At 60.7% G+C, this 56,278-nt stretch carries 55 protein-coding genes (2 of these 55 only partly in view); 36 read left to right on the top strand and 19 right to left on the bottom strand.

The window, feature by feature from the left end; all coding sequences use genetic code 11:
- The 3 genes in view from mtnN to QLG03_RS14035 are tightly spaced (at most 36 nt apart) and all read left to right on the top strand, a layout consistent with a single transcriptional unit that may run on beyond the window.
- Nucleotides 1–497, top strand: partial view of a 5'-methylthioadenosine/S-adenosylhomocysteine nucleosidase gene (mtnN, locus tag QLG03_RS14045; RefSeq protein WP_023292040.1) — the 3' portion only. Its footprint begins 202 nt before the window's first position; the window shows 497 of its 699 coding nt (coding positions 203–699); its start codon lies off the left edge, out of view; it ends in the stop codon at nt 495–497.
- Nucleotides 490–1,290 (top strand): vitamin B12 ABC transporter substrate-binding protein BtuF, encoded by an 801-nt coding sequence (btuF, locus tag QLG03_RS14040; protein ID WP_023292039.1) that lies wholly within the window; start codon nt 490–492, stop codon nt 1,288–1,290. Before mtnN ends, btuF begins: the two co-directional genes overlap by 8 nt.
- 36 nt (nt 1,291–1,326) lie before the next feature.
- Nucleotides 1,327–1,953, top strand: a complete 627-nt coding sequence (locus tag QLG03_RS14035; RefSeq protein ID WP_023292038.1) for a TRIC cation channel family protein — start codon at nt 1,327–1,329, stop codon at nt 1,951–1,953.
- Between the two features lie 82 nt (nt 1,954–2,035).
- On the opposite strand, the gene erpA is transcribed toward QLG03_RS14035, so the two are convergent.
- Both erpA and clcA read right to left on the bottom strand, forming a co-directional pair.
- Entirely contained in the window at nt 2,036–2,380 is a 345-nt protein-coding gene (gene erpA, locus QLG03_RS14030) for an iron-sulfur cluster insertion protein ErpA (protein ID WP_002889275.1), read from the bottom strand.
- A gap of 81 nt (nt 2,381–2,461) precedes the next feature.
- The gene (clcA, locus tag QLG03_RS14025) at nt 2,462–3,880 is read right to left on the bottom strand and encodes a H(+)/Cl(-) exchange transporter ClcA (protein ID WP_032429103.1); all 1,419 of its coding nucleotides are present in this window, start codon (nt 3,878–3,880) and stop codon (nt 2,462–2,464) included.
- A gap of 180 nt (nt 3,881–4,060) precedes the next feature.
- Here clcA and hemL point away from each other — a divergent pair, with 180 nt between their 5' ends.
- Complete coding sequence (gene hemL, locus QLG03_RS14020) at nt 4,061–5,341, top strand: glutamate-1-semialdehyde 2,1-aminomutase (protein WP_017900647.1); 1,281 nt, start codon at nt 4,061–4,063, stop codon at nt 5,339–5,341.
- 223 nt (nt 5,342–5,564) lie between these two features.
- On the opposite strand, the gene fhuB is transcribed toward hemL, so the two are convergent.
- From fhuB to mrcB, 5 genes are all read right to left on the bottom strand, one after another.
- Complete coding sequence (gene fhuB, locus QLG03_RS14015) at nt 5,565–7,547, bottom strand: Fe(3+)-hydroxamate ABC transporter permease FhuB (RefSeq protein WP_180263709.1); 1,983 nt, start codon at nt 7,545–7,547, stop codon at nt 5,565–5,567.
- Nucleotides 7,544–8,434 (bottom strand): Fe(3+)-hydroxamate ABC transporter substrate-binding protein FhuD, encoded by an 891-nt coding sequence (gene fhuD / locus QLG03_RS14010; protein WP_032452786.1) that lies wholly within the window; start codon nt 8,432–8,434, stop codon nt 7,544–7,546. The genes fhuB and fhuD overlap by 4 nt, the downstream gene beginning before the upstream one ends.
- Nucleotides 8,434–9,231 (bottom strand): Fe3+-hydroxamate ABC transporter ATP-binding protein FhuC, encoded by a 798-nt coding sequence (gene fhuC, locus QLG03_RS14005; RefSeq protein ID WP_032452785.1) that lies wholly within the window; start codon nt 9,229–9,231, stop codon nt 8,434–8,436. The genes fhuD and fhuC overlap by 1 nt, the downstream gene beginning before the upstream one ends.
- A gap of 45 nt (nt 9,232–9,276) precedes the next feature.
- Nucleotides 9,277–11,484, bottom strand: coding sequence for a ferrichrome porin FhuA (gene fhuA, locus QLG03_RS14000; protein WP_023292033.1), 2,208 nt, complete (start codon nt 11,482–11,484; stop codon nt 9,277–9,279).
- 234 nt (nt 11,485–11,718) lie between these two features.
- Complete coding sequence (gene mrcB / locus QLG03_RS13995; protein ID WP_255989432.1) at nt 11,719–14,277, bottom strand: bifunctional glycosyl transferase/transpeptidase; 2,559 nt, start codon at nt 14,275–14,277, stop codon at nt 11,719–11,721.
- 378 nt (nt 14,278–14,655) lie between these two features.
- On the opposite strand from mrcB, the gene QLG03_RS13990 reads away from it, so the two are divergent.
- Nucleotides 14,656–14,802, top strand: a complete 147-nt coding sequence (locus QLG03_RS13990) for a hypothetical protein (RefSeq protein WP_044521095.1) — start codon at nt 14,656–14,658, stop codon at nt 14,800–14,802.
- A gap of 62 nt (nt 14,803–14,864) precedes the next feature.
- Nucleotides 14,865–15,239: a type II secretion system pilot lipoprotein GspS gene (gspS, locus tag QLG03_RS13985; protein WP_023292031.1), complete on the top strand. Its 375-nt coding sequence runs from the start codon at nt 14,865–14,867 to the stop codon at nt 15,237–15,239.
- Between the two features lie 39 nt (nt 15,240–15,278).
- Here the strand turns inward: gspS and gspB are convergent, their stop codons facing one another.
- Nucleotides 15,279–15,836, bottom strand: coding sequence for a type II secretion system assembly factor GspB (gspB, locus tag QLG03_RS13980; protein ID WP_186978084.1), 558 nt, complete (start codon nt 15,834–15,836; stop codon nt 15,279–15,281).
- Between the two features lie 255 nt (nt 15,837–16,091).
- Nucleotides 16,092–19,382, bottom strand: coding sequence for a pullulanase-type alpha-1,6-glucosidase (gene pulA, locus QLG03_RS13975; RefSeq protein ID WP_023292029.1), 3,291 nt, complete (start codon nt 19,380–19,382; stop codon nt 16,092–16,094).
- Between the two features lie 184 nt (nt 19,383–19,566).
- Between pulA and QLG03_RS13970 the strand changes: the two genes are divergently transcribed.
- Genes QLG03_RS13970 through QLG03_RS13905 form a run of 14 tightly spaced genes read left to right on the top strand, consistent with a single transcriptional unit; the run spans nt 19,567 to nt 31,310 of the window.
- Nucleotides 19,567–19,704 carry a hypothetical protein gene (locus tag QLG03_RS13970; RefSeq protein ID WP_032429281.1) on the top strand — a complete coding sequence of 46 codons (138 nt, stop codon included), beginning with the start codon at nt 19,567–19,569 and terminating at the stop codon, nt 19,702–19,704.
- The gene (gene gspC / locus QLG03_RS13965) at nt 19,689–20,531 is read left to right on the top strand and encodes a type II secretion system protein GspC (RefSeq protein ID WP_032452715.1); all 843 of its coding nucleotides are present in this window, start codon (nt 19,689–19,691) and stop codon (nt 20,529–20,531) included. Before QLG03_RS13970 ends, gspC begins: the two co-directional genes overlap by 16 nt.
- A 9-nt stretch (nt 20,532–20,540) precedes the next feature.
- The gene (gene pulD / locus QLG03_RS13960) at nt 20,541–22,514 is read left to right on the top strand and encodes a GspD family T2SS secretin variant PulD (protein WP_282473650.1); all 1,974 of its coding nucleotides are present in this window, start codon (nt 20,541–20,543) and stop codon (nt 22,512–22,514) included.
- Entirely contained in the window at nt 22,511–24,004 is a 1,494-nt protein-coding gene (gene gspE, locus QLG03_RS13955) for a type II secretion system ATPase GspE (protein WP_023292026.1), read from the top strand. Before pulD ends, gspE begins: the two co-directional genes overlap by 4 nt.
- A 1-nt stretch (nt 24,005) precedes the next feature.
- Nucleotides 24,006–25,220: a type II secretion system inner membrane protein GspF gene (gspF, locus tag QLG03_RS13950; RefSeq protein ID WP_023292025.1), complete on the top strand. Its 1,215-nt coding sequence runs from the start codon at nt 24,006–24,008 to the stop codon at nt 25,218–25,220.
- A 20-nt stretch (nt 25,221–25,240) separates the two neighbouring features.
- Entirely contained in the window at nt 25,241–25,663 is a 423-nt protein-coding gene (gene gspG / locus QLG03_RS13945) for a type II secretion system major pseudopilin GspG (RefSeq protein WP_002889054.1), read from the top strand.
- Nucleotides 25,663–26,178, top strand: coding sequence for a type II secretion system minor pseudopilin GspH (gene gspH / locus QLG03_RS13940; protein ID WP_023292024.1), 516 nt, complete (start codon nt 25,663–25,665; stop codon nt 26,176–26,178). Before gspG ends, gspH begins: the two co-directional genes overlap by 1 nt.
- Complete coding sequence (gene gspI, locus QLG03_RS13935) at nt 26,175–26,540, top strand: type II secretion system minor pseudopilin GspI (RefSeq protein ID WP_255989426.1); 366 nt, start codon at nt 26,175–26,177, stop codon at nt 26,538–26,540. Before gspH ends, gspI begins: the two co-directional genes overlap by 4 nt.
- Nucleotides 26,537–27,133 carry a type II secretion system minor pseudopilin GspJ gene (gspJ, locus tag QLG03_RS13930; RefSeq protein WP_023292022.1) on the top strand — a complete coding sequence of 199 codons (597 nt, stop codon included), beginning with the start codon at nt 26,537–26,539 and terminating at the stop codon, nt 27,131–27,133. Before gspI ends, gspJ begins: the two co-directional genes overlap by 4 nt.
- Complete coding sequence (gene gspK / locus QLG03_RS13925; protein WP_282473649.1) at nt 27,130–28,110, top strand: type II secretion system minor pseudopilin GspK; 981 nt, start codon at nt 27,130–27,132, stop codon at nt 28,108–28,110. Before gspJ ends, gspK begins: the two co-directional genes overlap by 4 nt.
- Nucleotides 28,103–29,299 carry a type II secretion system protein GspL gene (gene gspL / locus QLG03_RS13920; RefSeq protein ID WP_255989422.1) on the top strand — a complete coding sequence of 399 codons (1,197 nt, stop codon included), beginning with the start codon at nt 28,103–28,105 and terminating at the stop codon, nt 29,297–29,299. The genes gspK and gspL overlap by 8 nt, the downstream gene beginning before the upstream one ends.
- The gene (locus QLG03_RS13915) at nt 29,292–29,777 is read left to right on the top strand and encodes a type II secretion system protein M (protein ID WP_282473648.1); all 486 of its coding nucleotides are present in this window, start codon (nt 29,292–29,294) and stop codon (nt 29,775–29,777) included. The genes gspL and QLG03_RS13915 overlap by 8 nt, the downstream gene beginning before the upstream one ends.
- Nucleotides 29,767–30,495: a type II secretion system protein N gene (locus QLG03_RS13910; RefSeq protein ID WP_255989418.1), complete on the top strand. Its 729-nt coding sequence runs from the start codon at nt 29,767–29,769 to the stop codon at nt 30,493–30,495. The genes QLG03_RS13915 and QLG03_RS13910 overlap by 11 nt, the downstream gene beginning before the upstream one ends.
- A gap of 14 nt (nt 30,496–30,509) precedes the next feature.
- Nucleotides 30,510–31,310, top strand: a complete 801-nt coding sequence (locus QLG03_RS13905; RefSeq protein ID WP_023292017.1) for an A24 family peptidase — start codon at nt 30,510–30,512, stop codon at nt 31,308–31,310.
- A gap of 47 nt (nt 31,311–31,357) precedes the next feature.
- Here QLG03_RS13905 and hrpB read toward each other — a convergent pair whose 3' ends face one another.
- On the bottom strand, nt 31,358–33,787 hold the full coding sequence (gene hrpB, locus QLG03_RS13900; RefSeq protein ID WP_064155382.1) for an ATP-dependent helicase HrpB: 2,430 nt from the start codon (nt 33,785–33,787) through the stop codon (nt 31,358–31,360).
- A 72-nt stretch (nt 33,788–33,859) separates the two neighbouring features.
- On the opposite strand from hrpB, the gene thpR reads away from it, so the two are divergent.
- The 9 genes from thpR (at nt 33,860) to panD (ending at nt 40,855) form a co-directional block, all read left to right on the top strand.
- Entirely contained in the window at nt 33,860–34,396 is a 537-nt protein-coding gene (gene thpR / locus QLG03_RS13895) for an RNA 2',3'-cyclic phosphodiesterase (RefSeq protein WP_060591166.1), read from the top strand.
- Entirely contained in the window at nt 34,396–35,112 is a 717-nt protein-coding gene (sfsA, locus tag QLG03_RS13890; RefSeq protein WP_023292014.1) for a DNA/RNA nuclease SfsA, read from the top strand. Before thpR ends, sfsA begins: the two co-directional genes overlap by 1 nt.
- 162 nt (nt 35,113–35,274) lie before the next feature.
- Nucleotides 35,275–35,730 carry an RNA polymerase-binding protein DksA gene (gene dksA / locus QLG03_RS13885; protein WP_002888845.1) on the top strand — a complete coding sequence of 152 codons (456 nt, stop codon included), beginning with the start codon at nt 35,275–35,277 and terminating at the stop codon, nt 35,728–35,730.
- A 59-nt stretch (nt 35,731–35,789) separates the two neighbouring features.
- Nucleotides 35,790–36,671: a tRNA glutamyl-Q(34) synthetase GluQRS gene (gene gluQRS, locus QLG03_RS13880; protein ID WP_110238085.1), complete on the top strand. Its 882-nt coding sequence runs from the start codon at nt 35,790–35,792 to the stop codon at nt 36,669–36,671.
- 62 nt (nt 36,672–36,733) lie between these two features.
- Nucleotides 36,734–38,128 carry a polynucleotide adenylyltransferase PcnB gene (gene pcnB / locus QLG03_RS13875; protein ID WP_071787251.1) on the top strand — a complete coding sequence of 465 codons (1,395 nt, stop codon included), beginning with the start codon at nt 36,734–36,736 and terminating at the stop codon, nt 38,126–38,128.
- Nucleotides 38,125–38,604 carry a 2-amino-4-hydroxy-6-hydroxymethyldihydropteridine diphosphokinase gene (gene folK / locus QLG03_RS13870; RefSeq protein ID WP_101862349.1) on the top strand — a complete coding sequence of 160 codons (480 nt, stop codon included), beginning with the start codon at nt 38,125–38,127 and terminating at the stop codon, nt 38,602–38,604. Before pcnB ends, folK begins: the two co-directional genes overlap by 4 nt.
- Nucleotides 38,605–38,723: 119 nt before the next feature.
- The gene (gene panB, locus QLG03_RS13865) at nt 38,724–39,515 is read left to right on the top strand and encodes a 3-methyl-2-oxobutanoate hydroxymethyltransferase (protein WP_023292010.1); all 792 of its coding nucleotides are present in this window, start codon (nt 38,724–38,726) and stop codon (nt 39,513–39,515) included.
- Between the two features lie 11 nt (nt 39,516–39,526).
- The gene (gene panC / locus QLG03_RS13860; RefSeq protein ID WP_048336412.1) at nt 39,527–40,381 is read left to right on the top strand and encodes a pantoate--beta-alanine ligase; all 855 of its coding nucleotides are present in this window, start codon (nt 39,527–39,529) and stop codon (nt 40,379–40,381) included.
- A 93-nt stretch (nt 40,382–40,474) separates the two neighbouring features.
- Nucleotides 40,475–40,855 carry an aspartate 1-decarboxylase gene (panD, locus tag QLG03_RS13855; protein ID WP_004204397.1) on the top strand — a complete coding sequence of 127 codons (381 nt, stop codon included), beginning with the start codon at nt 40,475–40,477 and terminating at the stop codon, nt 40,853–40,855.
- A 36-nt stretch (nt 40,856–40,891) separates the two neighbouring features.
- Here panD and QLG03_RS13850 read toward each other — a convergent pair whose 3' ends face one another.
- From QLG03_RS13850 to QLG03_RS13835, 4 genes are all read right to left on the bottom strand, one after another.
- Nucleotides 40,892–42,145, bottom strand: coding sequence for a polysaccharide deacetylase family protein (locus QLG03_RS13850; protein ID WP_282473647.1), 1,254 nt, complete (start codon nt 42,143–42,145; stop codon nt 40,892–40,894).
- Nucleotides 42,146–42,203: 58 nt separating this feature from the next.
- Entirely contained in the window at nt 42,204–42,644 is a 441-nt protein-coding gene (locus QLG03_RS13845) for a PTS sugar transporter subunit IIA (protein ID WP_255989407.1), read from the bottom strand.
- 122 nt (nt 42,645–42,766) lie between these two features.
- Nucleotides 42,767–43,537 carry an ABC transporter permease gene (locus QLG03_RS13840; protein ID WP_004204389.1) on the bottom strand — a complete coding sequence of 257 codons (771 nt, stop codon included), beginning with the start codon at nt 43,535–43,537 and terminating at the stop codon, nt 42,767–42,769.
- Nucleotides 43,534–44,460 (bottom strand): ABC transporter ATP-binding protein, encoded by a 927-nt coding sequence (locus QLG03_RS13835; RefSeq protein WP_004204387.1) that lies wholly within the window; start codon nt 44,458–44,460, stop codon nt 43,534–43,536. Before QLG03_RS13835 ends, QLG03_RS13840 begins: the two co-directional genes overlap by 4 nt.
- A 180-nt stretch (nt 44,461–44,640) precedes the next feature.
- On the opposite strand from QLG03_RS13835, the gene can reads away from it, so the two are divergent.
- Nucleotides 44,641–45,303: a carbonate dehydratase gene (gene can / locus QLG03_RS13830; RefSeq protein WP_004204385.1), complete on the top strand. Its 663-nt coding sequence runs from the start codon at nt 44,641–44,643 to the stop codon at nt 45,301–45,303.
- 48 nt (nt 45,304–45,351) lie between these two features.
- On the opposite strand, the gene hpt is transcribed toward can, so the two are convergent.
- Both hpt and QLG03_RS13820 read right to left on the bottom strand, forming a co-directional pair.
- Nucleotides 45,352–45,888 (bottom strand): hypoxanthine phosphoribosyltransferase, encoded by a 537-nt coding sequence (gene hpt / locus QLG03_RS13825; protein ID WP_023292006.1) that lies wholly within the window; start codon nt 45,886–45,888, stop codon nt 45,352–45,354.
- A gap of 4 nt (nt 45,889–45,892) precedes the next feature.
- The gene (locus QLG03_RS13820; protein ID WP_032426021.1) at nt 45,893–46,012 is read right to left on the bottom strand and encodes a hypothetical protein; all 120 of its coding nucleotides are present in this window, start codon (nt 46,010–46,012) and stop codon (nt 45,893–45,895) included.
- A gap of 79 nt (nt 46,013–46,091) precedes the next feature.
- Here QLG03_RS13820 and QLG03_RS13815 point away from each other — a divergent pair, with 79 nt between their 5' ends.
- The gene (locus QLG03_RS13815; protein WP_255989405.1) at nt 46,092–48,482 is read left to right on the top strand and encodes a glucose/quinate/shikimate family membrane-bound PQQ-dependent dehydrogenase; all 2,391 of its coding nucleotides are present in this window, start codon (nt 46,092–46,094) and stop codon (nt 48,480–48,482) included.
- A 74-nt stretch (nt 48,483–48,556) separates the two neighbouring features.
- Here QLG03_RS13815 and cueO read toward each other — a convergent pair whose 3' ends face one another.
- The gene (cueO, locus tag QLG03_RS13810) at nt 48,557–50,158 is read right to left on the bottom strand and encodes a multicopper oxidase CueO (RefSeq protein WP_023292004.1); all 1,602 of its coding nucleotides are present in this window, start codon (nt 50,156–50,158) and stop codon (nt 48,557–48,559) included.
- 145 nt (nt 50,159–50,303) lie between these two features.
- On the opposite strand from cueO, the gene QLG03_RS13805 reads away from it, so the two are divergent.
- The 5 genes from QLG03_RS13805 to speD all read left to right on the top strand — a co-directional run bounded on the left by QLG03_RS13805 (nt 50,304) and on the right by speD (nt 54,978).
- Nucleotides 50,304–50,651 (top strand): YacC family pilotin-like protein, encoded by a 348-nt coding sequence (locus QLG03_RS13805; protein WP_004204381.1) that lies wholly within the window; start codon nt 50,304–50,306, stop codon nt 50,649–50,651.
- A gap of 245 nt (nt 50,652–50,896) precedes the next feature.
- Complete coding sequence (locus tag QLG03_RS13800) at nt 50,897–51,307, top strand: hypothetical protein (RefSeq protein ID WP_023292003.1); 411 nt, start codon at nt 50,897–50,899, stop codon at nt 51,305–51,307.
- A gap of 653 nt (nt 51,308–51,960) precedes the next feature.
- Nucleotides 51,961–53,151, top strand: a complete 1,191-nt coding sequence (locus QLG03_RS13795; RefSeq protein ID WP_176694395.1) for an FKBP-type peptidyl-prolyl cis-trans isomerase N-terminal domain-containing protein — start codon at nt 51,961–51,963, stop codon at nt 53,149–53,151.
- Nucleotides 53,152–53,298: 147 nt separating this feature from the next.
- Nucleotides 53,299–54,159 (top strand): polyamine aminopropyltransferase, encoded by an 861-nt coding sequence (gene speE, locus QLG03_RS13790; RefSeq protein WP_049015355.1) that lies wholly within the window; start codon nt 53,299–53,301, stop codon nt 54,157–54,159.
- A 24-nt stretch (nt 54,160–54,183) separates the two neighbouring features.
- A complete protein-coding gene (gene speD / locus QLG03_RS13785; protein WP_004204375.1) occupies nt 54,184–54,978 on the top strand; it encodes an adenosylmethionine decarboxylase in 795 nt (264 codons plus the stop codon).
- A 155-nt stretch (nt 54,979–55,133) separates the two neighbouring features.
- On the opposite strand, the gene yacL is transcribed toward speD, so the two are convergent.
- Both yacL and acnB read right to left on the bottom strand, forming a co-directional pair.
- Nucleotides 55,134–55,496, bottom strand: coding sequence for a protein YacL (yacL, locus tag QLG03_RS13780; RefSeq protein ID WP_004204373.1), 363 nt, complete (start codon nt 55,494–55,496; stop codon nt 55,134–55,136).
- Between the two features lie 187 nt (nt 55,497–55,683).
- On the bottom strand, nt 55,684–56,278 hold the end of the coding sequence (gene acnB / locus QLG03_RS13775; RefSeq protein WP_274578645.1) for a bifunctional aconitate hydratase 2/2-methylisocitrate dehydratase. Its footprint extends 2,003 nt past the window's final position; the window shows 595 of its 2,598 coding nt (coding positions 2,004–2,598); its start codon lies off the right edge, out of view; its stop codon occupies nt 55,684–55,686.

Here is a 56,278-nt window from a genome sequence, read left to right as displayed (position 1 = left end):
CTGACGTGATCATTAATACCGGCTCAGCCGGCGGCCTGGCGTCGACGCTGAAGGTCGGCGATATCGTCGTCTCCGATGAAGCGCGCTACCACGACGCCGACGTCACCGCCTTCGGTTATGAGTACGGCCAGCTGCCTGGCTGCCCGGCGGGCTTTAAAGCGGACGAAAAACTGGTGGCCGCCGCGGAGAGCTGCATTAACGCGTTAGATCTCAATGCCGTTCGCGGCCTGATCGTCAGCGGCGATGCCTTCATTAACGGCTCTGTCGGTCTGGCGAAGATCCGCCATAATTTCCCGCAGGCGATCGCTGTGGAAATGGAAGCGACCGCTATCGCTCACGTTTGCCATAACTTTAAGGTTCCCTTCGTGGTGGTTCGCGCCATCTCCGATGTGGCCGACCAGCAGTCTCACCTCAGCTTTGAGGAGTTCCTTGCGGTCGCCGCCCGACAGTCCACCCTGATGGTGGAGAATCTGGTCCAGAACCTGGCACGTGGCTAAGTCGCTCTCCTTCGCGCTTGCCGCGCTGCTGTTACTCGCCCCGGCGTGGCTGCTGGCCGCGCCGCGGGTGATCACCCTCTCCCCCGCCAATACCGAACTGGCCTTTGCCGCCGGGATCACGCCGGTCGGCGTCAGTAGCTATTCCGATTATCCGCCGCAGGCCAAAACGATTGAGCAGGTTGCCAGCTGGCAGGGGATGAACCTGGAGCGCATCGTAGCGTTAAAGCCAGACCTGGTGCTGGCCTGGCGCGGCGGTAATGCCGAACGTCAGGTTAACCAGCTGCAGTCGCTGGGTATCCACGTCCTCTGGGTGCAGACTTCGACCATCGAAGAGATCATCGCCACCCTGCGTCAACTGGCGAAGTGGAGCCCGCAGCCGGAAAAAGCGCAGCAGGCGGCGCAGGCGATGCAGCAGGAATACGATGCACTGAAAGCGCGCTATGCCAGCGCGCCGAAGAAACGCGTCTTCCTGCAGTTCGGTTCCGCCCCGCTGTTCACCAGCGGCCCCGGCTCGATTCAGGATCAGGTGCTGAGGCTGTGCGGCGGCGAGAATATCTTTGCCGCCAGCCGCGTTCCCTGGCCGCAGGTGAGCCGCGAACAGGTGCTGGCCCGTCAGCCGCAGGCGATTGTGGTGACCGGCGACGCCAGCCGCATCGCCGAGGCGCAGCGCTTTTGGCAACATCAGCTCACCATTTCGTTGATTGCGTTACACAGCGACTGGTTTGAACGCGCAAGCCCACGTATTATCCTCGCCGCCAAACAACTTTGTGCGGCGCTCGACCAGGTAAAATAACCATCCGGTAAAGCGGATGTTCAGTGGGAATCAACGATGCTTGTCTATTGGCTGGATATTATTGGCACGGCCGTTTTCGCGATCTCCGGCGTTCTGCTGGCCGGAAAATTACGCATGGACCCGTTTGGCGTGCTGGTGTTAGGCGTGGTGACGGCGGTGGGCGGCGGAACCATCCGCGACATGGCGCTGGCGAATGGCCCGGTATTCTGGGTCAAAGATCCCACCGATCTGGTGGTGGCGATGGTCACCAGCATGCTGACCATCCTGCTGGTCCGCCAGCCGCGCCGGCTGCCGAAATGGATCCTGCCGGTGCTCGACGCCGTCGGTTTAGCGGTGTTTGTCGGCATCGGCGTGAATAAAGCCTTTCTCGCCGGCAGCGGCCCGCTGGTAGCGGTATGCATGGGCGTGGTGACCGGCGTTGGCGGCGGGATAATCCGCGACGTGCTGGCGCGCGAAATTCCTATGATTCTGCGCACCGAGATCTACGCCACCGCCTGTATTGTCGGCGGCATTGTCCACGCCACCGCGCACGACACCTTCCATCTCCCGCTGGAGAATTCGGCGATGATGGGGATGGTGGTGACCCTGGCGATCCGGCTGGCGGCGATCCGCTGGCATCTGAAGCTGCCGACGTTTGCCCTGGACGATAACGGACGGTCATAAAATCAAAACGGTAACCCTGAGGTTACCGTTTTTAGCGTTGGCGCCCTCTCGCTGCGAGAAAAAGCCCCCTGCCGCGCTCGCTTTAAACGCTGAACGAGGACCCGCAGCCGCAGGTGCTTTTCGCGTTCGGGTTGGTCACGATAAAGCGCGAACCTTCCAGCCCTTCGGTATAGTCGACAGAGCCGCCGACCAGGTACTGCAGGCTCATCGGGTCAACCACCAGGCCGACCCCCTGTTTCTCAATGGTCATATCCCCTTCGTTCACCTGATCGTCGAAGGTGAAGCCATACTGGAAACCGCTGCAACCGCCGCCGGTGATATACACGCGCAGTTTCAGGTTCGGATTATCTTCATCCGCAATCAGGTGTTTTACTTTATTGGCTGCGGCTTCGGTAAACTCCAGCGGCAACGCTACGTCATCACTCATTTTTTGCTCCCATTGATACTTCCGGCCGGTTAAAGAATAACCGGACCTTTTGAGCCATTATCTAATACCCTGGTAAATCGTTCAAGTATTCTCCCGGGGTGCCTGCTGCGCTTTTGCCGCCTGCTCGGCCTCCTGCTTCGCCAGAGTACGTTGCAGAATGGTCGAATACAAAGGCTTACCGCCGAGGAATTGCGCCAGTAGTGTTGCGCCAAGGCAGGTAATAATCATTGGCAAAATGAGCTGATAGTTATCGGTCATCTCCAGCACCAGCACAATCCCGGTCAGCGGCGCGCGCACCGAGGCGGCGAGCAGCGCCCCCATGCCGGCGATGGCGAAGGTGCCGGCATCGAGATGGTAGGACGGAAACAGCGGAATGGCCGCCATGCCGAACGCCGTGCCCAGCAGCGTGCCGAGCGCCAGCATCGGGGCGAAAATGCCGCCCGGCGCGCCGGAAGAGAAGCAGATCAGCGTGGTCACCACGCGGGCAATAAAGATGAACAGCAGCAAACCGACGGAGAAGTTACCGGCGGCGGCGATGGGGATCAGGTTAAAGCCGCCCCCCACCGCGGAGGGCTGCATCAGCCCCAGCAGGCCGCAAAGCCCGCCGATGACCCCGCCAATTAACACCCATTTTTTGATGTTGCCGCCGTGAATGCGCTGGAACAGATCCTGGGTGCGTAGCACCAGAAAATTAAACAACGGGCCAAAGCAGCCAAACAGCATCCCCAGCACCAGGTACAGCCACAGGGTATTCACCGGGGCATTGCTCAGCTTGCCCACCTCTATAATTGCCGCCTCGCCGTTGAAAATGCGAAACACAATGCTCGACATGATCACGCCGGTAAATACCGCTTTAATGGAGATCAGGTTGTAGCGGAACTGCGGGCGCATCTCTTCGATGATAAACAGGATACCGGCCAGCGGCGCGTTAAAGGCCGCTGAGAGCCCCGACGCCGCACCGGTCGCCAGCAGCGTGTGCCGCGCTTCCGGACTGCGCATGCGGAAAATATCCAGCACCATGCGTCCAATGTTGCCGCCAAGCTGCACCATCGGCCCCTCGCGTCCCAGCACCATTCCGGCGCCCAGGGTCCCCATGCCGCCGATGAATTTCACCGGCAGCACGCGCCACCAGCGCACCGGCCGCAGCTCCTCCAGCGCCCCTTCGATTTCCGGGATCCCCGATCCGCCAGCCTCAGGCGCAAAGCGGCGCACGAGGAAATAGCCGACCATCGCCAGCAGCGCCGACAAGATAAACGCCAGCGGCCAGACCAGATACCAGTGGTCCGCCACCTGCGCCAGCGCGCCGATCCGCTGGTTCTGCACCCAGTTCACGCTCTTTTCAAACGCCACGCCCACCAGCCCGGCCAGCGTGCCGACCACCGCCGCCATAAACAGCACCGCCAGCGGCGTTTTATCGCGCTGAATCAACCGGCGCACCGCATCGCCGCGACGCACCCGCACGAACTGATGTGCTTCAAAAGAGGGAGTTTCTGCTTTCATGCCATTATCAATTATTGGTAATACAAATGAAGAGAGAGGCATTTTAGCCGCCCCGGCGCGCTGCGTCGTCAAAAAAATGCCCTTGCGGCACATTGTTTCAATTGGGCAAAACTTTCATAACCATCCTGGAATAACTTAGAATAGCCGATAAAACATTTTTCACGAACCAGGACCCTGGCCATGAGCAAATCTGAAAATCTGTACCACGCTGCGCGTGAACTGATCCCCGGCGGCGTTAACTCGCCGGTCCGCGCCTTCACCGGCGTCGGCGGCACCCCGCTGTTTATCGAACGCGCGGATGGCGCTTACCTCTATGACGTGGATGGGAAAGCCTATATCGATTATGTCGGCTCCTGGGGTCCGATGGTGCTGGGCCACAACCATCCGGCGATCCGCAACGCGGTGATCGAGGCGGCGTCCCGCGGCCTGAGCTTTGGCGCGCCGACCGAAATGGAAGTAAAAATGGCGGCGCTGGTGACCGAGCTGGTGCCGACCATGGATATGGTGCGCATGGTGAACTCCGGTACCGAAGCCACCATGAGCGCGATTCGCCTGGCGCGCGGTTTCACCGGCCGCGACAAGATCATCAAGTTCGAAGGCTGCTACCACGGCCATGCCGACTGCCTGCTGGTGAAAGCCGGTTCCGGCGCGCTGACCCTCGGCCAGCCGAACTCGCCGGGCGTGCCGGCTGATTTCGCCAAACATACCCTGACCTGCACCTATAACGACCTCGCCTCCGTGCGCGCGGCGTTCGAGCAGTATCCGCAGGATATCGCCTGCATCATCGTCGAGCCGGTCGCCGGGAATATGAACTGCATTCCGCCGCAGCCGGAGTTCCTGCCGGGCCTGCGCGCGCTGTGCGACGAATTTGGCGCCCTGCTGATCATCGACGAAGTGATGACCGGCTTCCGCGTAGCGCTGGCGGGCGCGCAGGCTTATTACGGCGTGGAGCCGGATCTGACCTGTCTCGGGAAAATCATCGGCGGCGGGATGCCGGTAGGCGCCTTCGGCGGCCGTCGCGAGGTGATGGACGCGCTGGCGCCCACCGGTCCGGTCTACCAGGCCGGAACCCTCTCCGGTAACCCGATCGCCATGGCCGCCGGCTTCGCCTGCTTAAGCGAAGTGGCGCAGCCGGGCGTGCATGAAACCCTCACCGAGCTGACCAACCAGCTGGCGCAAGGCCTGCTGGATGCGGCGCGTGACGCCGGGATCCCGCTGGTGGTCAATAACGTCGGCGGCATGTTCGGCATCTTCTTTACCGATGCCGAAACCGTCACCTGCTATCAGGACGTGGTGAAGTGCGATGTCGAACGCTTCAAGCGCTTCTTCCATCTGATGCTGGAGGAAGGCGTGTACCTGGCGCCGTCAGCGTTTGAGGCTGGCTTTATGTCCGTCGCCCACAGCGAAGAAGATATCGACAATACCATCGACGCCGCGCGTCGGGTATTTGCCAAACTGTAAGGTGCTTGAATGCCTGGTGACGCAGGGATTTTCCCGGATGCGGCGCATTGCGCCTTATCCGGGCTACCAAATCGCACAGCGCTGTAGCCCCGGTAAGCGATAGCGCCACCGGGCAGTTTCCCGGATGCGGCGCATTGCGCCTTATCCGGGCTACCAAATCGCACAGCACTGTAGCCCCGGTAAGCAATAGCGCCACCGGGGATGTTGAGGCCATCCGGGATCGTTAGCGGCTCTGCTTCCTCAGCAAATAGATAAAGTACGGCGCGCCGATAAAGGTCGACAGCAGCCCCGCCGGGATCTGGTACGGGAACATGATCATCCGTCCGCACCAGTCGGCGAAGACCAGCAGCAGCCCGCCAGTCAGTCCGGAGATCACCATATGCGGCAGCGTTCGCCGGAAGCCCATCATGCGCGCAATATGCGGCGCCATCAGCCCGACGAAGCTCAGCGGGCCGATGGTCAGCGTCGCCGCCGCCGTCAGGCAGGCCGCCAGCAGCAGCAGAACAATCCGCGATGACGTCAGCGCCATGCCCACCGCCCGCGCCGCCTCCCCGCCCAGCGGCAGGATGGTTAACCAGCGGCGACAGAGCGGCGCCAGCGCCAGCAGGACCAGCATCACCGCGCCGCTGCGTACCACCCTCTCCGGCGTCGCGCTGTAGGTCGACCCCGAGATCCACGTCAGGATCTGCGCCATGCGCGGATCGCCGCTGGCCTGCAGCATCATCAGCAGCATGGTGAAGGCGGTACTGAGCGCCATCCCCGCCAGCAGCATCCGATGCGGCGAGAAACCGCCCCGTCCGGCGGCCAGCATAATGATCAGCAAAGTGGCCGCCGCGCCAAGGCTCCCGGCCGGCAGCAGCCAGCCAAAGGCGTCGCCAGGCACGAAGAACAGCATCAGCACCACGCCAAAGGCGGCGCCGGAGCTGATGCCCAGCACTTCCGGGCTGGCCATCGGGTTGCCGGTCAGGCGCTGGATAATACAGCCGGCGACCGCCAGCATCACCCCGGCGAACAGCGCCGACAGCACCCGCGGCCAGCGCCAGGGCAGCAGTTGCTCCAGCAGATCGCCGTGAGCCCACAGCCAGCCGTGGGCATCGCGACCAAAGGCCATCGCCACGCTCATCGCCAGCAGCAGCAACGCGACGCCCCCGAGAACAAACCATTGCACGTGATAGCGCTCAGGCTGCACATTATCGCCGCCGTTCATCACCGGGGCGCTGATGCTGCGCAGCCGCGGCAGCAGCCACAGCAGCAGCGGCGCGCCGATCAGGGCGGTGACCGAGCCGGTGGAGACTTCCCGCCATACCCGGCTCAGCCAGAGGATCACCTGATCGGAAAGCCACAGGAGCAGCGCGCCGATCAGCGCCGCCAGCAGCAGCCGGGCCAGCAGTCGACGGGCGCCGAGCATTTTCGCCAGCAGCGGCGCGAACAGGCCGATAAAGCCGATAATCCCGACCGCGTTGACCAGCAGCGCGCTCATCACGATCGCCAGCGTCAGGGCGCCGAGGCGCGCCAGAGACAGCGCCAGCCCCAGGTTGCGCGCCACCCCGTCATCGAGCCCCATCAGAGTCAGCGGACGCAGCAGCAGCAGGGTGAGTATCGCCCCGCCCAGCAGCTGCGGCCACAGGCGCTGCGCCACGCTCCAGTCGGTTTGCGTCAGCGTCCCGGTGCTCCACAGGAACATGCTCTGCAGCTGGTCGTGATGGAAAATCACCATCAGCTGGTTAAGCGCCCCGCAGTAGAGGCTGACCACCAGGCCCGCCAGGATCAGCGTTACCGGCGACAGACGCTTGCCCCAGGAGACGCCAAACACCAGCGCACCCACCAGACAGGCCCCGGCCAGCGCGGCAAACTGCGACGCCAGCACGCCGGGGATGGCCCACAGCGTGGTGACCGTTATCCCCAGCTGCGCGCCGGTGGCGACGCCAAGGGTGGTCGGCTCCGCCAGCGGATTGCGCAGCACCTGCTGGAACAGTACGCCGACCAGTCCCAGCCCGGCCCCCACCAGCAGTGAAACGGCCACCCGCGGCAGCAGGCTGTAATGAAACAGCATCTGGGCAATCTGATCGCTATCCGGCTGCCGCAGCGCCTGCCGCCATTGCGCATAGGGCAAGGCGACATTGAGATTGACGATACTCAACGCGAAGGCGGCGACCAGCAGCGCGGCCAGCAGGATACTGGCTAACGGTGAAATACGCGTATTCATGCCGGACTCCCCTGGGCCTCGGCCAGCACGCGGGCAAAATGCATCGCCGACAGCGTCGCGCCATAGAACCATACGGCCGGAACGCGCTGGAAGCGCCCCGCGCGCACGAACGGCATCGCCTGCCACAGCGGGGTCGCCAGCAGCTGGGTCATCTCCCGCTCGTTACCATGATCAAAACAGATCACATCGGCCTCGTTAAACGCCGCCAGCCGGTCGATGCCAACGCTAACGCTGCCCCAGAACGCCGCTTCGCCGCGCCAGGCGTTTTTAATACCAAAGCGGTCAAGCACCTCCTGGAACAGGCAGTTTTCGCCAAACACCAGAACGTGGCGCGGATCGAGCAGGGAGATCATCAGCAGCGGACGGTCGCCGCGCCCGGCAAAACGCGGCTTCAGGCTCGCCATCAGCGCCTCAAACTCCGCCAGGTGGCGCTGAGCCTGCTGCGGTTTGCCCAGCAGGTCAGCCATCTCCAGCAGCGAGCGCTGAGCCATCGCCAGCGGGCGTTTGCCGTCGCTAAAGGTGAATCCGCGGCCGGGGGCGATACGCGCCAGCTTCTCCGGCGACGGGCCGTAGCCTGCTGACCAGACGATAAACGACGGTTTCATCTGCGTCAGCAGCTCAAGATTGGGTTCAGTGCGCAGACCGACATCGATCACCGAGTCGGGCAGCGCGGGCTCGTTCACCCACAGGCGATAGTTAGGGATATCGGCCACGCCGTAAGGCGTGACGCCCAGCGCCAGCAGGAGCTCCGCCGGCAGCCACTCCAGGGCGACCACACGCTGCGGGTCAACGTTCGCCGCCTGCGCGCCGCGCATCTGCCACAGCAGCGGCGAGAGCGCCATCGCGGTCAGCAGGCGACGTCGGGTTATCTGAGTCGGGGTCATCATTAATAGACAAAGCTTACCGGCGCCGCGCCGGCCGGGTGCGGCAGGATCCCCATCGGGATGCCGTAGATTTGTTCCAGGGTATCGCTGCGCATCAGTTCCGCCGGCGTCCCCTGGGCGATCATTTCCCCGCCGCGCAGGGCCACCAGATAGTCGCAGTAGCGGGCCGCCATATTAACGTCGTGCAGGACGGCGATCACCGTCAGGCCGCGCTGCTGGCTGAGACGATGCACCAGCGCGAGGACATCAACCTGATGGGCGATATCCAGCGCCGAGGTGGGTTCATCGAGCAGCAGACAGCGGCTATCCTGCGCCACCAGCATGGCGATCCACGCCCGCTGGCGTTCGCCGCCGGAGAGGCTGTCCACCAGACGATGGGCGAGCGGCTTCAGCCCTACCAGCGCAATCGCCTCTTCCACTTTCTCGCGGTCCGCCGCGCCAAAGCGACCCAGCGCGCCGTGCCACGGATAGCGGCCGATCGCCACCAGCTCGCGCACCGTCATACCTTCGGCCGGCGGCAGCTGCTGCGGCAGATAGGCCACTTTGCGGGCAAAGGCTTTGCTGCCCCAGCTCTCCAGCGGCTGGCCGTCCAGCAGCACATCGCCTGCGGAAGGCGGCTGATGGCGGCCAAGCATTTTCAGTAACGTCGACTTGCCGGAGCCATTATGGCCGATCAGGCCTGTGACTTTTCCGGCCGGGAAGGTGAGCGAGAGCGGATGGAGCAACGTGCGGCCAGGCACACGGAAAGTGACGCGATCCAGCGCGAAGGTGGTTTCTGCGTGCGGAGTCTGTTCCTGCATAGCGATAACCTGATAAAGGGCGCGGCGAACCGCGCCCGTAGGTGGTTAGAAACGGAAGGTGGCGGTGGCGACGACCTGACGTCCGGCCCCCCAGTAGCAGGCGTATTCGCTGTAGCAACTGGAGACATATTCGCGGTCGAACAGGTTGTTGACGTTGACGCCGACCGACGAGCCCGGCAGGCCAAAGCGCGCCAGATCGTATTTCACCGTCGCATCCATCAGCGCATAACCGGCCACACTAAAGGCATCATTTTTCTTACCGGTGCTGGTGTCATTTTTGTAGTAGCTGACCGTTGAACCGATATAGCGCGCCCCGGCCCCAATCGTCAGACCGCTCAGCGCGGTTTCGTGGAAGGTATAATCCGCCCACAGGGAGGCCATGTTACGCGGCACTTCCGCCGGACGTTTGCCGTTGAACACCGTATCGTGAGTGTACTCCGCATCGGTGTAGCTGTAGGCTGCGGTGACGTTAATATTGGCGTTCACCGCCGCCTTCGCCTCCAGCTCAAGGCCGCGGGAGCGGATTTCGCCGGTCTGGATGCTGAACGCCTGGTTAGCCGGATCCGCCGTCAGGTTCTTGTCTTTGGTCAGCTGATAGACCGCCGCGGTGACCACCACCGGCATATCTTTCGGCACATATTTCACGCCGGCTTCATACTGCTTACCGCGCGACGGATCGAACGGCTTACCGCTGCTGCTGGATCCCGATACCGGTTCAAACGATTCGCTGTAGCTGAAGTACGGAGAGATACCGTTATCGAACAGGTAGTTGATGCCGCCGCGCCAGCTGAACTGCTGGTCGTGGTTCTCCGCCAGGCTGTTGGTGGCGCGGGTTAACGTTGAGGTCGTGGCGTAATCGTAACGGCCGCCCAGGGTCATCACCCATTTATCCCACTCCATCTGATCCTGCGCGTACAGGCCAGTCTGCTCCATCCGGTTGAGCACCGCGTACGGGAAGGTGACCTGAATATTCGGGTTGCCGTACTGCGGATTGTTCATGCTGATGGGATCCGCCGTCCCGTAGTCGGCATCCACATCGTTACGCATCCGCGAGTAGTCCACGCCGGTCAGCAGGGTATGGCTAACCGCGCCGGTGGCGAAATCAGACTGCAGCTGAGTATCGACGGTGAAGGTGTTCAGGTGCTCGTCGGAGCGCACATAGGCGCGATTCATGTAGCCCGGCGCGACATAGCCGTTGCCGTACACCGAACGATAGAGCGTATGCACATCGGCATAGCGCAGGTTCTGCCGCACGGTAAAGGTGTCATCGAACTGATGGGAGAAGCTGTAGCCCACCATCTTCTGGCGGCGGGAGATTTTATTATCCGCCTCGCCTTCGTTGAAATCGGTCGGCAGCTTATGCGCCTTACCGTTGGCGTCGTAATACGGCACCACGGTGCCTTCGCGCGGCAGCCAGCCGTAGTAGCCCGCATCCGGATCATTCTGGAAGTTGCTCAGGAAGGTGAAGTCGGTTTTATCGTCCGGACGCCAGCTAAAGGAGGGCGCCACCGCGTAGCGGGTCGATTTCGCCATCTGCTGCTGGGCATCCTGGCTGCGGCCCAGGCCGGTCAGGCGGTAGGACCAGACGCCGGCATCATCAATGGCGTCGCTGAAGTCAAACCCGGTCTGCCACAGATTGTCGGTGCCCATCTTAAACTGCACTTCTTTCAGCGGCTCGGTGGTCGGGCGTTTGCTGACCATGCTGACGATACCGCCCGGGTTGCTGTTGCCGTACAGCACCGAGGTTGGCCCGCGCATCACTTCCACGCGCTCCAGGAAGTAAGGATCCATGGAGACTTCAGAGTAGTTATTCCCCTGCAGCTTCATGCCGTCCAGATACTGGTTGGTGTTGACGGTCGTCGAGGTGGTGAAGCCGCGAATGGTGACCACGTCATAGGTGGTCGAACTGCCGCGGGTGGAGAAGACGCTTGGCGTATAGGAAAGCGCCTCTTTTACCGTCGTCGGCTGACGCATCTCCATCTCCTGGCGCGTCACCACCGACACAGACTGCGGCGTTTTTTCTATCGGGGTATCGGTTTTCGTCGCCGTGGCGGAGCGTTTCGCCGCGATGGTCGGCGCCGGTCCCCAGGCGCTTTCCTGGGCGGCCGGGGCGGCAACGACGGTAATGGTTTCTTCTTGCTTCGGTTGTTCTGCTGCCTGTGCGTAGACAGACATGCCGCTAACCGCCGTGGCTACTACAGCTGCGACTTTACGCAGCGAGTGGTTTGGCTGAGCAGTTTTTGGACGCGCCATGGGTATATCTCTGATGAAAGTGAATGATAACGTAAACGAGAATTATTATTATGACGGGCGATATAATAGGCGAAACGTTGAAGGCAAGGCAAGCGATATGCCTGTCGCTGCGGGTTGAAGGCTGAATTAATAACCAGATAGTTATTATGGAGTTAAAGAGCCGTTAACTTTTTTACAGGCATAAAAAAACCCCTTAATACTTTCGTCTTAAGGGGTCTGGTCTTAGGGCTTAAATCAGTTACTGCCGAACATATCCTTGATCCAGCCCGCGACGCCGTCGCTCTTCTCCTGCTGCTTCGGCGGCTGCTGCTGCTGTTGCTGCTGTTGCTGCTGAGGCTGCTGCTGCCCGGACTGATTGAACGGGTTGTTCGCTTCCTGCTGCTGCAACTGCTGCTGCTGCATCATCTCGCCCTGGCGGCACAGCGCATCCGGCTGCGTCGTCCACACCGGCAGCGAACGCATACCGCCGCTGCAGACGAAGTTGCCGTTGCTGTCCACGCCCATGTCGACCACGTCCTCAGGCGCCGTCAGCACCAGCGGCGTTGGCGTCTGGTTCGCCAGATAACGCTGGTAAATCGACATCGCACCGCTGGCGCCGTACAGTTTGGTTGGCTGGTTATTATCGCGACCCACCCAGGTGATGGTCACCTGGCTACCGTCGATCCCGGCAAACCAGGTATCGACGTTATTGTTGGTGGTCCCGGTTTTCCCCGCCAGATGGAGGCCAGGATACTTCGCGCCCAGCTGACGCCCCGTCCCGCGCTGCACCACCTGCTGCATGGTCCACAGCGTCATGTAGGCCGCCTGGGCAGGCACCGCGCGCTCCGCCTGCGGGTAGCTCTGATACAGCACCGTGCCATCTTCCGCAATCACTGACCGCAGGGCGGAGAGTGGCGCACGGTTGCCGCCGCTGGCGATGGTCTGGAAGGCCTGGGCCACTTGAATTGGCGTCAGGTTCAGCGCGCCAAGCAGCATCGCCGGCACGGCGTTGAGCTGATTCTTCGGCGCCCCCAGTTTGGTCCAGGTATCGACCACCGCCGGCAAGCCCAGCGCCATCCCGAGGTTAACCGTCGGCACGTTCATCGAACGGGTCAGGGCATCCACCAGCATCACCTGGCCGCTGAAGCGACGATCGTCGTTCTGCGGCGACCAGGTCTGGCCGTTGGACAGGCGAATAGTCACTGGCGCATCGGCGATCCACGTATTCAGGCGATACTGGTTCGGCTGGCTCAGCGCGGTCAGATAGGTCGCCGGCTTGGCCAGAGAACCAATCGACCGTCGGGCCTGCATCGCACGGTTGTAGCCGGCGAACTGCGGCTCCGCGCCGCCGACCATCGCCCGCACTTCACCGGTAAAGCGGTCCACCACCACCATGGCGGTTTCCAGATCTGCCAGCTTGCGCTGTTTCTTCAGTACCGGGATCCCTTCGGTGGCCGCTTTTTCCGCGGCATCCTGCGCCACCGAGTCGAAGGTCGTGAAGATCTTCACGCCGGAGAGATCTTTCACTTTATCGCCCAGCTTCGCCTGCAGCTCCTGACGCACCATCTGCATAAACGCCGGCTGTGGTGAAATCACCCCGCCGCGCGGCTGCACGCCCAGCGGTCGCGCGCTCAGCATGTCGTACAGCTCCTGGTCGATGACCTGCTGCTGCTGCAGCAGACGCAGCACCAGATTGCGTCGCTCAAGGGCCAGTTTCGGGTTGCGCCACGGGTTATAGACCGAGGCCCCTTTCACCATCCCCACCAGCAGCGCCTGCTGGTCGAGGCTCAGCTCTTCCACCGGACGGCCAAAGTAGTACAGGCTGGCCAGCGGGAAGCCGCGAATTTCGTTATCGCCGCTCTGACCGAGGTACACCTCGTTCATATACAGCTCAAGGATGCGATCCTTGCTGTAGCGGGCGTCGACGATCAGCGCCATGTACGCTTCGTTGGCTTTACGCCAGTAGGAACGTTCGCTGGAGAGGAACAGGTTTTTCACCAGCTGCTGGGTCAGGGTACTTGCCCCCTGCACCGTCCGGCCTGCCGTCAGGTTCGCCAGCACCGCACGGCCGATGGAATAGAGGCTGATACCATCATGCTCGTAGAAGTGGCGGTCTTCGGTCGCCAGCAGCGTATCCACCAGCAGATCGGGGAAGCCGCTGCGCTTCACGAACAGACGCTGCTCGCCGTTCGGCGACTGCAGCATGGTGATAAGCCGCGGATCGAGGCGGAAGAAACCGAACTGGCGGTTGTTATCCATATTCTCGATGGTTTCCAGATGGTCGCCGTCGAAGGTCAGACGCGCGCGCACCTGCCCTTCTTTACTGTCCGGGAAATCGAACGGACGGCGGATCATCTCGATGCTGTTGGCCTGCACCGTATATTCGCCGGGACGCGTCATCGCGCTGACCTGACGATACTGGGTGGCGTTCAGCAGACGCACCATCTCGTTTTTGCTGATCTGCATGTCCGGCTCAAGGTTCACCATTCGGCCATAGACCGCGGCCGGCAGCTCCCAGACTTTACCGTCAATGCGGCTGCGGATTTTCTGGTCGAGGTAGACGCCATAGGCGGCAATCAGCACCGCGAAGACAATCCCCAGCTTGACCAGCAGCCACAGCCAGCTGCGCTTACGACGAGGCTTACCACCTTTGCCTTTGCCTTTTCTCGGCACCGGTTTCTCATCCTCATAATCATCGTCATCATACTCGTCGTCGTAGTCCTCTTCCCGGACCCGGCGACGGGTGACTTTCTGTTTTGTCGGACGTGAGGGTCTTCCCTTACGTCCGATAGGCTCGCGGTCATCTCCCGCCATGCTTTTTCTCCGCAACGTTCAGGCGCAAAGGCCTGATTCTCAATACTTCCCCTGTTCAGAGGAAGAAGAAATCTCTCAAATTAACGTCCTGGCTGCTTACCCTCGGGACGACAACCTGCTGGCGGGCAGAACGCGCCGCCCACCTTTCAAAGGGTTGGTTTGCTTCGTTTCACATGATACTAACAATAAAAATTCACCATAAAATCATTGTGTTAAACGCATCACTGGCAGAATGAGTCAGAACATAGCACGTAATGTTCAGGGCATACAGGATAGCACTAAAATGCGACATTCTTAACCAGCATTTTACCTCGTACTCACGTAACAAGATGGGAAAGAGTATGTTTTTTAATAACATAAAAAATGACGCTCGCCCTGATGCCAAATGCGGCGGCATCATCTGCCGCAGAAAATATATTTTCCGGCCGCCAATGTTTATTATTGAAAGAAGTAAAGGGGATTAATCGAGTTTCTGCCAATAAAAATGAGAGCCTGTTAACATTTATGCAGAATCATATTTTATGATGACACCAGGGAAATATTTGTTAAACTAGCGGCCAGTGATTCATTATTTTGATTACTCTACTATGCGCATTCCGCTTATATTTCCGCTTTGCGTGGTGGCCGTGCTCTCTGGCTGCCAACAGAAACCCGCCTCAACGCTCAGTCCGGCCATCAGTAGCCAGGCGCAGCTCGAGCAGCTCTCGTCCGTGGCGGCAGGAACGCGCTATCTCAAGAATAAATGTAATCGTAGCGATCTGCCCGCCGATGAAGCTATTTATCGCGCGGCGGTGAATGTCGGCAAAGCGCGCGGCTGGGGAAATATTGACCCGGCAACGTTAAGCCAAAATAGCGACCGGCTTTACCAACAGCTTTTACAGGACAGCACCCCGGAAGCCGCGCAGTGCAGTCAATTTAATCGCCAGCTTGCTCCCTTTATTGCCAGCCTGCGCGGCGACTAAACAAAATATCTTCAACGCGCATTTTATTGCGCGTGCCCCTTATTCGCCTTTCGGCTCCTCGTCAATTTTCCCGCCGGGCCAGTCCTCCAGCGCCGCGAGGGTAAAGGTTGTGCCGTTGAAGCTAAAGATCGTCACATCCTGCTGGATCTGCTCCACCACCAGATTGGGCAGCGGGGAGTCGCCCTCCGTCCACGCTTTGCCATTTAACACAATGCTGCGCTTTTCCGCTAACGAGGCGTAGACATGCGCGCTATAGCGCAGAGGCGGCAGCGTATCGCTGTCCACCACCGGCGCGGCGGGCGCGCTGGGTTTTGTCGCCGGCGGCGGCGTCTTTGGCGTGGCCTCTCTGGCAGTGGTTAACGGCAGAAGCGCCGCATGCGCCACCGGCAAGGGCAGCGTTTGCGGCGGTGCCGGATGACGCCACTGCTCTCCGCCAAACCAGCCGAGCGCGAATAATAATCCGGCGTACAGCGGGATAATCCAGCCTGGGATCTGCACCATCCGGCCGCGGATCACCGGCGCGTCCGCCTGCGCGGAAGGCGGCTGATGCGCCACCAGCGGGGGGATCCCTCTTTCACTGTCATCACGAACAATCACCACGTTCTCCTGTTCCCTCACGATAACGAGAAGGCGCCCTTACGGGCGCCCCAAACGGCTGACAAAGCGCAATCTTCAGGGATTGCCCGGCGGCGCTGCGCTTGCGCGGGCCTACAGCTAACTGCATAACGGTTTGATATTGCAGTCCTTCACAGGCCGGGTAAGGCGAAAGCCGCCACCCGGCAGAAAGGCGGCACAATATCAAACCAGGTTTGTCATCAGCCAGAGGCGCCCTTACGGGCGCCCCACGTCACGTTATTTACTGCTCACCGGCAGGCCGGCGCCCTGCGATTCGCCCTGCGGCAATTCGAGAACAGCAACCGACCAGGCCGGCAGCGTGACCGAGCCGTCAGCGGCAATCTGCACGCCGCTGGCCAGCGAACGGTCGCCCGCCGCCTGCTGGATGGCGCTCAGCTGGAGCGATGTGCCGGCGAAATCCTGCAGCGTCCGGCTTTCCGGGGCGGCGTTAATCGCCACCACGATGCCGTCGACGCGGCTGTCCAGACTGGCGCCAGCCTGCATCCCGTCATCGATGGTCATCACCAGCAGACCGGTCTGCTGATCGGCGCCGGTATTGCGGAAGTCCACACGCTGCATCACCGTCGCGCCGTCGCCGAGGGTAAACAGCGGAGATGACTTACGCAGCGCGGTCAGCTCCTGATAAAACGCGGTCATCTGCTTGAGCTCGGCTTCACCCGGGGTGGCCACCCAGTCCTTCACGCGGGCGATGATGTCATAGTTGCTGCCATCATCGCTGCTGCGCGGCATACCGACGTTGTAGTTGTTGTCCTGCAGGGAGTAATCCACGCGGTTAAACCAGTCGCCGGAATCATACGAGTCGCGGGTAAAGGATTTGGAGCGCAGCAGCTCCGAGCCCTGCTGGTCAAAGGCGATCCCCTGGCCGAGCATGACCGTGGCCAGCGACACCGCCTGCATCCGGACGCGGGTGTCGAGATCCGCCTCCTGAGCGGCTTTGTAGCTGATCATGTCCCACAGCGTCTGGTTGTCGTGTTTTGACACATAGTTCACGACTTCCGTCGGATCAGCCGCGTAGCCGCCAGGCGCGCCGTTATAATCAATCTCGCTGCCTCTCTTCACCGCGCCGTCTTTGTCGATCAGCACGAAGTCCGCAAGGTTACCGGCCATGCCGAGACGGGTCAGATCGGCGAGGTGGCGCGCCTGATCGTCGGTCAGGGTGGTCAGCTCATTCGGCAGAACGCCGGCCCCGCTGCCCACGCCCTGGTTCTGGCGCAATGCATCGCCGGAGTCGAACGGTCCGCCGCCGCGCACGGCGTCGCGCAGACGATCGGAGAACGTGCCGATCCCGGTGCCTTTGAGATTGATTTGCGAGGCAATTTCAAAGCGATCGCTCTGGTTGGAATCCCAGCCTTCGCCAAAGAAGTAGATATCCGGGTTCAGCGCTTTAATGCGTTCCCAGGCCGAGAGGATCTGCGCTTTCGGGTGGTAGCCCATCAGGTCGAAGCGGAAGCCATCGATCTTATAATCGGTGGTCCATACCGCCAGTGAATCGGCGATAAGCTTGGCGAACATCCGGTGCTCTGGCGCCGAGTCGGAGCAACAGGTGGCCGATTCCACGCTGCCGGTGGTTTCGTTCAGACGCTGATAGTACCAGGGGACGATCTTATCCAGCACCGAGGTGCGGTCGGTCGGGCCGGCGGCGTTGGTGTGGTTGTACACCACGTCCATAATGACGTTCATTCCCAGATCCTGCTTGATCGCCTGAATCATGGTGCGGAACTCTTTAATGCGCGCCGTGCCTTCCGGGTCGGTGGCGTAGGATCCTTCCGGTACTGTGTAGTGGAACGGATCGTAGCCCCAGTTATAGGAGTCGGTCTGCGCCACCAGCGTATTCAACGCCTGCACCTGCGGGTTATCCTTACTGTCGTTCTGCTTCAGCTGAGTCAGCACCTCTTCAACCGTCGAACCGCTGTCGCAATAGCCCGCGAACTCGCTGCTCTTCACCGCGCTGTTGACCTCGCACAGGCGACTGAACGGCTGCTGAATATCGGCGACTTTGTCGCTGAACTCATTGACCGTCGCCAGATCGAAGACCGGCAGCAGCTCAATATGGGTCACGCCCGAGGCCGACAGCTGCTTCAGATGCTGGACCATATTGCTCTCCTGGGCGGTGAGCGCCAGATACTTACCGCGCAGCTCCGCAGGAACGGTTTGATCCCAGGCGGAGAGATCGCGAATATGCGATTCGTGGATCGTCATCTTCGCCAGGTCAGCTTTGGTTTTCTGCGCGTGCGGCATCGTCAGCCCGTCCCAGCCTTCCGGCTTCAGCGCGCTGTCGTTCAGATCGACCACCTGGCTGTACTCCGAGTTGGTCGACAAACTGTGGGCGTAGGGATCGGTCACTTCGTACTGCTCGACTTTGCGCGACTGCGGGTGGTAGACCGTCATCGCGTAGCGGTAGAACGCGCCTTTCAGGTCGCTCCCTCCCTGCCAGGACCAGGCGCCGGAGGCGCTGTCGCGGGTCATCGGGTGACTGGCAACCACTTTCTTGTCCGCACTGTAGAGCACCAGCTCGACCTGCTGCGCCGTGGGCGCCCAGACGCGGAAGGTCACGCCGCTATCGGTTAGCTGGGCGCCATAGCTCAGCGCCTCGGCGGCGGCGGCATAGGTATCATCCAGCACGCCGGCGGTCTGCACCTGGGTGGCGGAGCTCAGTATCCCGTCGCTTTCGGCGGATATCGCCACCGTCTCGCCCTGCAGCAATTCCTCGACGTTGACGTCATCCGGCAGCTTAAAGGCAGGATAGCTGGCGAGATGCGGGAAGCGCATGCTCACCTGCTGGCTGACGGTGGTCGGGGTCAGCTTGACATACTTATCGGTAAATTCGCCGTTACTGTCGGCGGCCACCTTACTGCTGTGGCTGTAATAGAGACGCACAATGGGTTTATTTTCCCCGCCCGGCCACAGCAGAGTGGTCTTATCGACCCAGTGCGCATCGGCCAGCGCCACGCCAAAGGCGGCGCGGAAGGCGTCGGCGCGGGAGTCATAGACCGCGCTGTTGCCGGCGATGACCGATACCGTCCGATCGGTGAAATCACTGAAAGAGACGCGCAGGTCGCTGTCGATAAGCTTATTGGTGCCATCGCGGACGATCACGTTGATACACCCGCTCTCTTTAGTCAGCGGGATCACCCAGTAAGGGCCATATTTGTCGCTGCCGGTCGGCGTGGTGCTGACATCATTCCAGTCCGCCACCGGCGCGCTCAGCGCATCACAGGTTTCGTTATTCCACAGATAGAGGTTTTTGCTGGCATAGTCGGCCGGCGCGCTGCTGGTGATGCCGGCGATATCGACGAGGTGAATGACAGCCTGGTTGGCAGAGGCTTGTACCGCTTCGCCAGGGACGGCAACGTCCGGTAAACGGACGACGACATCCTGCGGGTCGGGCGTGCCAGGATTACCGGGTTCGCCAGGTGAGCCAGAGGAAGAGGAGGAAGAGCTGTTATCACAGCCACTCAATAATACTAACGATCCAAGAAATAGGGCATGACAGGTATATCTGAGCATTCGATAGTCCCTAATATGCTTATTAAATTATAAAAGGTAAGAAAGGATGAATATCTTTACAGCGCGCTAATTAGATATTTTTGCTTTCTCAGGCGCAATCATCCCCCACAAATGAGAGGGGGGCGTAGGAAGCCGGGGGAGTAAATGAATAAAGGGAATGACGACCGCAAACCGCAAACTGATTATGATTCGCCACGCTTATCGCCATTCTCCGGCAATAATTCATTCAAAAGCCAATAATCACCTACCTGTTTCGGTAGGGTATTACGCCAGCGTGCAGAAAAATAAATTAGCAAAGGGATTAAAATGCCAATTTCTGTGATGGGGTTAACAAATATAAATAAAGGGATAATTAAATTATTACCCCGAATTGTGACGCTCATCATATTAATAACCGCCATTCCGCAGCTGGCGAAATTAACCTGGCGAGTGGTATTCCCTGTCAGTTCTGAGGATATTTCCGCCCTGCCGTTAACCGCGCCTCCGGCAGCGGAACCGGAATTAAAAAACGTGCGGCCCGCGTTTACCCTGTTTGGCCTGGCGACGAAAAATCCCCCCGCGCCAGCGGAGGCCACTAGCCTCGATCAGGTGCCGGTTTCCAGCCTGAAGCTACGCCTGGCCGGGCTGCTCGCCAGCAGCAACCCGGCGCGTTCCATCGCGATTATTGAAAAAGGAAATCAGCAGGTTAGCCTTAGCGTCGGCGATACCACCCCGGGATACGATGCACAGATCGCTGCCATCCTGCCAGACCGGATCATCGTCAACTATCAGGGGCGCCAGGAGGCCATTTTATTATTTAACGATACCCGCGCGTCGTCGTCATCGCCCGCCGCCGCGCCCCGTCCGCCCCTTATGAAGCGACTCCGTGAGCAGCCGCAAAATATCCTCACTTATTTAACGATTTCGCCGGTACTCAGCGGCGACAAACTGCAGGGCTACCGACTTAACCCTGGCAAAGACGCCTCGCTGTTTCGCCAGGCCGGCCTGCAGGCAAATGATTTGGCGATCGCCTTAAATGGCATCGATTTACGCGATCAGGAACAAGCGCAACAGGCGCTGCAGAATCTGGCCGATATGACCGAAATAACGCTAACCGTTGAGCGGGAAGGCCAACGACACGATATTGCTTTCTCCCTGGGGGATGAATAATTGCCAACCATGAAACGCCTGCGAAAAATGCTTCCTGCGCTGCTGATATTAACCCCGCTGCTATTTTCTCCGGCCGCCGCGGAGGAATTTTCCGCCAGTTTTAAAGGCACCGATATCCAGGAATTTATCAATACCGTCAGCAAAAACCTGAATAAAACGGTGATTATCGATCCCAGCGTACGCGGCACTATCACCGTGCGCAGTTACGATATGCTCAATGAAGAGCAATATTATCAATTCTTCCTCAGCGTGCTGGATGTATATGGCTTCGCCGTGATTAATATGAATAACGGCGTGCTGAAGGTGGTCCGCGCCAAAGATGCCAAGACCTCGGCCGTTCCGGTCGCCAGCGAGGCCGCGCCGGGCGAAGGCGATGAGGTCGTAACCCGGGTGGTGCCCCTGACCAACGTCGCCGCTCGCGATCTCGCGCCGCTGCTCCGCCAGCTGAACGATAACGCTGGCGCCGGCAGCGTGGTCCATTATGAACCTTCCAACGTCCTGCTGATGACCGGCCGCGCGGCGGTGATCAAACGCCTGCTGACCATTGTCGAACGCGTCGACAACGCCGGGGATCGCAGCGTGGTGACCGTGCCTCTCTCCTGGGCCTCCGCCGCGGAGGTGGTCAAACTGGTTACCGAACTCAATAAAGACACCAGCAAGTCGGCGCTGCCGGGATCGATGGTGGCGAACGTGGTGGCCGATGAGCGCACCAACTCGGTGCTGGTGAGCGGCGAGCCAAACTCGCGCCAGCGCATTATCGCCATGATCAAACAGCTCGACCGCCAGCAGGCGGTGCAGGGCAACACCAAAGTGATCTACTTGAAGTACGCCAAAGCCGCCGATCTGGTGGAGGTCCTGACCGGGATCAGCAGCTCGCTGCAGAACGATAAGCAAAGCGCCAAGCCGGTGGCCGCGATCGATAAAAATATTATTATCAAAGCCCACGGCCAGACCAACGCCCTGATCGTCACCGTGGCGCCGGACGTGATGAACGATCTGGAGCGGGTGATCGCCCAGCTGGATATCCGCCGCCCGCAGGTGCTGGTGGAGGCGATTATCGCCGAAGTGCAGGATGCCGACGGACTCAACCTCGGTATCCAGTGGGCCAATAAAAACGCCGGCATGACCCAGTTTACCAACAGCGGATTGCCGATCTCCACCGCGATCGCCGGCGCCAACCAGTACAACAAAGACGGTACCATCAGCAGCTCGCTGGCCAGCGCCCTCGGCTCGTTTAACGGTATCGCCGCCGGCTTCTACCAGGGGAACTGGGCGATGCTGCTCACCGCCCTCTCCAGCAGTACCAAGAACGATATTCTGGCCACCCCCAGCATCGTCACCCTCGACAATATGCAAGCCACCTTCAACGTCGGCCAGGAAGTCCCGGTGTTAACCGGCTCGCAAACCACCTCCGGCGACAACATCTTCAATACCGTCGAGCGCAAAACCGTGGGCATTAAGCTGAAGGTGAAACCGCAGATTAACGAAGGCGATGCCGTGCTGCTGGAGATTGAGCAGGAAGTATCGAGCGTCGCCGATTCGGCCTCCAGCACCAGCAGCGATCTCGGGGCGACCTTTAATACCCGGACGGTGAATAACGCCGTGCTGGTGGGCAGCGGCGAAACGGTGGTGGTTGGCGGGCTGCTGGATAAAAGCGTCACCGATAGCGCCGACAAAGTGCCGCTGCTCGGCGACATCCCGGTGATCGGCGCGCTGTTCCGCTCCGACAGCAAGAAAGTGTCGAAACGCAACCTGATGCTGTTTATCCGCCCGACCATTATTCGCGACCGCGATGAGTACCGCCGGGCCTCCTCCGGCCAGTACACCGCCTTCAACGATGCGCAAACCAAACAGCGGGGCAAAGAGAGCAGCGAAGCATCGCTCAGCAACGATCTGCTGCACATCTATCCGCAGCAGGAGACCCAGGCCTTCCGCCAGGTTAGCGCCGCCATTGACGCCTTTAACCTCGGAGGCCGCCCATGACGCCAGCCGCCGAACGCCGTCCGCTGTTGCCCTTCGCGTGGGCCCGCGCGCACCATCTGGTGCTGCTCAGCGACGGCGAACGCTGCGAAGCGCTGTGCCGCGCTGATACCGCCGCCCGGGCGCTGCTGGAAGCGCGCCGCCTGGCGGACGGGCCGATGAGCGTCAGCCGTCTGGCGCCGGAAGCGTTCGAGAAAGTGCTGGTGCTCAGCTATCAGCGCGACTCGGCGGAAGCGCACCGGATGATGGCCGACATCGGCAATGAGCTTGACCTCTATACCCTCGCCGAAGAGCTGCCGGATACCGACGATCTGCTCGACAGCGAAGACGATGCGCCGATTATCCGTCTGATCAACGCCATGCTCACCGAGGCCATCAAAGAGAAAGCCTCCGATATCCATATCGAAACCTATGAGCGCCATTTGCAAATTCGCTTTCGCGTCGACGGCATGCTGCGGGAAATTCTGCGCCCGCAGCGGCGGCTGGCCGCGCTGCTCATTTCGCGCATCAAGGTGATGGCGAGCCTGGACATTGCCGAAAAACGGGTGCCCCAGGATGGCCGCATGGCGCTGCGTATCGGCGGGCGGGCGATAGACGTGCGCGTCTCCACCCTGCCCTCCAGCCACGGCGAACGCGTGGTGCTGCGCCTGCTGGACAAAAACAGCGTCAACCTGGATCTGCAGACGCTGGGCATGCCCCCCGCCCTGCTTGACCAGGTCGACGCGCTGATCGCCCGGCCACACGGCATCATTCTGGTCACCGGGCCGACCGGATCCGGGAAAAGCACAACGCTCTACGCCGCCCTTAGCCGCCTCGACGCCCGGGAGCGCAACATCATGACCATTGAAGATCCGGTGGAGTATGAGCTGGAAGGTATCGGCCAGACCCAGGTCAACGCCAAAGTCGAGATGACCTTCGCCCGCGGCCTGCGCGCCATACTGCGCCAGGATCCGGACGTGGTGCTGGTGGGCGAAATCCGCGATGGCGAAACCGCCCAGATCGCCGTCCAGGCGTCGCTGACCGGCCACCTGGTGCTGTCGACGCTGCACACCAACAGCGCGCTGGGGGCCGTTTCCCGCCTGCAGGATATGGGGGTGGAGCCCTTTTTACTCTCTACTTCGCTGCTGGCGGTGATGTCGCAGCGGCTGGTGCGTCGGCTGTGCCCGCACTGTCGTCAGCCCTGGCAGGCGGATGCTGACGCCGCCCGGCAGATGGCGGTCCCGGCCGGTACGCCGCTGTGGCAGCCAAAAGGCTGCGCCCGGTGTAATTTCACCGGCTATCGCGGACGCACCGGCATTCACGAGCTGCTGCTCATTGACGACCGCGTCCGCGCCGCCATCCACCGCGGCGAAAATGAGATCACCCTGATCCAGCAGCTGGGGCCAGCCTGGCAGACCCTGCGCCATGCCGGGCGCGATAAAGCGCTGGCGGGGATCACCAGCTGGGAGGAGGTGATGCGGGTCACCGAACAGCAAACGGCGGACAGCGTCTGAGATGGCCCTCTTTCGCTATCAGGCGCTGGACGCGCAGGGCAAAACCCGCCGCGGCGTTCAACAGGCCGACTCCGCCCGCCACGCCCGCCAGCTGCTGCGGGACAAGGGCTGGCTGGCGCTGGAAGTGGCCGCCGCCGACCCGGCGAGCCGGCTGTGGCGCGGCGGGCTGATCGCCCGGCGCACCAGCGCCGGTGATTTAGCCCTGCTCACTCGCCAGCTGGCCACCCTGGTCGCCGCCGGCATTCCGCTGGAAAAAGCGCTCGATGCCGTCGCCCAGCAGTGCGAAAAGGCGTCGCTGAGAACGTTAATGGCCGGGGTGCGCAGCAAAGTGCTTGAAGGCCATTCGCTGGCGGAGGCGATGCGCGCCTATCCCGCCTGTTTCGATGGCCTGTTCTGCGCCATGGTGGCGGCCGGCGAAACCTCCGGCCATCTCGACGGCGTGCTGAACCGGCTGGCGGACTATACCGAGCAGCGCCAGCAGCTTCGCGCCCGCCTGCTACAGGCGATGATCTACCCCATCGTGCTGACGCTGGTCGCCATCAGCGTGATCGCCATTCTGCTCTCCACCGTGGTGCCGAAAGTCGTCGAGCAGTTTGTCCATCTAAAACAGGCCCTGCCCTTCTCTACCCGGCTGCTGATGAGCCTGAGCGACATTGTGCGCAGCGCGGGCCCCTGGCTGGTGCTGCTGTCATTCCTGGCGCTGCTGGGGCTGCGCTATCTGCTGCGCCAGCCCGCCCGGCGGCTCGCCTGGGACCGGGCGCTGCTGCGTCTGCCGGTCATCGGCCGCGTGACGCGCAGCGTCAACAGCGCGCGCTACGCCCGCACCTTAAGCATTCTCAACGCCAGCGCGGTACCGCTGCTGCTGTCGATGCGCATCAGCGCCGGCGTCCTCAGCAATGCCTGGGCGCGCAGCCAGCTGGAGACCGCCAGCGAATCGGTGCGCGAGGGCGTCAGCCTGCATCGCGCGCTGGAGGCCACGGCGCTGTTTCCGCCGATGATGCGCTACATGATCGCCAGCGGCGAGCAGAGCGGTGAGCTGACCGCCATGCTGGAGCGCGCGGCGGAGAACCAGGACCGGGAGCTGAGCGCGCAGATCCAGATGTCCCTCAGCCTGTTTGAACCCCTGCTGGTGGTCACCATGGCCGGCATGGTGCTGTTTATCGTGCTGGCCATCCTGCAGCCGATCCTGCAACTGAATACCCTTATGAGTATGTGACTGTATTAATGGAGAAAACTATGCAACGGCAACGCGGCTTCACGTTACTGGAAATTATGGTGGTGATCGTCATTCTCGGCATCCTCGCCAGCCTGGTGGTACCTAACCTGATGGGCAACAAGGAGAAAGCGGACCGCCAGAAGGTGGTCAGCGATCTGGTGGCGCTCGAGGGGGCGCTGGACATGTATAAGCTGGACAACAGCCGCTACCCGAATACCGAACAGGGACTGCAGGCGCTGGTAACCGCCCCGGCCGCCGAGCCGCATGCCCGCAACTACCCGGAAGGGGGCTATATCCGCCGCCTGCCGCAGGACCCGTGGGGAAATGAGTATCAGCTGTTAAGCCCCGGTCAGCATGGCGCCATCGACGTCTTCAGCGTCGGCCCGGACGGGATGCCCGACACCAATGACGACATCGGCAACTGGACCCTCGGGAAGAAATAGTGTCTCAGCGCGGTTTCACCCTCCTGGAAATGATGCTGGTCCTGCTGCTGATCGGCATCAGCGCCAGCATGGTGCTGCTGGCGTTTCCCTCCGCCCGCACCCAGGAGGCCACGCAGATCCTGGCGCGCTTTCAGGCGCAGCTGGACTTTGTCCGCGAGCGCGGGCAGCAAACCGGCCAGCTCTTCGGGATCGTCATCCACCCTGACCGCTGGCAGTTTATGCGTCTGCAGCCTGCAGATGAAGGCGCCCCGGCGGCGGCTGACGACCGCTGGGGCAACGCGCAGTGGCTGCCGCTGCAGGCCGGGCGCGCCACCACGGCGGAAACCCTCCCGCAGGCCAGGCTGACGCTGCGCTTTCCCGACGGCCAGGCGTGGACGCCGGGCGAGCAGCCCGACGTGATCATCTTCCCCGGCGGCGAAGTCACGCCGTTTCAGCTGCGGATTGACGCCGCGACGGGCATCAACATCGACGCCCAGGGCGACAGTCAGCCGCTGGCGGCGCGGGAGCAGCCATGAAACGCGAGAGCGGAATGACGCTTATCGAAGTGATGGTCGGGCTGGTGATTTTCGCCCTCGCCGGCCTGGCGGTGATGCAGTCCACCCTGCAGCAGACGCGCCAGCTTGGGCGTATGGAAGAGAAAATCCTCGCCAGCTGGCTGGCGGATAATCAGCTGGTGCAGCTGCGGCTGGAGAAACGCTGGCCCGCCCTCAGCTGGTCCGAAACCACCGTGGAGGCCGCCGGGACGCGCTGGTTCGTCCGCTGGCAGGGGGTGGAAACCGCGCTGCCGCAGCTGCGGGCGCTGGACGTGGAGGTCCGGCGGCAAAAAAGCGATCCCGCGCCGCTGGCGACGCTTCGCACCTGGGTGACGTCGCCATGATAACGAAAATGCGCGGTTTCACCCTGATTGAAACGCTGCTGGCGCTGGCTATCCTCGCCGTCCTCAGCGCCGCCGCCGTGATGGTGCTGCAGAACGTCATCCGCGCCGATGGCCTGACCCGCGAGAAGAGCCAGCAGATCGCCGCCCTCCAGCGCGCCTTTCGCCAGATCGCCGATGATGTCACGCACATCATTCCCCGTCGCGCCAGAAACAGCGACACGCTTTTCTTCGCCGGACGTTTCCAGTTGCAGAGCGACGACTGGGGGCTGGCCTTCAGCCGCAGCGGCTGGCCGAATCCGCTGGGGATCCTCCCGCGCTCGGAGATCCAGAACGTCAGCTACCGCCTGCGCCAGCAGCAGCTTGAACGGCTCAGCTTCGATCAACAGGATCCGCTGACCGGCAGCCAGCCGACGGTCCGGGTGCTGCTGCGCGAGGTGACGGCGTTTCGCCTGCGGTTTTATGCCGACGGGCGCTGGCAGGAGACCTGGGACCGCTCGCAGTCGCTGCCGCAGGGGCTGGAGATCACCCTGACGCTGGCGAACAGCGGGGAGATAACCCGCCTGTTTTTACTCACCCCGGGAGGCGGCCAGTGAAAAATCGGCAACGCGGCGTCGCGCTCCTGATGGTGCTGTTCATCCTCGCCCTGATGATGATCCTCGCCAGCGCCATGACCGAACGCACCTCGGTCATGTATCAACACACCGCCGTGACCCTCGATAATCTGCAGGCCAGATGGTACGCCCTGGCGGCGGAAAACATGGCCGCCGCGCTACTGCAACGCGACGCGCTGGACTCGCCCAGTCAAACGAACCTGGCGCAAACCTGGGCGCAGGGGGGGCGCCGCTTTACCCTCGACGATGGCGAAATCCTCGCCACGATCCGCGACGGGCACGCCTGCTTTAATCTCAATGCCATCAACCATCGCGCGGATGAGACCAGCGGCGGTACGCCCTACCCGAGCGACGTCTTCGCCCGGCTGCTGGCGCTGCTCGGCGAGTCGCCGCTGCGCGCCAGCCAGATAGCCGCCGCCCTCGGCGACTGGACGGACAGCGACGGCCAGCCGCGGCTGAACGGCGCGGAAGACGAGGTCTATATGGCGCAAACCCCGGGCTATCTCGCCGCCAACCAGCCGATGCAGGATGTCAGCGAGCTGCGCCTGCTGGCCGGAATGGACGCCGCGCTCTATCAGCGCCTGCTCCCCTTCGTCTGCGTCCAGCCGGATGATGCGCTGCAGGTCAATGTCAACACCCTGCGCCCCTCCCAGGCCGCCCTGCTGGCGGCCCTCTTTCCCGGCGATCTGACGCTGCAGGAGGCGCAACAGCTGCTGCACAACCGCCCGCGAACCGGGTGGAGCAGCGTCGCCGCCTTTCTCGCACAGCCGACGCTGCAGAAAACCGATACCACGCTCGCCCGTCCCTGGCTGACGGTGCACAGCACACGCTTTATCGCCGCCTTCACCGTGGTGACCGGCAACCTTCGCTTTCAGCTGCACAGCGTCCTGCAACAGGAGGGGCGCGCCTTTACCGTCGTCCAGCGGCGATACGGACTTTCTATGGTGGTTGATGAATAAGTTTAACGCTTACCCCCAGGCCATGCTGATCGTGCGCTTCGCCCCCGGGCAGGCGCCGCTGCACTGGCAACTCTTCGCCCCCGGCGAGCCGCACCACGAAGCCAGCGGCCGGTGGCCGGCTGACGACGCCAGCCCTTTCCCGACACTGGCGGCGCATTACCCGGCCTGGGTGCTGATCCCGGCCAGCGACTGCGCGTTTCACACCCTCACCCTGCCGGCGGGCCTGCGTAAACCGCCGCTGCAGGTGGCCCCCTTCCTGCTGGAAGAGCAGCTGGCCGACGAGGTGGAAGCCACCCATTTTGCCCTGCTCCACCGCCAGCAGGCCCAGTGCGTGATCGTCGCCGTGCAGCGGCAAAAAATGCGCGACTGGCTGGCGCGCTGCGAGTCGCTCTCGCTACGGCCCCTGGCGTTGACGCCCGATGTGCTGGCCCTGCCCTGGCAACCGCCGGCGTGGAGCGCGGTGCAGGCGGACGACCAGTGGCTGATCCGCCACCAGCCATGGGCCGGCATGGCGGCGGAACCCCCCTGGCTGGCGGAGCTGCTGCAGGGCGAGGCGGAAGCGCACGTCATCGACAGCTATTCGCCGCCACCCGCGGCGCCGGGAGAGTGGCGCGCGCAGCCTGCGCAGACGCTGCTCTCCCTCGCCGCAAGTCATCCGGCGGCGCAGAAGCTCAGTCTGCTGCAGGGGGAGTTCGCCGTCCGCCGTCGGCGGCCTGATCAGACGAGCTGGCGTCCGGCGCGGTATGCCGCGCTGGCCCTGGCGCTGCTGGTGGCGGTTAACAGCGTGCTGGATCATCGCGATCTGGCGCGTCAGGCCGAGGCCGCCCGGCAGGCCAGCCGGGCCTACTATCATCGCTGGTTTCCAACGGAGAAAAAGGTGATTAACCCGCGACTGCAGATGCAGCAGCATCTGCAAACCCTTGCCCGTCAGGCGCAGCATGCCCCCCTCGTCGACCGCCTCAGCGCGTTGCAAAACATCATCAGCGAAACGCCGGGGATCCGCCTGCGGGCGCTGAGCTGGGATGCCGCAGGCAACCGTCTGCAGCTGGATATCGCCGCGGCCTCTTCCCGGGCGCTGGAGCAGTTTACCCAGCGAGCGCAGCCGCGGTTTCGCGTCCGGCCAGGCGACATGACCACCAGGCCGGATGGCATTGAGGGACAGCTGACGCTGGAGGAAAACGATGGCTAATCTGCTCATCTGGTGTCGGCAGCGCACGCTGTCGGAGCAGCGCCTGCTGCTCGGCCTGGCGGGATTGCTGACAGCCTGCGCCCTCTGGTACGGGCTGTGGCAGCCCTGGCGGGCCCGCGAGGCGCAGTGGCGGCAAACCCTGGTGAAAGAGCAGGCCAGCCTGCGCTGGATGACGCAGCAGGGTCCGCGCCTGCAGCAGCTCAGCCAGCAGCCCGCGCCGGCGGCAAAAGAGGCGCTCACCGCGCTGGTGATGCGCGAGGCGGCGAGCCACGGGCTGGAAGTCGTTCGTCTGCAGCCGCAGGGGAAACGTCTGCAGGTCACCCTTCAGCCCTGCGCCTTCCAGGCGCTAATGGACTGGCTGGACGCCCCGGCGATGCGCGGCGTCAACGTGGTCTCGCTGTCCGTAACCGGGCAGCCGTCGCGGCCGGGCTGGGTCACGGTCAACCATCTGCTGCTGGAGCGCGACGATGAAAGCTAACGGGCTCTCAGGTGGGCTACTGCTGGCGCTCTATCTGCTGTGGTTGACCGCCACCGCCCCGGCGCGTCTGTTAGTCCCGATGCTGCCGCCCGAGGTACAGGTGGCCAACCTTAGCGGCAGCATCTGGCGCGGCGCGGCGCAGTCGGTCTCCTGGCGCGGCGTGCGGCTTGAGCGGCTGACGTGGTCGCTCACCCTGGCTGGCTGGCAGATCGCGCTCAGCGATCCCCGCGGCGTGGAGGGTCAGGCCCGGCTGTGGGGCATCCGCGATCTGCGTCTGCAGGAGGGGCGGCTCACCGCCCCCGCCAGCCTGCTTGGACGCTGGCTAACGCCGACTATGCCCGTCAGCGCCGAGGGAGAGGTCACGTTCAGCCTGGCCGAAGCGCACTTCAGCGAGGGGCGCTGCCGGCAAATCACCGCCGGACGCGCGCAGTGGCGTCAGGCCCGGCTGCACTCTCCGGTCGGTAGCCTGGAGCTGGCCCAGGTCAGTGGCGCCTTAAGCTGTACGGCGAACGGCGCCGTGGCGCTGGCCATCCGCCAGGATTCTCATCAGTTGAGCCTCAGCGGCCAGGGAACCCTGTCGCCCGATGGCCGCTATCTGTTTCGCGGTACGCTACAGCCCCGTCAGGGGATGCCGCCCCTGCTGGCGCTGCTGGTCACCCGCCCGATGGCGAAAAACGCCCCGGGCCCGACGCCGTGGCAGCTGCAGGGAAAATGGTGATTAAAGGAGCAAAAATGACGACATTAGCCGCATTATCGCTGCATTTTCCCCTTGTCTGGTATGGTTTCCTGCTGCTGTTCGGCCTGGCGCTGGGCAGCTTTTACAACGTGGTGATCTACCGTCTGCCGCGCATGCTGACCCAAACCGCGGACGACGAGCCGATAACCCTCAGCACGCCGGGCTCATCCTGCCCGCAGTGTCGCCAGCCGATAGCCTGGCGGGACAATATCCCGCTGCTCAGCTTCCTCTGGCTAGGCCGTCGCGCCCGCTGCTGTCAGGCGCGCATCTCGTGGAGCTATCCGCTGACCGAGCTGGCTACCGGCCTGCTGTTTATCCTCGCCGGGGCGCTGCTCGCGCCGGGCCTGGCGCTGGCGGGCGGCCTGGTGCTGCTCTCCTTCCTGCTGATACTGGCGCGGATTGACGCCCGGACCCAGCTGCTGCCCGATCGCCTGACCCTGCCCCTGCTGTGGGCCGGACTGCTGTTTAATCTTAACGAGGTGTACATTGCGCTGCCGGACGCGGTCGCTGGGGCGATGGCCGGTTATCTGGCGCTGTGGTCGGTCTACTGGCTGTTCCGCCTGCTGACCGGCAAAGAGGCCCTGGGCTATGGCGATTTTAAGCTGCTGGCGGCGCTGGGCGCCTGGTGCGGCTGGCAGGCTCTGCCGCAGGTGCTGTTGCTCGCCTCGGCCAGCGGGCTGGCGTGGACCCTGCTGCAACGCCTGTGGACCCGGCAGTCGCTGCAGCAGCCGCTGGCCTTCGGCCCCTGGCTGGCGCTGGCGGGAGGGGGCGTTTTTCTCTGGCAGCAGATGGTCTAGCGTGAGTGGTTCGCCTGGCCGGGCAGAATGCCGCCCGGCGCCTGGGGCTACGAATATTTTTTGCTGCGCCGGGTCGGGGCGGCGTTGGCCGGATCGTCCGGCCAGACGTGTTTCGGATAACGTCCCTTCATCTCTTTTTGCACCTCGCGGTAGCTTCCCTGCCAGAAGGCGCTGAGATCGCGAGTGATCTGCAGAGGACGCTGGGCGGGCGACAGCAGCTCCAGCACCAGCGGCACCCGCCCCTCGGCGATAACCGGCGTCGTGGCCTCGCCGAACATCTCCTGCATACGCACCGCCAGCGCCGGCGGGTTCTCCGCATGGTATCGGATCGCCAGACGGCTGCCGGTCGGCACGGTATAGTGCGTCGGCAGCTCGCGATCCAGCTTCTGGCGCAGCGGCCACGGCAGCCAGTCCTGTAGCGCCTGACGCAGATCCAACGCCTTCAGCGCCCGCAGCGAGTGAACGCCGTTCATCTGCGGCAGCAGCCATGCCTCCAGCGAGGCCAGCAGCGAAGCGTCATCCACCGTGGGCCATGCCTCTTCCGGCAGCCACTGCGCCGCACACTGCAGCCGCAGTCGCAGCTGCTCGGCCTCTGGCGTCCAGTTGAGCACCGCAAGGCCTTTCTCACGAATACCGTTGAGCATCGCCTGATGCAGCTCCGCCTCAGATGGCTTCGCCAGCGGCTGGGTCTTGATCACCAATTGGCCCGTCACGGTCCGCCGCCAGGCTTTCAGCGTCCCCTGCGCTTCATCCCACTCCACCGTGTCGGAACGCTGCGCCAGCTCGGGACGGGCGGCGATCAGCTCGCCGATATCCACCGGCAGAGCCAGCAGCATGCGGGCATCCGGCGAGGCGCTGCCCTGCAGCAGCAGCGGGGCGATCAGCCACTCATGGCGGCCCAGCGCGTCGTCGGCGTCAAGCATCGCGCCCATGCCGTTCGCCAGCTGATAGCGTCCCTCCTGACCGCGGCGACGGGCGATGCGGTCGGCGAAGGCCGACGCCAGTAGCGCGGCCATTCGTCCGGCGTCGGGCTGTCCGCTGCGGCAGGCCAGACGCTTCATCAGCTGCTGCGCCCGCTGCTGCCAGTTGGCCTGCTGACGGGAAAAGACGGCGGCCAAATCCACCAGCCCGCCGCGCGGCGGCTCCTCGAGGATCGCCGCCAGCCTGGCCGCCGTCGCCACCTCGTCATCGGTCTGCGCAGCGGCCAGCATCGCCGCCAGCCGGGGCTCGTTGCCGAGAGTCGCCATTTTGCGGCCAAACGCCGACAGCCGCTCGCCGTCCAGCGCCGAGAGCGCCTCCAGCAGGCGGCGCGCGGCGGCCAGGTTCACCGCCGGCGGCTGATCCAGCCAGGCCAGCGCAGCCGGATCGTGGCACCCCCACTGCAGCAGCTCCAGCAACAGCGCCGACAGATCGCTGTGCAGGATCTCCGGTTCGCTCTGCGCCGCCGCTCGTTCGGCCTGTTCTTTGCCAAGCAAATGCAGGCAGATCCCCGGGGAGAGACGACCGGCGCGTCCGGCGCGCTGCGTCATCGATGCCTGGCTGATGCGCTGCGTCACCAGCCGGGTCAGACCGGTGCGCGGGTCAAAGCGGGCAACCCGCTCCTGGGCGCTGTCGACCACCAGGCGGATGCCCTCGATGGTCAAACTGGTCTCGGCAATGTTGGTGGCCAGCACCACTTTGCGCTTCCCGGCCGGCGCCGGGAGGATCGCTTTGCGCTGCTCGCTCAGGGGCAGCGCGCCATACAGCGGACAGAGGATGACATCCTCCGCCACGCGCTCCGTCAGCTGGTCGAGAACGCGCTGGATCTCGCCGACGCCGGGCAGAAACAGCAGCATCGACCCTTGTTCATGCCGCAGGAGCTCCGCCGCCGCTACCGCCACCGCCTCATCAAAACGCTGGTGCGCGGAGAGCGGGCTGAAGCGACGCTCCACCGGATAAGCGCGCCCCTCCGAGACCACCACCGGCGCCTCCGGCAGCAGACGCTGCAGGCGCTCGTTATCGAGGGTCGCCGACATAATCAGCAGTTTGAGATCGTCACGTAACCCCTGCTGGACATCAAGCAGCAGGGCCAGCGCCAGATCCGCCTGCAGGCTGCGCTCGTGAAACTCATCGAGGATCACCAGCCCCACGCCCGTCAGCTCGGGATCGCGCTGGATCATGCGCGTCAGGATCCCCTCCGTGACCACCTCCAGGCGGGTCTGCGGTCCGACGCAGGTTTCGGCGCGCATGCGGTAACCCACGGTCTCCCCCGGCTTTTCGCCGAGCAGTTCAGCCAGCCGCTGCGCGACATTGCGCGCCGCCAGACGCCTCGGCTCCAGCAGGATAATGCGTCCCGTGATGTTGCCCTCGGCAAGGATCTGCAGCGGCAGCCAGGTCGACTTCCCGGCGCCGGTCGGCGCGTTGAGCAAAACCTGCGGCGCATGCTGCAGGGCGGATAACAGTTCTGGGAGGACGGCGGCAACCGGCAATGAGGACACAAAAGGCTCCGGGGGTTAACATTCAGGGGCTCGCATTGTAGCATCCCCCTAATTCATTACCGAGTCTCTATCATGTCTGAGCCGAAAAGGCTGTTTTTTGCGATTGAACTGCCGCCTGCCATCCGCAAACAGATTGTCCAGTGGCGGGCAACGCACTTCCCGGAGGATGCCGGCAGGCCCGTCGCGGCGGATAACCTTCACCTCACGCTGGCGTTTCTCGGCGAGGTGAGCGCGGAAAAACAGCGGGCGCTGACCGCCCTCGCCGGCCGCCTCCAGCCGCCGGGCTTTACCCTGACGCTGGACGATGCCGGACAGTGGCTGCGCTCGCGGGTGGTCTGGCTCGGGACCCGTCAGCCGCCGCGCGGCCTGCTGCAGCTCGCCAGCATGCTGCGCGCTCAGGCGGCGCGCAGCGGCTGCTATCAGAGTCCGCAGCCGTTTCATCCGCATATTACCCTGTGGCGCGACGCCCGCCAGGCGGTGCCGATCCCGCCGCCCGGCTTTCGCTGGACGTTTCCGGTGAACGAGTTCGTGCTCTATGAATCCAGCTTTAGCCGGGGGCGCACGCGCTACACGGCGTTGGAACATTATCCGTTTGATAAGGAAAATTGATGCAGTTTGATCCGCCGTTGCAGCCCGCCATTTTGCTTAAACGTTACAAACGATTTCTTGCCGACGTGGTGACCCCCGATGGCCGCGAGCTGACGCTCCACTGCCCGAATACCGGGGCGATGACCGGCTGCGCCGCCCCGGGCGACACCGTCTGGTATTCCACCTCTGACAATGTGAAGCGCAAATATGCCCACACCTGGGAATTAACTGAAACGCAGCAGGGCGCCGTTATTTGCGTCAATACGCTGCGCGCGAATACGCTGGCGAAAGAGGCGATTTCCGCCGGAATAATCCCTGAACTTTCAGGCTATAACCAGCTGAAAAGCGAAGTGAAATATGGCGCAGAGAATAGCCGTATCGATATTATGTTACAGGCAGATGATCGCCAAAACTGCTATATTGAAGTGAAATCGGTTACGTTGGCGGAGAAAGAATACGGTTATTTTCCCGATGCGGTGACCACGCGCGGTCAGAAGCACCTGCGGGAGCTGATGGCCGTCGCGGCAAATGGCGACCGCGCGGTGATTTTATTTGCCGTCCTGCATTCGGCAATTGACCGTTTCTCTCCCGCGCATCATATTGATGCCAGATACGCACAGCTGTTAACAGAAGCCCGCGACAAGGGGGTGGAAATTCTCGCCTGGAAAGCGGAACTTTCTACGACGAGGATGACTCTGAATAAGCCGATCGCCGTGGTGTTAAACCCCGGTAAATAAGTGGCTAAATAGTGTTCGGGTCGCAAGCGCGAATACGCTTTTCTTCACAGGGTTGTCAAGTGTAACGTTTAGATAATTGCTATCCGGAAAAGCATCTGCTATTTATAGCGGCCTGATTTTCCCCCACATGGGGATCGATAGTGCGTGTTAAGGAGAAGCAACATGCAAGAAGGGCAAAACCGTAAAACATCGTCCCTGAGTATTCTCGCCATCGCTGGGGTGGAGCCGTACCAAGAGAAACCGGGCGAAGAGTATATGAACGAAGCCCAGCTGGCGCACTTCAAGCGTATTCTTGAAGCATGGCGTAATCAACTCAGGGATGAAGTGGATCGCACCGTATCGCACATGCAGGATGAAGCTGCTAACTTCCCGGACCCGGTAGACCGTGCCGCCCAGGAAGAAGAGTTCAGCCTGGAGCTGCGTAACCGCGACCGCGAACGTAAACTGATCAAAAAGATCGAGAAAACGCTGAAAAAAGTTGAAGATGAAGACTTCGGCTACTGCGAATCCTGCGGCGTGGAGATCGGCATTCGCCGTCTGGAAGCGCGTCCGACAGCGGATCTGTGCATTGACTGCAAAACCCTGGCGGAAATTCGCGAAAAACAGATGGCGGGCTAATCCCCTGCTGCCTCACTCTCTGGCGGGAGTCTCTCCCGCCTGGTTCTGTTGTCCGTATCATGACTGACTCACGCTATATAGGGCGCTTTGCTCCCTCCCCCTCCGGCGAACTCCACTTCGGCTCTCTGATCGCCGCGCTCGGCAGCTACCTGCAAGCCCGCGCGAACCAGGGTATCTGGCGCGTTCGTATTGAAGATATCGACCCGCCGCGCGAAGTCCCCGGGGCCGCCGACACCATCCTGCGCCAGCTCGACCACTACGGTCTGCACTGGGACGGCGAGGTGCTCTGGCAGTCGCAACGGCACGAAGCCTACCGCGAGGCGCTGGCCTGGCTGGGGGAGCAAGGGCTGAGCTATTACTGCACCTGCACCCGCGCGCGGATCCACGCCGTAGGCGGGATCTACGATGGTCACTGCCGCGACCTTGGGCTGGGGGCGGAAAACGCCGCGCTGCGTCTGCGCCAGACCCGTCCGGTTCTGCAGTTCACCGACCGCCTGCGCGGCACGCTGGTCGCCAACGAGCCGCTGGCGCGTGAAGATTTTATTATCCACCGTCGCGACGGGCTGTTTGCCTACAACCTGGCGGTGGTGGTCGATGATCACTTTCAGGGGATCACCGAGATCGTCCGCGGCGCCGATCTGATTGAGCCGACGGTGCGGCAGATTTCGCTGTATCAGCATTTTGGCTGGCAGGCACCGGACTACCTCCATCTGCCGCTGGCCCTCAATGCCGACGGCAATAAGCTCTCTAAACAAAACCACGCGCCGGCGCTGCCGGAAGGCGATCCGCGCCCCGAAATCGTCCGCGCGCTCCGCTTTCTGAATCAGGAGATCGACGGGGAGTGGCAGGCCCTGAGCGTCGCTGATTTACTCGCCCAGGCCGTCGCCAACTGGCAGCCCGCGAAAATCGAGCATTCTCAAATGGCTCCCGCTGAGCTATGATTAGCCGCTATTTTTACACTGTACAGTTGATCTGAAGTCCGTCTGACACTACGAGGTGCACCATTTTTACCCGAGTCGCTAATTTTTGCCGTAAGGTGCTAAGCCGTGAGGAGCGCGAGGCAGAAGCCGCCGTCGAACCAACGCCTATGACGGTGATCCCGCGTGAGCAGCATGCTATTTCCCGCAAAGATATCAGTGAAAACGCCCTCAAGGTCATGTACCGCCTCAACAAGGCGGGCTACGAGTCCTGGCTGGTTGGCGGCGGCGTCCGCGACCTGCTGCTTGGCAAAAAGCCAAAAGATTTTGACGTCACGACCAACGCCACGCCGGATCAGGTGCGTAAGCTGTTCCGCAACTGCCGTCTGGTCGGGCGCCGTTTCCGCCTCGCGCACGTGATGTTCGGGCCGGAAATTATTGAGGTCGCTACCTTCCGTGGCCATCACGAAGGACACACTACCGATCGCGTCACCTCCCAGCGGGGCCAGAACGGCATGCTGCTGCGCGATAACATCTTCGGCTCGATCGAAGAGGACGCCCAGCGTCGCGACTTCACCATTAACAGCCTCTATTACAGCGTGGCGGACTTTACCGTGCGCGACTACGTCGGCGGCATGAAGGATCTGCAGGACGGCGTGATCCGCCTGATCGGCAATCCGGAAACCCGCTATCGCGAGGATCCGGTACGCATGCTGCGCGCGGTGCGCTTCGCCGCCAAGCTGGATATGACCATCAGCCCGGAAACGGCCGAACCGCTGCCGCGGCTGGCCGCCCTGCTCCACGACGTGCCGCCGGCGCGCCTGTTCGAAGAAGTGCTCAAGCTGCTGCAGGCCGGGCATGGCTATCAGACCTACCTGCTGCTGCGGGAATACAACCTGTTCCAGCCGCTGTTCCCGACCATCACCCGCTACTTTACCGAGCGCGGCGATAGCCCGATGGAGCGGATCATCAACCAGGTGCTGAAGAACACCGACACCCGCATTCATAACGACATGCGCGTCAATCCGGCCTTCCTCTTCTCGGTGATGTTCTGGTATCCGCTGCTGGAAACTGCGCAAAAAATCGCTCAGGAGAGCGGTCTGGCGTACTATGACGCCTTCGCGCTGGCGATGAACGACGTACTGGACGAAGCCTGCCGTACGCTGGCGATCCCTAAGCGCATCACCACCCTGATCCGCGATATCTGGCAGCTGCAGCTGCGCATGTCCCGTCGCCAGGGCAAACGCGCCTGGAAGCTGATGGAGCATCCGAAATTCCGCGCCGCCTACGATCTGCTGGAGCTACGCGCCGGCGCTGAAAACAACGGCGAACTGCAGCGTCTGACCAAATGGTGGGGCGAATTCCAGGTCGCCGCGCCGCCGGCGCAAAAAGATATGCTCAACGACCTCGGGGACGATCCGGCGCCGCGCCGTCGCCACCGCCGTCCGCGCAAGCGCGCGCCGCGCCAGGGTAACGCATGACCCTGGTCTATATCGCCCTCGGCAGTAACCTCGCTTCGCCACTGGCGCAGGTGCAGGCGGCCATCCGCGCCCTGGGCGAAATACCTTACAGCCGCGTGGTGAACGTCTCTTCGTTCTACCGCACGCCGCCGCTGGGTCCGCAGGATCAGCCGGACTATCTCAACGCCGCCGTCGCGCTGGAAACCACGCTGGCCCCCGAGGCGCTGCTCGATCACACCCAGCGCATTGAGCTGCAGCAGGGTCGGGTGCGCAAAGCCGAACGCTGGGGGCCGCGCACCCTCGATCTCGATATTATGCTGTTTGGCGATGCGGTCATTAACAGCGAGCGTCTGACCGTTCCGCACTACGATATGAAAAACCGCGGCTTTATGCTCTGGCCGCTGTTCGAGATCGCCCCGAACCTCCGCTTTCCTGACGGCCCTGCGCTGCGTACCGTACTGGATGATCTCGGCGCGGCAAAGCCCGCTATCTGGTAATTCCCTCTCCTTTTTTAGCATTTACGGCGATCGTCGTAATCGGTTGCCCAAAATCATTGCCCCTCTAAATGCTGCTGTTAGAATGCCGGTTAATATGACTTTCATCATCAGGAAATGTTATGAAACCGACCACCATTGCCCTGCTGCAGAAATGCAAACAGGAAAAGAAGCGCTTTGCCACCATTACCGCCTACGACCATAGCTTCGCGAAGCTGTTCGCCGATGAAGGCATTAATGTGCTGCTGGTGGGCGACTCGCTGGGAATGACGGTGCAGGGTCACGACTCCACCCTGCCGGTCACCGTGGAAGATATCGCCTATCACACCCGCGCCGTCCGCCGCGGCGCGCCGAACAGCCTGCTGCTCGCCGACCTGCCGTTTATGGCCTACGCCACGCCGGAGCAGACCTTTGAAAATGCCGCCATCGTGATGCGCGCCGGCGCCAATATGGTCAAACTCGAAGGCGGCGCCTGGCTGGCCGAGACCGTGAGGATGCTGGCGGAACGCGCGGTGCCGGTTTGCGGCCACCTCGGCCTGACGCCGCAGTCGGTGAACGTATTCGGTGGCTATAAAGTGCAGGGCCGCGGCGATGCGGCGCAAACCCTGTTTGAAGACGCGTTAGCGCTGGAAGCGGCAGGCGCGCAGCTGCTGGTGCTGGAGTGCGTCCCGGTCGCCCTGGCGAAACGCATCACCGAAGCCCTGACCATTCCGGTGATCGGCATCGGCGCGGGCAACGTCACCGATGGGCAGATCCTGGTGATGCATGACGCTTTCGGCATTACCGGCGGCCACATTCCGAAATTTGCCAAGAATTTCCTTGCCGAGGCGGGCGACATCCGCGCCGCGGTGCGGCAGTATATTGCCGAAGTCGAATCCGGGGTCTATCCGGGCGAAGAACACAGTTTCCATTAAGGAGTCTTGTTGTGCTGATTATAGAATCCGTGCTGCTGCTGCGTCAGCATATCCGCCGTCTGCGTCAGGAAGGCAAGCGTATCGCGCTGGTCCCGACGATGGGCAACCTGCATGAAGGTCATATGAAGCTGGTTGATGAAGCCAAAGCCAGCGCGGACGTGGTGGTGGTCAGTATTTTCGTCAATCCGATGCAGTTTGACCGCGCCGATGACCTGGCGCGCTACCCGCGCACCCTGCAGGATGATTGCGAAAAGCTGAACAAGCGTCATGTCGACTTTGTCTTCGCGCCGACGCCGGCGGAAGTCTACCCGCAGGGCACCGAAGGCCAGACCTACGTCGACGTCCCCGGCCTGTCCACTATGCTGGAAGGCGCCAGCCGTCCGGGCCATTTTCGCGGCGTGTCGACCATCGTCAGTAAGCTGTTCAACCTGGTTCAGCCAGACGTCGCCTGCTTTGGCGAGAAAGACTTCCAGCAGCTGGCGCTGATCCGCAAGATGGTTGCCGACATGGGCTACGATATCGATATTATCGGCGTGCCGATCGTCCGCGCGAAGGATGGCCTGGCGCTGAGCTCGCGTAACGGCTATCTGACCGCCGACCAGCGCAAAATCGCCCCCGGTCTGTATAAAGTGCTGAGCGCGGTGGCGGAAAAACTGGCCGCCGGCGACCGTCAGCTCGACGAGATCATCGCTATCGCCGAGCAGGAGCTGAACGAGAAAGGTTTCCGTGCCGACGACATTCAGATCCGCGATGCCGACACCCTGCTTGAGCTGACCGACGCCAGCCAGCGCGCGGTGATCCTGATGGCCGCCTGGCTCGGTCAGGCCCGCCTGATCGACAACCAGATCGTCACGCTCGGTCAGTAGACAGCGGGTAAAAATCGGGCAATACTTGCCCGGGCTTTTCTCAGGGCGGACGTCGTGTCCGCTCTGCTACATTAAGGTTGAAGGGTAGAAGTTATGATGCGTAATATGCTGCAGGGCAAGCTCCACCGCGTAAAAGTGACGCAGGCTGACCTGCACTATGAAGGTTCCTGCGCCATTGACCAGGATTTCCTGGATGCGGCCGGTATTCTGGAGAATGAAACCATTCACCTCTGGAACGTCACCAACGGTAACCGTTTCTCCACCTACGCCATTGCCGCCGAGCGGGGTTCCAGAATCATCTCCGTTAACGGCGCCGCCGCGCACTGCGCCAGCGTCGGCGATATCCTGATCATCGCCAGCTTCGTCACCATGTCTGACGAAGAGGCGCGCCGCTGGCAGCCCAACATCGCCTACTTCGAAGGCGACAACGAAATGAAGCGCCAGGCGAAAGCGATTCCGGTGCAGGTCGCCTGATGACCACGACGCTGCGCTCAGGCGCAGCGCCGAAGTTTACCCCTGCGGCTGGTTACTGATCAGCCGCGACATCGTCTCCAGCGAATCCGTGCGTAAGATATATAACCGCTTTAGCAGAAACGGATTGTCCCCCGGCTTCACCTTCCCACGCACCGTCGTCACCGCCATATGAAACCCGGCGTCATTCGCCGCCTGCACCGCCGTGGCGTTATAGCCGCCGAAGGGATAGGAAAGGTAGAGCACATGTGGATTAAACTGGCTCAGCGCCCGGCGCGAACGGGCAAAATCAAACAGAATATTATGGTAATTGCGGCTGAATAAGATCGGCCGCCGGCCGGCGTCCACCCGGTGCAGAAAGTGGGTATGCGACTGAATGTCAAAGACATCCTGGATCTGCCTGAGCTCAGAAATGCTCATGAACTGCAGCGATTTCGGATCCCATTGCTGCGGATGACGCTTGATGCGCGAAGAGATAATAAAGGCGGTGGCGTGGAAGCCATACTGTTTCAACACCGGATAGGCGTAGCGGTTTACCGATTTCAAACCGTCATCGAAGGTAATGGCGACTGCCCGCGCCGGAAGGTTAATTTTATTGCGCACGTAGCCTTCCAGCTGATACAGGGTCAGCGTGGTATACCCCTGATCCCGCAGCCAGGTCATCTGGTTATTGAAGGCGCGTACCGAGGTGGTGGTCGAGGTATGGCGGAAACGGATGTTCTCTTCGTCACGCAGAATATGGTGATAGGTCAGCACGGGGATCCCGTTATCCTCCTGCGCATCCAGACTGCTGACCCACGCCAGCCGATCGCCAATGCGGATCTGAAACCAGGTCTGATTGAGGCGGTCTTTCAGCTTGCTGAGGATCGGATAGCGCAGATTATTGGCCAGCGTGCCGAACGGCGCGCTGCTCACTGAGGGAGCATCATAGAGCGGTGTATCTTTCCAGGTGAGTAAATTCTGGTTACTCAGCGGCTTATTGAGATCCCCCAGACGGTCCTCCACCCGCTGCTTCCCCTGCACTGGCTCCAGATGGCCCTTGTCAATAAACCCGGTGCCGAAGCCGAAGCGAAACTCATAGTAATCAGCCGCCGTCGAGACAACCGCGAGGATCTGCCCGGCACGCACATTGCCCACGCTGACCACATGGTTCCCCACCTGCGCCCAGATCACCGCGTCTTCGGTGGTTTGCATATAGCGCACAGGTTTGCCCTGCTGGCTAAGCAGACTGGCGGAGGCGCTGAGTGAGGTCAGTAAAAGAAGCAGAGTAAAAAATCGGACAAGCATGCGCATCGAACCGGTAAACCATCAACGGCGGTTATTGTAACAAAAGCGGCATCTGTCCCGCTGCTTAATTTCCAAAGGTATCATGACGCAACTGGAACGGGGGGTTCTTCTGCTGCTGATGCCACAGGCTGCTCACCATCGGCCCGCCCGCGCTGACGATAGCCTGGCGAAACGCCTCGCTGCTTAACGTGTCCCGCAGCAGATACATTCGCTCAAGTAATGAATAGCTGACGCCGGAGATCACTTCGCAGTGGGTATGTTTGTGGCTCATCAACGCCGCGGCCCGATAAGGCGCCGCGCCGGTTCTGTCGGTTAGGAAAATGACCCCGTCCCCGGAGTCGGTGGCATGCAGCGCATCGCACATCATCCGGCTCAACATATTGCTGCTGAGATTGCGCCAGTAATTGACCGCCCGGCACTGGGCCAGCGGACCAAATTTTTGTTCAAGACGATCCAGCATCTCCTGCGCCAGCTCATCGTGGCAGGTAATGACCCAACCAAGCATGCTTCCCTCCTTAGCCAGCCAACAATGTAGCAAGGGGAAGATGGCGTATCGGTGATGGGGGTCAAAGATAAGCGGTTAGCGCTTCGCGTATTGGCGTCCGGAAGCGCTAACCGTGATGAGTATCAGCTACGCAGGCCGCGACCGCGCTGGATTAACGACCAGCAGAGGAGATAGAAGGCGACGATGAAGACCACCAGCACCGCAAAGGTGGTCACCAGCGGCACATCGTTGATACCGAGGAAGCCGAAGCGGAAGCCGCTGATCATGTAGACGATGGGGTTCAGATGCGACAGCCCCTGCCAGAACGGCGGCAGCAGGGTCAGCGAGTAGAACACCCCGCCGAGATAGGTCAGCGGCGTCAACACAAAGGTCGGGATCAGGCTGATGTCATCGAAGGTCTTGGCAAACACCGCGTTCAGCAGTCCGGCCAGCGAGAACAGCACCGCGGTGAGGAGCAGCGTCAGGGCGACAAACAGCCAGGAGTGAACCTGGAACGGCACAAAGAACAGCGACACCGCGGTCACCAGGATACCCACGCACAGCCCGCGCGCCACCCCGCCGCCCACGTAGCCGGCGATAATCACGTGCGTCGGCACCGGCGCCACCAGCAGCTCCTCAATGTTGCGCTGAAACTTGGCGCTGAAGAACGACGAGGCGACGTTGGCGTAAGCGTTGGTGATCACCGCCATCATGATCAGGCCCGGCACGATAAACTGCATGTAGGTAAAGCCATGCATCTCGCCGATGCGCGACCCGATCAGGTTACCGAAAATCACGAAGTACAGGGTCATGGTGATCACCGGCGGCACCAGCGTCTGCACCCAGATGCGCATAAAACGGTGGATCTCTTTGGTCCAGATGCTTTTCAGCGCGACCCAATAAAGCTGCATCATGCTGACTCTCCTTTTCGCTCATGCACCAGGGTGACAAACAGCTCTTCCAGACGGTTGGCTTTGTTACGCATACTCAGTACCTGCACCCCCTGGGCGCTCAGCTGCGCGAAAACGCTGTTAATCCCCTGCTCGCGCAGGACCTCCACTTCCAGCGTCGAGGTATCGACCAGCTGATACTGGTAGCCCTCGAGCTTCGGCACCGGGCTTTTTGGCGCGAGGTCGAGAATAAAGGTCTCTGATTTCAGCTTCGACAGCAGCGCTTTCATCGAGGTGTTTTCCACCAGCGTACCGTGCTGGATGATGCCGATGTTGCGGCACAGCATTTCGGCCTCTTCCAGATAGTGGGTGGTCAGAATAATGGTGGTTCCGCGATCGTTGAGATCCTTGAGGAAGCCCCACATCGAGCGGCGTAGTTCGATATCGACGCCGGCGGTCGGCTCGTCGAGGATCAGCAGCTTCGGCTCATGCATCAACGCGCGAGCGATCATCAGGCGGCGCTTCATCCCGCCAGAGAGCATCCGCGCGCGTTCGCTGCGTTTTTCCCACAGATCGAGCTGTTTTAAGTACTTTTCGCTGCGGGCGATGGCTTCTTTACGTTCAACGCCGTAGTAGCCCGCCTGGTTAACGACGATCTGCTGCACGGTCTCGAACGGGTTAAAGTTAAACTCCTGCGGCACCAGGCCAAGCTGGCGCTTGGCGTTGACGACGTCTTTCTCCAGATCGTAGCCAAAGACATTGACCTGACCGGAGGTTTTGTTCACCAGCGAGCTGATGATGCCGATCGTCGTGGATTTTCCCGCCCCGTTCGGGCCCAGCAGGGCATAGAAATCCCCCGCTTCAACCTGCAGGTCAATTCCCCGCAGCGCCTGAACCCCGCCGGGGTAGGTTTTTTTGAGCTGTTTTAATTCCAGAGCAATGGTCATTAAATATCTCTTCTCGTGTCATGACACGTCATTAACCCGCCTGACTGACGTTTGCGCTGTAGTGGCGCGGCCAGCGCATCTGCACAGCCGGAAGTATCACGGGTTAAGATGGTTTTAAAAAAGGTGAGCTTACCCTATATTAGCGCAACGCACTTACTTGGTTACAGGCCGATAACGTCCATGAATGATATAGATACACTCATCAGCAACAATGCACTATGGTCAAAAATGCTGGTGGAAGAGGACCCCGGCTTTTTTGAGAAACTGTCGCAAACGCAGAAACCGCGCTTCCTGTGGATTGGCTGTTCTGACAGCCGCGTACCCGCTGAGCGACTCACCGGCCTGGAGCCAGGCGAACTGTTTGTGCATCGTAACGTGGCGAATCTGGTGATCCACACCGACCTCAACTGCCTGTCGGTGGTGCAGTATGCCGTCGATGTTCTCGAAGTCGAGCACATTATTATCTGCGGCCACTACGGCTGCGGCGGCGTACAGGCGGCGGTGGAGAACCCGGAGCTGGGGCTCATCGACAACTGGCTGCTGCATATCCGCGATATCTGGTTTAAACACAGCTCGCTGCTGGGGGAAATGCCGGAGGAGCGCCGTCTGGATACCCTTTGTGAACTAAACGTAATGGAGCAGGTGTACAACCTGGGACATTCGACGATTATGCAATCGGCGTGGAAGCGCGGACAGAAGGTGACCATCCACGGCTGGGCATATGGCATTCACGACGGACTGCTGCGCGATCTGGATGTGACCGCCGTGAGCCGGGAAACCCTTGAACAGCGCTATCGCCACGGGATCTCCAACCTCAAGATCAAGCACATCAACCACAAATAGCCTTCAGACTTAGCCACTCTGGCGCGCGCGCCAGAGTGGGATATCCCCTTACTCGTCCAGCAGGGTGACTTTGCCGATATACGGCAGATGGCGGTAGCGCTGAGCGTAGTCGATACCGTAGCCCACCACGAACTCGTCCGGAATGGCGAAACCGACGAACTCAACCGGAACATTCACTTCACGGCGGCTTGGTTTATCCAGCAGCGTACAAATGGCCAGCGACTTCGGCTCGCGCAAGCTGAGGATCTCACGCACTTTAGACAGGGTATTGCCGGAGTCGATGATATCTTCCACGATCAGAACGTCTTTACCACGGATGTCTTCGTCCAGATCTTTGAGGATTTTCACATCACGGGTAGTGGACATGCCGCTGCCGTAGCTCGAGGCGGTCATAAAATCGACTTCATGCGGCACCTGCACTTCACGGCACAGGTCGGCCATGAACATAAACGAACCGCGCAGCAGCCCCACCAGCACCATTTCGCTGCCGCTGTTCTGATAATGTTCGTTGATTTGACGACCCAGTTCCGCGATGCGCGCTTTGATCTCGGATTCCGGGATCATCACTTCTACAGTATGTTTCATAAGACTAACCATTTGATTCTAAATATAAATCATCAAAGCCGCTGCTTTCGCCCCGACGATGACCGGCAAGCCATCCAGTATACCAGCAAAAAGAAATCTGCGGTGCAGGGATTAATAAAGCCATATTTGTGATTCCGATCACACTTGTTAAATCCTATAATTAATTGCAGTTAAAAAATTAACAAACACATGAGTAACTTTCTATGGCTGAAACAAAGTCTCAACAATCAAGGCTCCTGGTGACGCTGACTGCGCTATTTGCAGCGTTCTGCGGCCTCTATCTTTTAATCGGCGGAGCATGGCTGGTCGTGCTTGGCGGCTCCTGGTACTACCCCGTCGCCGGTCTGGTGATGCTGGGCGTGACCGTGATGCTGTTCCGCGGCAAGCGCGCTGCGCTGTGGCTGTACGCCGCGCTGCTGCTGGCGACCATGATCTGGGGCGTCTGGGAAGTCGGCTTCGACTTCTGGGCGCTGACGCCGCGTAGCAATATCCTCGTCTTCTTTGGTATCTGGCTGATCCTGCCCTTTGTCTGGCGTCGTCTGCCGGTGCCTTCCGCTGGCGCCGTAGGCGCGCTGGTCGTCGCCTTGCTGATCAGCGGCGGCATGCTGACCTGGGCCGGTTTTAACGACCCGCAGGAGATCAACGGCACTCTGAGCGCCGACGCCACCCCGGCGGCGCCGATTTCCAACGTTGCCGACGGCGACTGGCCGGCCTATGGCCGCAACCAGGAAGGCCAGCGCTTCTCCCCGCTGAAGCAGATTAACGCCGACAACGTGAAGAACCTGAAGGAAGCCTGGGTGTTCCGCACCGGCGACCTGAAACAGCCGAACGATCCGGGTGAAATCACTAACGAAGTGACGCCGATTAAAGTCGGCGACACGCTCTTCCTGTGTACCGCCCACCAGCGTCTGTTCGCGCTTGACGCCGCCTCCGGTAAAGAGAAGTGGCATTTTGACCCGCAGCTGAACGCCGACCCGTCGTTCCAGCACGTCACCTGCCGCGGTGTCTCGTATCACGAAGCGAAAGCGGATAACGCCCCTGCCGACGTCGTCGCCGACTGTCCGCGCCGCATTATCCTGCCGGTGAACGATGGTCGCCTGTTCGCAGTGAACGCCGACAACGGTAAGCTGTGCGAAACCTTTGCCAACAAAGGTATTCTCAACCTGCAGACCAACATGCCGGTGACCACGCCGGGCATGTATGAACCCACTTCCCCGCCGATTATCACCGATAAGACCATCGTGATTGCCGGCGCAGTTACCGATAACTTCTCTACCCGCGAGCCGTCAGGCGTGATCCGCGGCTTTGATGTGAATACCGGTAAACTGCTGTGGGCCTTCGATCCGGGCGCGAAAGATCCGAACGCCATCCCAAGCGATGAGCATCACTTCACGCTCAACTCACCCAACTCCTGGGCGCCTGCCGCCTACGACGCCAAACTGGATCTGGTCTATCTGCCGATGGGCGTGACCACTCCGGATATCTGGGGCGGTAACCGCACGCCGGAGCAAGAGCGCTATGCCAGCTCGATTGTCGCGCTGAACGCCACCACCGGTAAGCTGGCCTGGAGCTACCAGACCGTCCACCACGACCTGTGGGATATGGACATGCCTTCGCAGCCGACGCTGGCTGACATTGAAGTCAACGGCAAAACCGTGCCGGTCGTCTATGCTCCGGCGAAAACCGGCAACATCTTCGTGCTGGATCGCCGTAACGGCGAGCTGGTGGTCCCGGCCCCGGAAAAACCGGTTCCGCAGGGCGCCGCCAAAGGCGATTACGTCGCCAAAACCCAGCCGTTCTCCGATCTGAGCTTCCGTCCGAAGAAAGATCTGACCGGGGCGGACATGTGGGGAGCCACCATGTTCGACCAGCTGGTGTGCCGCGTGATTTTCCATCAGATGCGCTATGAGGGTATCTTCACCCCGCCATCTGAGCAGGGCACCCTCGTCTTCCCGGGTAACCTGGGGATGTTTGAATGGGGCGGTATCTCCGTCGATCCGAACCGTCAGGTGGCTATCGCCAATCCGATGGCGCTGCCGTTCGTCTCTAAACTGATCCCACGCGGCCCGGGCAACCCAATGGAGCCGCCGAAAGATGCGAAAGGCTCAGGCACCGAGTCCGGCGTGCAGCCGCAGTACGGCGTCCCGTACGGCGTCACCCTGAACCCGTTCCTGTCGCCGTTCGGTCTGCCGTGCAAACAGCCGGCCTGGGGCTATATCTCCGCGCTGGATCTGAAAACTAACGAAGTGGTATGGAAAAAACGTATCGGTACCCCGCAGGACAGCCTGCCGTTCCCGATGCCGGTTAAACTCCCATTCACCATGGGTATGCCGATGCTGGGCGGTCCGATCTCCACGGCGGGCAACGTTCTGTTCATCGGCGCGACCGCGGATAACTACCTGCGCGCGTACAATATGAGCAACGGCGAGAAGCTGTGGGAAGCCCGTCTGCCAGCCGGCGGTCAGGCCACCCCGATGACCTACGAAGTGAATGGCAAACAGTATGTTGTCATCTCTGCCGGCGGTCACGGCTCGTTCGGTACCAAAATGGGCGATTATATCGTCGCCTATGCGCTCCCGGATGAGGCGAAATAAAACGCAAAACGGCAACGAAAGTTGCCGTTTTTTTTGTCTTTATCCCCTCTCCCACGCGCCAGGGTTATACCGCCCTAAACCGTGAACCCCAACATCATCCCGGTGTCTTCATGTTCCAGCAGGTGGCAGTGGGCCATATAGGCAAACTCCTTCGGCGCCGGATGATCAAACTTCACTAATACTTCACTCACGTCCCCTTCCACACGCACGGTGTCTTTCCAGCCGCGACGATGCGCCGCTGGCGGCTTGCCGTTTTCGCTCAGGATGCGGAACTGGGTGCCGTGGATATGGAACGGATGCAGCATCATGTCGCCCTTACCCGAAATCACCCAGCGCTCATACTGGCCCCTGGCGGCGGCAAACATCGGCACATTCATGTCGAAGGCTTTGCCGTTGATGCGGTTGGCGTTATGGAAATCAAATCCCTTGCCCGACGACATGCCATGATCCATGCCGGACCCGTGGTTCATGTTGCTCATGTCGCCGTGGTGCATATTCCCCATGTCGCCCATCCCGCCGTGCCCCATCATGCCGTGATCCATTCCTGCCATCGCCTGATCGCCATATTTCTCCATCAGCGCCTGCATGCCCATCCTGTCGAGCATCGGATCCATCGACAGCTGGAGCTGACGCTGCGTCAGCCCCGTCAGAGAAGGTAGCGCCGGCATAGCGGCCAGGGTATCCAGCAGCTTGCCGGAGGCAGGAATGACCAGCGGCTGGACGCGCAGTACCGGCTGTGGTTTATCAAAAGGCGCAATGGCCATGCCCATCTGACCCACCGGCAGGGTCACCAGATCAAAAGGTTTGCCGTCGCTGGTGTCCACCAGCACCTCAAAACGCTCCCCCATCAAGACCGGCAACTCATTGACCTTCACCGGCTCTGCCAGCAGACCGCCGTCGCTGGCCACCACGTACAGCGGGCGCTTATCGCTGGTCGCAAAATTGAGGGAACGGGCATTACAGCCGTTCAGCAAGCGCAGACGTAGCCAGCCGCGCGGGGCGGCATGTTCAGGATAGAGAGCGCCATTGGTCAGCAGCGTATCGCCAAACCAGCCGACGGCAGCGCTCATCACATCCAGCTGATAATCAATTTCGCCAGCGGCGGTAAACTTCTTGTCCTGCACAATCACCGGTACATCATCGATTCCCCACTGCTTCGGCAATAGCAGGCGTCCGCTCTCTTCATCCTCGATCAGCACCAGCCCCGCCAGCCCCATCGCCACCTGCCGACCGGTGGTCCCGTGCTGATGCGGGTGAAACCAGCAGGTGGCGGCCCGCTGCGTTGGCGTGAAGCTCACCGTCCGAGTGGCGCCCGGGGCGATGACCCCCTGCGGTCCTCCGTCGACCTCGCCGGGTACCTCCAGACCATGCCAGTGCAGCGTCGTCTCCTCTGCCAGCTGGTTGGTAATGTCCACCGTGATAGCCTTCCCCTGCGTCAGCTGCAGCGCGGGACCCAGTAGCGAGCCGTTATACCCCCAGGTGGTGGCGTTCAAAGCGCCAAACTGCGTTTTGCCCGCCTGGATGGTCAGCGCGATACGGTTGCGCGCATCAGCCGTCAACAGCGGCGGTACCGGCAGGGCCGGGCGACTGGCCGCAAAGACCGCACGGCTCCAAAGCGGTAACGCGCTGGCCATGCTGACCGCGGCGGTCAGTTTGAGGAAGTCTCGACGTTGCATATTCACATCCTTTTATTCTGCGGGCGAATATTTGAGCTTAAACCCTACCGTAACGGGAAGGTCAAGCAGAAGAGTAAGAATAAAGATCGGCGCTGTGTAAAGAAGTATGCTAATTTGAAGCGTCGGTGATCTAACGGTAGAAAAAATGAAGACGCTTTTCAGAACAATGGTACTCGGCAGCCTGCTTACTCTCTCCGCCAACAGCTACGCGCTCAGCGAATCAGAAGCGGAAGACATGGCTGATTTAACCGCGGTTTTTGTGTTTCTGAAAAACGACTGTGGCTACCAGAACCTGCCCAACACGCAGATCCGTCGCGCCCTGGTGTTCTTTGCCCAGCAGAACCAATGGGACCTGAGCAACTACGACAGCTACAACATGAAAGCCCTTGGCGAAGACAGCTATCGCGATCTCAGCGGCATTAACCTTCCGACGGCGAAAAAATGTAAAGCGCTGGCCCGCGATTCACTTAGCCTGCTGGCTTACGTCAAATAATTTCCCGCGCGGGCGGCAACGCGCCGCGCTTTTCCCCGACTCACCCGCCTTTAATATTTACCATTATTATTTTATACAAAATAAATTTTATCTACCTCGCAATACATCAAGCCAATAAATAAATTAAACCCGTACTAACAGCCCTGGCAGATAAAAACAATAAAATATCCCTAACGATATATTGCAAAATAAAAAGCAGCCTTTTAGAATCCGTTGAAAATATATCTACTTCATGGACTGAAATTGTGAATATCTCGCTGACTCTTCGTATTATTCCACTTGCCGCTATGTTATTAGCCGGCTGTAGCAATACCGCCCCTCGCCAGCAGGTAAAACCGCTCACCACCCCGCTAACGTCGCAGCAGCAGGCAGAGCAGGAGCGAGCGGCCAGCGAACAAGCGCGCATTGAATCCTGCCGACAGGCGCTGGACTCGCTAAAAGAGGTTAACCCACAGCAGGCAACCAAACTCAGCAATGACTTCAATGCCTTAGTGCGTGCGGCGTCACAATACAACAGCGTGCGCGAGAAAGTGGCGGATCCCACCCGGCTTGGCATTGACTCCATGTATCAGTTTAAATCCATCAAATTGTGCGCCGATATTCAGAAAACGCTAATCGATAGCCTGGTACAGCGGGGTGAAAGCAAGCAGCCATGAACAGAGCCGCCACGCTGACCCTCAACGCGCCCCTGCTGATGCTCGTCGCGGCGCTGGCGCTTTCAACACCTTTCTTCGCCGGCGCCGCGCCGGCGTTTCTTGACTACGCCCAGCAGCAAACCCAGGCGAATGAAAAAAGCGATGCTGCAACCGCAAAGCAAACGTCAGGCGATCGTCAACCTGCGGATAATAAAAAAAAGACGCCCAATACCGCACAATTGCAAAAAAGAATCGTCAGCCAGCAGGCGACGATTGAGCAAAAAAATAAAACTATTCAGCAATTAAAAAAACAGCTTGCTAACACTCCGGCCACAGAAACCTCCATCGCGAATGAGCAAGCGGCCTTAAATAACAAAATAAAAGAATTACAGATCGCCTTAACCGCCGCCACCGCGAAAAATGAGGCGTTAATTAAAAAAGAAGGCGCAGTCCAGAATACGACTCTGCAGCAAAGTCAGGCCGCCGCGCTGAAGCAGATCCAACAATTAACGTCACAGCTTCAGCAAGCCGCAGCTGAAAATAAACGGCTCAGCGCCAGCCTCACCGCTCTGAATACAGATAAGCAGACGCTGGCTAACCGGCTCGCCGCGACAGAGAAGGCGCAGCAGACCACCCTCGACCAGGTCAAAACCCTTAACGCCGACAAACAGCCGTTGGTCAACCGGCTGGCGGCGACAGAAAAAGAGAAGCAGGCCGCCCTCGACCAGGTCAAAACCCTTAACGCCGATAAGCAGTCTCTGGCTAACCGGCTGGCGGCGGCGGAAAAAGAGAAGCAGGCTGCTCTCGACCAGGTCAAAACTCTTAACGCTGATAAACAGCCGCTGGTCAACCGGCTGGCAGCGGCGGAAAAAGAGAAACAGGCCGCCCTCGACCAGATCAAAGCCCTTAACGCCGACAAACAGCCGTTGGTCAACCGGCTGGCGGCGGCGGAAAAAGAGAAGCAGACCGCCCTCGACCAGATCAAAGCCCTTAACGCCGATAAGCAGTCGCTGGCTAACCGGCTCGCCGCGGCGGAGAAAGCGCCATCGAGCCGCGCCGATGCCGCCGTGGCGGCAAAAGATGAGCCCCCCGAGATGGCGGCCATAGTGGCGGCCTATCGCCTGCAGGCGGACAAAGATAACGCCCAGCTGCGGATGAAAGAGGATGAAATCCAGCTGCTGCGGACGCAGCTGACGGTCCCGCCGAGAAATACCACCGGCAAAACCGCCGCCAAACTCAGCGCGCCAGGTGAACAGCAGGCTTACGCCATCGGCGCCTCGATGGGTACAGAGGCGCTTAACGTCCTCACGACTCGTCGCACTCAGGGAGTTAACGTCGACGCTGGCCTGGTGCTGCAGGGCATCGAAGATGCTTTCAGCGGCCAGCTTCGCCTCGGCGAACAGGAGCGTAACAAAGCGCTGTTTGACATTTCACAGCAGGTTTTCCAGAACCTGAATAAAATCGAGCAGAAAAACATCAGCGCCGGTCAGAAATACCAGCAGGCGTTTGCGCGCAAAAAAGGTGTGGTCTTCAAAGAGGGCGTCTACAGCCGTATCGATTACCCGGGTAAAGGAAAAATTAGCGGCAACGATCTGGTGACCGTGGTGATCAAAGAGATGCTGACGGACGGAACGGTGATCAATGATATGGAGACGAAAGATCAGGCGCTTACCCAGAAACTGGATGCCTATCCCCCGGTATTTCGCGGGCCGCTGAAGCGCCTGCAGAACCACGGCTCCGTGACGCTGGTCGTCCCGCCCGACAAAGCCTATGGCAGTAAAGGGTTGCCACCGAAGATCCCCCCAGGCGCGACCATGGTCTATTCCGTGCGGATAGTGGATAGCCAACCCGCGCCGGCAAAATAGCCCTGTCTCCCCACCGCCCTCTCCGGGCGGTGCTGTTATTCCTGCCGCATTGCTGCAATAACCGCCGTGCATCCTCATCTATAGTTGTCTATGATGTTGCACTCGTTTTACGGGTGTAACAGATGTTAACGAAGGAGGAGCCTCACCGTGGCCGATAATCCACTGTGGCATGAAACGCTGCATGACCATTTTGGTCAGTACTTTAGCGTTGATAACGTGCTGTACCACGAAAAAACCGATCATCAGGATCTGATCATCTTTGACAACCGCGCCTTTGGCCGGGTGATGGCGCTGGATGGCGTCGTGCAAACCACCGAACGCGATGAGTTTATCTATCACGAAATGATGACCCACGTGCCGCTGCTGGCTCACGGCAACGCCAAGCATGTCCTGATCATCGGCGGCGGAGATGGCGCGATGCTGCGCGAAGTCTCTCGTCATCGCAGCATCGAAAGCATCACCATGGTGGAAATCGACGCCGGGGTGGTCTCATTCTGCCGCCAGTACCTGCCCAACCATAGCGCCGGCGCCTATGACGATCCGCGCTTTACGCTGGTGATTGATGATGGCGTCAATTTTGTTAACCAGACGACGCAAACGTTTGATGTGATCATTTCGGACTGTACCGACCCTATTGGCCCGGGGGAAAGCCTCTTCACCTCGGCTTTTTATGAAGGCTGCAAACGCTGCCTGAATCCGGGAGGGATTTTCGTTGCGCAGAACGGCGTCTGCTTCCTGCAGCAGGATGAAGCGGTCGGTAGCCGTCGCAAACTGAGCCACTATTTTCGCGACGTCAGCTTCTACCAGGCGGCGATTCCGACCTATTACGGCGGGATAATGACCTTTGCCTGGGCGAGCGACAACGAGGCGCTGCGCCATCTTTCCAGCGAAATCATTCAGGCGCGCTTTCACAAAGCCAACCTGACCTGCCGCTACTACAATCCGGCAATCCATACGGCGGCCTTCGCCTTACCACAATATCTGCATGATGCTCTGTCCGCACCGTGAAGCGAAATAAGGGGGTGAACTAAATTGAAAAAATTGAAGCTGCACGGCTTTAACAATCTGACCAAAAGCCTGAGTTTTTGTATCTACGATATCTGTTACGCCAAAACGGCAGAAGAGCGCGACGGCTACATCGCCTATATCGACGAACTTTATAATGCCAATCGCCTGACAGAGATCCTGAGCGAAACCTGCTCTATTATTGGCGCTAATATCCTGAATATCGCCCGCCAGGATTATGAACCCCAGGGCGCCAGCGTGACCATTCTGGTAAGCGAAGAGCCCGTCGACCCGCGGCTTATCGACCAGACCGAACACCCCGGCCCGCTGCCTGAAACCGTGGTCGCCCATCTCGATAAAAGCCATATCTGCGTGCATACCTATCCGGAGAGCCACCCGGAAGGCGGCCTGTGCACCTTCCGCGCCGATATCGAAGTCTCTACCTGCGGGGTTATTTCACCGCTCAAAGCGCTGAACTATCTGATCCACCAGCTGGAATCGGATATTGTGACCATTGACTACCGCGTGCGCGGCTTTACCCGCGACATCAATGGGATGAAGCATTTTATCGATCATGAAATCAACTCAATTCAGAACTTTATGTCTGACGATATGAAGTCACTGTATGACATGGTCGACGTCAACGTTTATCAGGAAAATATCTTCCATACCAAAATGTTGCTTAAGGAGTTCGACCTTAAGCATTACATGTTCCATACCCGACCGGAAGAGTTGACCGCTGAAGAGCGCAAGGTCATTACCGACCTGCTGTGGAAAGAGATGCGCGAGATTTACTACGGCCGCAATATTCCTGCCGTGTAATGCCTCAAATGCCCGGCGGCGATTTTGCGCGCCGGGCCTGGGTTCTGCGCCGGCTGGTAGCGGGGGAAAGGTACTCGTCGCGACCGGAGATGTGCCCTGCGCACGCGACGCTTAGCCAGGCTACGGTTTTCCGCAGCCTGGCGCACAACGAGTCATCAACGCTGCTGCATAAACTCACGATAGGCGGCAACCACCTGCAGGAAATCCTCAACACCGCACAGAGAGAGGCTTTCTTCGTCGTAGTAGCTCATCCCCTCCTCGATTTCGTCGCCGGAAAATTCCAGCTGATTGGCGCGGATCATCACCTCTTCGCCATCCAGCCACAGCGTATATTCATGTCCGGCACGCTGCCAGGAACGTTCACTGCCTTTCACGGTGCGCGCAGCCTGCTCCACTTCGTCAAGCAGAGCAAGATTGTCTTTCACCTCCTCGTTGAACCAGTGGCCAATCGCCTCGTGATCCATCGACATTCGCACCTTTACCACTCCGGTAATATCGCGCAGAAATTCGTAGTCCATCGTCTTTTCCTCTGCAAGGGCAATGCGTCACCGCTGCACTGTACCCATGGAGTAATTATCGCAGCAGACCGAAAGAAAAAAAGCGTAACAGGCAGGAGGTTTGGAAATAAAAATGCCCGGTGATGCAATGTTCACCGGGCATTGGGGAGTTTGTAGCCAAACGGTCAGCCGGGCTGACCGGATGGTTTTACACCGCGGTCTGGAAGATCACGCCGTCAGCTTTTTCAGTGTACTGATCCAGCTGGTTGAAGTTCAGATAGCGATAGGTATCTTCCGCTGTCTTATCCACCTGCGCCACGAAGGTCTGGTACTCTTCCGGCGTCGGCAGTTTACCGAGCAGAGAAGCCACCGCTGCCAGCTCGGCAGAGGCCAGATAGACGTTAGCGCCGGTACCTAAACGGTTCGGGAAGTTACGGGTAGAGGTGGAAACCACCGTCGCACCGTCGGCGACGCGCGCCTGGTTACCCATACACAGGGAACAGCCAGGGATTTCGATACGCGCCCCGCTCTTACCAAATACGCTGTAGTAACCTTCTTCGGTCAGCTGCGCGGCGTCCATACGGGTTGGCGGCGCCACCCACAGGCGAGTCGGCAACTGGCCTTTGTGGCTGTCCAGCAGCTTACCGGCGGCACGGAAGTGGCCGATGTTGGTCATGCAGGAGCCGATGAACACTTCGTCGATTTTCTCGCCCTGTACGTCAGACAGCAGGCGGGCATCGTCCGGATCGTTCGGCGCGCACAGAATCGGCTCTTTGATATCCGCCAGATCGATGTCGATCACT

Source organism: Klebsiella sp. V115_8 (assembly GCF_029967715.1).
Taxonomy (GTDB): Bacteria; Pseudomonadota; Gammaproteobacteria; order Enterobacterales; family Enterobacteriaceae; genus Klebsiella; species Klebsiella quasipneumoniae.
The sequence above is the reverse complement of the archived record's forward strand: the minus strand, read 5'-3'. Positions and strand labels throughout refer to the sequence as shown.

What these genes read in the sequence shown, in the direction of transcription:
- folK (WP_101862349.1), top strand. Translation starts at nt 38,125, where the DNA reads ATGACCCTGGTCTATATCGCCCTCGGCAGTAACCTCGCTTCGCCACTG.
- QLG03_RS13915 (WP_282473648.1), top strand. Translation starts at nt 29,292, where the DNA reads ATGGCTAATCTGCTCATCTGGTGTCGGCAGCGCACGCTGTCGGAGCAG.
- fhuB (WP_180263709.1), bottom strand. Translation starts at nt 7,547, where the DNA reads ATGAATACGCGTATTTCACCGTTAGCCAGTATCCTGCTGGCCGCGCTG.
- QLG03_RS13845 (WP_255989407.1), bottom strand. Translation starts at nt 42,644, where the DNA reads ATGCTTGGTTGGGTCATTACCTGCCACGATGAGCTGGCGCAGGAGATG.
- fhuA (WP_023292033.1), bottom strand. Translation starts at nt 11,484, where the DNA reads ATGGCGCGTCCAAAAACTGCTCAGCCAAACCACTCGCTGCGTAAAGTC.
- fhuD (WP_032452786.1), bottom strand. Translation starts at nt 8,434, where the DNA reads ATGATGACCCCGACTCAGATAACCCGACGTCGCCTGCTGACCGCGATG.
- gspF (WP_023292025.1), top strand. Translation starts at nt 24,006, where the DNA reads ATGGCCCTCTTTCGCTATCAGGCGCTGGACGCGCAGGGCAAAACCCGC.
- sfsA (WP_023292014.1), top strand. Translation starts at nt 34,396, where the DNA reads ATGCAGTTTGATCCGCCGTTGCAGCCCGCCATTTTGCTTAAACGTTAC.
- pulD (WP_282473650.1), top strand. Translation starts at nt 20,541, where the DNA reads ATGAAACGCCTGCGAAAAATGCTTCCTGCGCTGCTGATATTAACCCCG.
- gspE (WP_023292026.1), top strand. Translation starts at nt 22,511, where the DNA reads ATGACGCCAGCCGCCGAACGCCGTCCGCTGTTGCCCTTCGCGTGGGCC.
- yacL (WP_004204373.1), bottom strand. Translation starts at nt 55,496, where the DNA reads ATGGACTACGAATTTCTGCGCGATATTACCGGAGTGGTAAAGGTGCGA.
- dksA (WP_002888845.1), top strand. Translation starts at nt 35,275, where the DNA reads ATGCAAGAAGGGCAAAACCGTAAAACATCGTCCCTGAGTATTCTCGCC.
- panD (WP_004204397.1), top strand. Translation starts at nt 40,475, where the DNA reads ATGATGCGTAATATGCTGCAGGGCAAGCTCCACCGCGTAAAAGTGACG.
- QLG03_RS13905 (WP_023292017.1), top strand. Translation starts at nt 30,510, where the DNA reads ATGACGACATTAGCCGCATTATCGCTGCATTTTCCCCTTGTCTGGTAT.
- QLG03_RS14035 (WP_023292038.1), top strand. Translation starts at nt 1,327, where the DNA reads ATGCTTGTCTATTGGCTGGATATTATTGGCACGGCCGTTTTCGCGATC.
- clcA (WP_032429103.1), bottom strand. Translation starts at nt 3,880, where the DNA reads ATGAAAGCAGAAACTCCCTCTTTTGAAGCACATCAGTTCGTGCGGGTG.
- panB (WP_023292010.1), top strand. Translation starts at nt 38,724, where the DNA reads ATGAAACCGACCACCATTGCCCTGCTGCAGAAATGCAAACAGGAAAAG.
- gspI (WP_255989426.1), top strand. Translation starts at nt 26,175, where the DNA reads ATGAAACGCGAGAGCGGAATGACGCTTATCGAAGTGATGGTCGGGCTG.
- QLG03_RS13910 (WP_255989418.1), top strand. Translation starts at nt 29,767, where the DNA reads ATGAAAGCTAACGGGCTCTCAGGTGGGCTACTGCTGGCGCTCTATCTG.
- pulA (WP_023292029.1), bottom strand. Translation starts at nt 19,382, where the DNA reads ATGCTCAGATATACCTGTCATGCCCTATTTCTTGGATCGTTAGTATTA.
- QLG03_RS13970 (WP_032429281.1), top strand. Translation starts at nt 19,567, where the DNA reads ATGATTCGCCACGCTTATCGCCATTCTCCGGCAATAATTCATTCAAAA.
- cueO (WP_023292004.1), bottom strand. Translation starts at nt 50,158, where the DNA reads ATGCAACGTCGAGACTTCCTCAAACTGACCGCCGCGGTCAGCATGGCC.
- gspS (WP_023292031.1), top strand. Translation starts at nt 14,865, where the DNA reads ATGCGCATTCCGCTTATATTTCCGCTTTGCGTGGTGGCCGTGCTCTCT.
- QLG03_RS13840 (WP_004204389.1), bottom strand. Translation starts at nt 43,537, where the DNA reads ATGATGCAGCTTTATTGGGTCGCGCTGAAAAGCATCTGGACCAAAGAG.
- QLG03_RS13990 (WP_044521095.1), top strand. Translation starts at nt 14,656, where the DNA reads ATGCCAAATGCGGCGGCATCATCTGCCGCAGAAAATATATTTTCCGGC.
- QLG03_RS13850 (WP_282473647.1), bottom strand. Translation starts at nt 42,145, where the DNA reads ATGCGCATGCTTGTCCGATTTTTTACTCTGCTTCTTTTACTGACCTCA.
- QLG03_RS13805 (WP_004204381.1), top strand. Translation starts at nt 50,304, where the DNA reads ATGAAGACGCTTTTCAGAACAATGGTACTCGGCAGCCTGCTTACTCTC.
- fhuC (WP_032452785.1), bottom strand. Translation starts at nt 9,231, where the DNA reads ATGCAGGAACAGACTCCGCACGCAGAAACCACCTTCGCGCTGGATCGC.
- gspG (WP_002889054.1), top strand. Translation starts at nt 25,241, where the DNA reads ATGCAACGGCAACGCGGCTTCACGTTACTGGAAATTATGGTGGTGATC.
- erpA (WP_002889275.1), bottom strand. Translation starts at nt 2,380, where the DNA reads ATGAGTGATGACGTAGCGTTGCCGCTGGAGTTTACCGAAGCCGCAGCC.
- gspJ (WP_023292022.1), top strand. Translation starts at nt 26,537, where the DNA reads ATGATAACGAAAATGCGCGGTTTCACCCTGATTGAAACGCTGCTGGCG.
- can (WP_004204385.1), top strand. Translation starts at nt 44,641, where the DNA reads ATGAATGATATAGATACACTCATCAGCAACAATGCACTATGGTCAAAA.
- mrcB (WP_255989432.1), bottom strand. Translation starts at nt 14,277, where the DNA reads ATGGCGGGAGATGACCGCGAGCCTATCGGACGTAAGGGAAGACCCTCA.
- thpR (WP_060591166.1), top strand. Translation starts at nt 33,860, where the DNA reads ATGTCTGAGCCGAAAAGGCTGTTTTTTGCGATTGAACTGCCGCCTGCC.
- hemL (WP_017900647.1), top strand. Translation starts at nt 4,061, where the DNA reads ATGAGCAAATCTGAAAATCTGTACCACGCTGCGCGTGAACTGATCCCC.
- gspC (WP_032452715.1), top strand. Translation starts at nt 19,689, where the DNA reads ATGCCAATTTCTGTGATGGGGTTAACAAATATAAATAAAGGGATAATT.
- gluQRS (WP_110238085.1), top strand. Translation starts at nt 35,790, where the DNA reads ATGACTGACTCACGCTATATAGGGCGCTTTGCTCCCTCCCCCTCCGGC.
- QLG03_RS13820 (WP_032426021.1), bottom strand. Translation starts at nt 46,012, where the DNA reads ATGGCTTTATTAATCCCTGCACCGCAGATTTCTTTTTGCTGGTATACT.
- QLG03_RS13815 (WP_255989405.1), top strand. Translation starts at nt 46,092, where the DNA reads ATGGCTGAAACAAAGTCTCAACAATCAAGGCTCCTGGTGACGCTGACT.
- hpt (WP_023292006.1), bottom strand. Translation starts at nt 45,888, where the DNA reads ATGAAACATACTGTAGAAGTGATGATCCCGGAATCCGAGATCAAAGCG.
- gspL (WP_255989422.1), top strand. Translation starts at nt 28,103, where the DNA reads ATGAATAAGTTTAACGCTTACCCCCAGGCCATGCTGATCGTGCGCTTC.
- QLG03_RS13835 (WP_004204387.1), bottom strand. Translation starts at nt 44,460, where the DNA reads ATGACCATTGCTCTGGAATTAAAACAGCTCAAAAAAACCTACCCCGGC.